Annotated in this window: 41 protein-coding genes and 1 pseudogene (1 of these 42 running past the window's edge); 23 read left to right on the forward strand and 19 right to left on the reverse strand. The window is 65.4% G+C overall.

The window, feature by feature from the left end; all coding sequences use genetic code 11:
- From BFN01_RS02200 to BFN01_RS02225, 6 genes are all read left to right on the forward strand, one after another.
- Positions 1-533, forward strand: a 533-nt coding sequence (locus BFN01_RS02200) for a VanZ family protein (RefSeq protein ID WP_218161788.1), incomplete at its 5' end; no start/stop codon positions are given.
- Positions 534-647: 114 nt separating this feature from the next.
- Positions 648-2,723: a cell wall-binding repeat-containing protein gene (locus BFN01_RS02205; protein WP_071641081.1), complete on the forward strand. Its 2,076-nt coding sequence runs from the start codon at positions 648-650 to the stop codon at positions 2,721-2,723.
- Between the two features lie 299 nt (positions 2,724-3,022).
- Entirely contained in the window at positions 3,023-3,217 is a 195-nt protein-coding gene (locus tag BFN01_RS15615; protein WP_071641083.1) for a hypothetical protein, read from the forward strand.
- 49 nt (positions 3,218-3,266) lie between these two features.
- A complete protein-coding gene (gene galE, locus BFN01_RS02215; protein ID WP_071641086.1) occupies positions 3,267-4,289 on the forward strand; it encodes a UDP-glucose 4-epimerase GalE in 1,023 nt (340 codons plus the stop codon).
- 70 nt (positions 4,290-4,359) lie between these two features.
- Positions 4,360-5,328 carry a glycosyltransferase family 1 protein gene (locus BFN01_RS02220; RefSeq protein WP_071641088.1) on the forward strand — a complete coding sequence of 323 codons (969 nt, stop codon included), beginning with the start codon at positions 4,360-4,362 and terminating at the stop codon, positions 5,326-5,328.
- Positions 5,329-5,470: 142 nt separating this feature from the next.
- On the forward strand, positions 5,471-7,066 hold the full coding sequence (locus tag BFN01_RS02225) for an alginate lyase family protein (protein ID WP_071641090.1): 1,596 nt from the start codon (positions 5,471-5,473) through the stop codon (positions 7,064-7,066).
- Here the strand turns inward: BFN01_RS02225 and BFN01_RS02230 are convergent.
- The 5 genes from BFN01_RS02230 to BFN01_RS02250 form a co-directional block, all read right to left on the reverse strand.
- On the reverse strand, positions 7,052-7,984 hold the full coding sequence (locus BFN01_RS02230) for a glycosyltransferase (protein WP_256221001.1): 933 nt from the start codon (positions 7,982-7,984) through the stop codon (positions 7,052-7,054). The two genes, BFN01_RS02225 and BFN01_RS02230, sit on opposite strands and share 15 nt — an antisense overlap.
- A 137-nt stretch (positions 7,985-8,121) precedes the next feature.
- The gene (locus tag BFN01_RS02235; RefSeq protein WP_071641094.1) at positions 8,122-9,198 is read right to left on the reverse strand and encodes a polysaccharide pyruvyl transferase family protein; all 1,077 of its coding nucleotides are present in this window, start codon (positions 9,196-9,198) and stop codon (positions 8,122-8,124) included.
- Between the two features lie 24 nt (positions 9,199-9,222).
- Positions 9,223-12,735 carry a glycosyltransferase gene (locus tag BFN01_RS02240; protein ID WP_177243785.1) on the reverse strand — a complete coding sequence of 1,171 codons (3,513 nt, stop codon included), beginning with the start codon at positions 12,733-12,735 and terminating at the stop codon, positions 9,223-9,225.
- A 209-nt stretch (positions 12,736-12,944) separates the two neighbouring features.
- A complete protein-coding gene (locus BFN01_RS02245) occupies positions 12,945-13,979 on the reverse strand; it encodes a polysaccharide pyruvyl transferase family protein (protein ID WP_071641098.1) in 1,035 nt (344 codons plus the stop codon).
- Between the two features lie 36 nt (positions 13,980-14,015).
- A complete protein-coding gene (locus BFN01_RS02250; protein ID WP_071641100.1) occupies positions 14,016-17,408 on the reverse strand; it encodes a glycosyltransferase in 3,393 nt (1,130 codons plus the stop codon).
- Positions 17,409-17,700: 292 nt separating this feature from the next.
- Here BFN01_RS02250 and BFN01_RS02255 point away from each other — a divergent pair, with 292 nt between their 5' ends.
- Both BFN01_RS02255 and BFN01_RS02260 read left to right on the forward strand, forming a co-directional pair.
- Positions 17,701-18,510: an ABC transporter permease gene (locus BFN01_RS02255; RefSeq protein ID WP_177243786.1), complete on the forward strand. Its 810-nt coding sequence runs from the start codon at positions 17,701-17,703 to the stop codon at positions 18,508-18,510.
- Positions 18,511-18,562: 52 nt separating this feature from the next.
- On the forward strand, positions 18,563-20,299 hold the full coding sequence (locus tag BFN01_RS02260) for an ABC transporter ATP-binding protein (protein ID WP_071641105.1): 1,737 nt from the start codon (positions 18,563-18,565) through the stop codon (positions 20,297-20,299).
- A 42-nt stretch (positions 20,300-20,341) separates the two neighbouring features.
- On the opposite strand, the gene BFN01_RS02265 is transcribed toward BFN01_RS02260, so the two are convergent.
- Both BFN01_RS02265 and BFN01_RS02270 read right to left on the reverse strand, forming a co-directional pair.
- The gene (locus BFN01_RS02265; protein WP_071641107.1) at positions 20,342-21,316 is read right to left on the reverse strand and encodes an IS481 family transposase; all 975 of its coding nucleotides are present in this window, start codon (positions 21,314-21,316) and stop codon (positions 20,342-20,344) included.
- 94 nt (positions 21,317-21,410) lie between these two features.
- Positions 21,411-23,741 (reverse strand): glycosyltransferase, encoded by a 2,331-nt coding sequence (locus tag BFN01_RS02270; RefSeq protein WP_071641109.1) that lies wholly within the window; start codon positions 23,739-23,741, stop codon positions 21,411-21,413.
- Positions 23,742-23,810: 69 nt separating this feature from the next.
- Here BFN01_RS02270 and BFN01_RS02275 point away from each other — a divergent pair, with 69 nt between their 5' ends.
- Complete coding sequence (locus BFN01_RS02275; protein WP_071641111.1) at positions 23,811-24,977, forward strand: nucleotide sugar dehydrogenase; 1,167 nt, start codon at positions 23,811-23,813, stop codon at positions 24,975-24,977.
- Positions 24,978-25,099: 122 nt separating this feature from the next.
- Positions 25,100-26,653 carry a sugar transferase gene (locus BFN01_RS02280; RefSeq protein WP_083428588.1) on the forward strand — a complete coding sequence of 518 codons (1,554 nt, stop codon included), beginning with the start codon at positions 25,100-25,102 and terminating at the stop codon, positions 26,651-26,653.
- An 18-nt stretch (positions 26,654-26,671) separates the two neighbouring features.
- Here the strand turns inward: BFN01_RS02280 and BFN01_RS02285 are convergent, their stop codons facing one another.
- Positions 26,672-27,208, reverse strand: a complete 537-nt coding sequence (locus BFN01_RS02285; RefSeq protein WP_083428589.1) for a VanZ family protein — start codon at positions 27,206-27,208, stop codon at positions 26,672-26,674.
- 55 nt (positions 27,209-27,263) lie between these two features.
- Between BFN01_RS02285 and BFN01_RS02290 the strand changes: the two genes are divergently transcribed.
- Entirely contained in the window at positions 27,264-29,201 is a 1,938-nt protein-coding gene (locus BFN01_RS02290; RefSeq protein WP_071641115.1) for a DUF4012 domain-containing protein, read from the forward strand.
- A gap of 7 nt (positions 29,202-29,208) precedes the next feature.
- On the opposite strand, the gene BFN01_RS02295 is transcribed toward BFN01_RS02290, so the two are convergent.
- Positions 29,209-30,303 (reverse strand): glycosyltransferase, encoded by a 1,095-nt coding sequence (locus BFN01_RS02295; protein ID WP_071641117.1) that lies wholly within the window; start codon positions 30,301-30,303, stop codon positions 29,209-29,211.
- A 222-nt stretch (positions 30,304-30,525) separates the two neighbouring features.
- Here BFN01_RS02295 and BFN01_RS02300 point away from each other — a divergent pair.
- The 4 genes and pseudogenes from BFN01_RS02300 to BFN01_RS02315 all read left to right on the forward strand — a co-directional run.
- Positions 30,526-30,717: pseudogene (locus BFN01_RS02300) on the forward strand (adenylyltransferase/cytidyltransferase family protein); the annotation flags it as partial.
- A 290-nt stretch (positions 30,718-31,007) separates the two neighbouring features.
- Positions 31,008-32,537 (forward strand): sugar transferase, encoded by a 1,530-nt coding sequence (locus tag BFN01_RS02305; RefSeq protein ID WP_071641121.1) that lies wholly within the window; start codon positions 31,008-31,010, stop codon positions 32,535-32,537.
- A gap of 17 nt (positions 32,538-32,554) precedes the next feature.
- Positions 32,555-33,079, forward strand: coding sequence for a UDP-N-acetylglucosamine transferase subunit ALG14 (locus BFN01_RS02310; RefSeq protein ID WP_256221002.1), 525 nt, complete (start codon positions 32,555-32,557; stop codon positions 33,077-33,079).
- A complete protein-coding gene (locus BFN01_RS02315; RefSeq protein WP_071641123.1) occupies positions 33,076-33,645 on the forward strand; it encodes a glycosyltransferase in 570 nt (189 codons plus the stop codon). Before BFN01_RS02310 ends, BFN01_RS02315 begins: the two co-directional genes overlap by 4 nt.
- Before the next feature lie 66 nt (positions 33,646-33,711).
- On the opposite strand, the gene BFN01_RS02320 is transcribed toward BFN01_RS02315, so the two are convergent.
- The 6 genes from BFN01_RS02320 to BFN01_RS02345 all read right to left on the reverse strand — a co-directional run bounded on the left by BFN01_RS02320 (position 33,712) and on the right by BFN01_RS02345 (position 43,417).
- Complete coding sequence (locus BFN01_RS02320; protein ID WP_071641125.1) at positions 33,712-34,506, reverse strand: hypothetical protein; 795 nt, start codon at positions 34,504-34,506, stop codon at positions 33,712-33,714.
- Positions 34,507-34,544: 38 nt separating this feature from the next.
- Complete coding sequence (locus BFN01_RS02325; RefSeq protein ID WP_071641127.1) at positions 34,545-35,111, reverse strand: hypothetical protein; 567 nt, start codon at positions 35,109-35,111, stop codon at positions 34,545-34,547.
- A 4-nt stretch (positions 35,112-35,115) separates the two neighbouring features.
- The gene (locus tag BFN01_RS15715) at positions 35,116-39,132 is read right to left on the reverse strand and encodes a PKD domain-containing protein (RefSeq protein ID WP_177243787.1); all 4,017 of its coding nucleotides are present in this window, start codon (positions 39,130-39,132) and stop codon (positions 35,116-35,118) included.
- Between the two features lie 159 nt (positions 39,133-39,291).
- Positions 39,292-40,206 carry a glycosyltransferase family 2 protein gene (locus BFN01_RS02335; RefSeq protein WP_071641132.1) on the reverse strand — a complete coding sequence of 305 codons (915 nt, stop codon included), beginning with the start codon at positions 40,204-40,206 and terminating at the stop codon, positions 39,292-39,294.
- An 11-nt stretch (positions 40,207-40,217) separates the two neighbouring features.
- A complete protein-coding gene (locus BFN01_RS02340; protein ID WP_071641134.1) occupies positions 40,218-42,620 on the reverse strand; it encodes an O-antigen ligase in 2,403 nt (800 codons plus the stop codon).
- Positions 42,617-43,417, reverse strand: a complete 801-nt coding sequence (locus BFN01_RS02345) for a sulfotransferase (protein ID WP_071641136.1) — start codon at positions 43,415-43,417, stop codon at positions 42,617-42,619. Before BFN01_RS02345 ends, BFN01_RS02340 begins: the two co-directional genes overlap by 4 nt.
- A gap of 193 nt (positions 43,418-43,610) precedes the next feature.
- Here BFN01_RS02345 and BFN01_RS02350 point away from each other — a divergent pair, with 193 nt between their 5' ends.
- Entirely contained in the window at positions 43,611-45,125 is a 1,515-nt protein-coding gene (locus tag BFN01_RS02350) for a Wzz/FepE/Etk N-terminal domain-containing protein (RefSeq protein WP_071641138.1), read from the forward strand.
- Positions 45,122-46,276, forward strand: coding sequence for a phosphotransferase (locus BFN01_RS02355; RefSeq protein WP_143187134.1), 1,155 nt, complete (start codon positions 45,122-45,124; stop codon positions 46,274-46,276). The genes BFN01_RS02350 and BFN01_RS02355 overlap by 4 nt, the downstream gene beginning before the upstream one ends.
- Before the next feature lie 32 nt (positions 46,277-46,308).
- On the opposite strand, the gene BFN01_RS02360 is transcribed toward BFN01_RS02355, so the two are convergent.
- A complete protein-coding gene (locus tag BFN01_RS02360) occupies positions 46,309-47,232 on the reverse strand; it encodes a sulfotransferase (RefSeq protein ID WP_071641141.1) in 924 nt (307 codons plus the stop codon).
- A 203-nt stretch (positions 47,233-47,435) separates the two neighbouring features.
- Between BFN01_RS02360 and BFN01_RS02365 the strand changes: the two genes are divergently transcribed.
- Entirely contained in the window at positions 47,436-48,299 is an 864-nt protein-coding gene (locus BFN01_RS02365) for a sulfotransferase (RefSeq protein ID WP_083428595.1), read from the forward strand.
- 7 nt (positions 48,300-48,306) lie between these two features.
- Positions 48,307-49,860, forward strand: a complete 1,554-nt coding sequence (locus BFN01_RS02370; protein ID WP_071641143.1) for a polysaccharide biosynthesis C-terminal domain-containing protein — start codon at positions 48,307-48,309, stop codon at positions 49,858-49,860.
- A gap of 1 nt (position 49,861) precedes the next feature.
- Here the strand turns inward: BFN01_RS02370 and BFN01_RS02375 are convergent, their stop codons facing one another.
- The 3 genes from BFN01_RS02375 to BFN01_RS02385 all read right to left on the reverse strand — a co-directional run bounded on the left by BFN01_RS02375 (position 49,862) and on the right by BFN01_RS02385 (position 53,761).
- Positions 49,862-51,289, reverse strand: a complete 1,428-nt coding sequence (locus tag BFN01_RS02375; RefSeq protein ID WP_071641145.1) for a carbohydrate binding domain-containing protein — start codon at positions 51,287-51,289, stop codon at positions 49,862-49,864.
- 184 nt (positions 51,290-51,473) lie between these two features.
- Positions 51,474-52,652 carry an adenylyl-sulfate kinase gene (gene cysC / locus BFN01_RS02380; protein WP_071641147.1) on the reverse strand — a complete coding sequence of 393 codons (1,179 nt, stop codon included), beginning with the start codon at positions 52,650-52,652 and terminating at the stop codon, positions 51,474-51,476.
- Positions 52,649-53,761 (reverse strand): sulfite exporter TauE/SafE family protein, encoded by a 1,113-nt coding sequence (locus BFN01_RS02385; RefSeq protein WP_256221003.1) that lies wholly within the window; start codon positions 53,759-53,761, stop codon positions 52,649-52,651. The genes cysC and BFN01_RS02385 overlap by 4 nt, the downstream gene beginning before the upstream one ends.
- Before the next feature lie 27 nt (positions 53,762-53,788).
- Between BFN01_RS02385 and BFN01_RS02390 the strand changes: the two genes are divergently transcribed.
- The 4 genes from BFN01_RS02390 to BFN01_RS02405 all read left to right on the forward strand — a co-directional run.
- Complete coding sequence (locus BFN01_RS02390) at positions 53,789-54,709, forward strand: sulfotransferase (RefSeq protein ID WP_177243788.1); 921 nt, start codon at positions 53,789-53,791, stop codon at positions 54,707-54,709.
- Between the two features lie 128 nt (positions 54,710-54,837).
- Positions 54,838-55,668 carry a 3'(2'),5'-bisphosphate nucleotidase CysQ gene (locus BFN01_RS02395; protein ID WP_256221004.1) on the forward strand — a complete coding sequence of 277 codons (831 nt, stop codon included), beginning with the start codon at positions 54,838-54,840 and terminating at the stop codon, positions 55,666-55,668.
- Positions 55,668-56,588, forward strand: coding sequence for a sulfate adenylyltransferase subunit CysD (gene cysD, locus BFN01_RS02400; protein ID WP_218161789.1), 921 nt, complete (start codon positions 55,668-55,670; stop codon positions 56,586-56,588). The genes BFN01_RS02395 and cysD overlap by 1 nt, the downstream gene beginning before the upstream one ends.
- On the forward strand, positions 56,588-57,671 hold the 5' portion of the coding sequence (locus BFN01_RS02405) for a sulfate adenylyltransferase subunit 1 (RefSeq protein WP_071641156.1). It continues 158 nt past the right edge of the window; the window shows 1,084 of its 1,242 coding nt (coding positions 1-1,084); the start codon lies at positions 56,588-56,590; its stop codon lies beyond the right edge, outside the window. The genes cysD and BFN01_RS02405 overlap by 1 nt, the downstream gene beginning before the upstream one ends.

The raw sequence follows: 57,671 nt of genomic DNA on the forward strand, positions 1-57,671 counted from the left end.
GGGCGCGGCGACAACGTTCAGGCACCGTCGCTACGCTCGACGGTATGACCGCCCCCACCCGAACGCCCGAGCGCCAGCGCGCGCGGGTCTACGCGTGGGCGCCCCCGGCACGACGCCGCCCTCCGGTGATGCGCCTGCTGCCCAACCTGCTGCTCGGTCCGTATGCGCTGAGCGTCTTCTTGATCACCCTGCTGCCGGCCTCGCAGGCGGGTAAGGTCACCGGCGTCGTAGACACGCTCGCCGGCTGGATCGATGCGCGCGTGCCGCAGGTGCAGTCTTATGCCCTGCTGGAGTTTCTCGCGAACGTTGCCCTGTTCGTGCCGTTGGGTGCGCTGCTGCGCTGGGGCTGGCCGCGGGTCCCGTGGTGGATGATCACGCTGATCGGCCTGGCCATGACGGTGACGATCGAATCAGTGCAGACGATGCTGCCGTCGCGCTTTCCCACGGTCTCGGACGTCGTCGCGAACACGGCAGGTACGGCGCTCGGCGCGATGCTCGTCGCGGTGCTTGCGGTGGTGTTTCGCCGACGCTGACGCTGGGGGTACTCATCGGCGCGGCGCAGACGTCGTCTTACGCGCGTAGACCGATATATTCGACGAGACGAGTCACCCGCCTCGTCTTCACCCGCTTTCGAAGGTCTGTGAGCCGTGTTCCAGCGCGCCCTGCTCGCGGTGTCAACCACCGCCGCCCTCATCGTCTCGTTGCTCGCGGCGCAACCCGCCATGGCCGCGCCCACCACCGCGGCGGATCTGCCGCAGCTGCTGCGCGTGCACGAGCCCGACTCCGCGCACAAGTACGACCGTGCCGCGTTCGAGCACTGGATCGACGCCGACGGAGACGGCTGCAACACACGCTACGAAGTGCTCATCGCGGAGAGCACGTCGCCGGTGACGGTCACCGACCGCTGCACGATCAGCGGCGGAACCTGGGTCTCCCCCTACGACGGTGCGAGCGCCACATCGCCCGCTGAGATCGAGATCGACCACGTCGTGGCCCTGGCCGAGGCGTGGCGCTCGGGCGCCTGGGCGTGGACGGCGCAGCAGCGTCGCGACTTCGCCAACGATCTCGGCGTCGAATACGCGTTGACCGCTGCATCGTCGGTCTCGAATCAGGCGAAGGCCGACAAGGATCCGGCGCGATGGATGCCGTCCAACGGCGCCTTCGCTTGCGAGTACGTCACCTCGTGGGCGCTGGTCAAGTACCGCTGGTCGCTGAGCGTCGACGCCACCGAGCTGGCCGCGCTGAAGAACACGCTCAGCGGCGACTGCGGAGCGACACCCGTCGACCTGCCTGAGGTGATGGCGGGCGCTCCCGAACCCGCCGACCCGACAGCGGATGTCCTCGCCTTCCCCGCTGGCATGTCCCGCCTGGCGGGAGCCGACCGCTTCGACACCGCGATCGCCGTCTCGAAGCGATACCAGCCCGGAGTGGCGGCGGTGTTCATCGCCACGGCTACCAACTTCCCAGACGCTCTGTCGGCCGCCGCCGCGGCCGCTCACCTCGGTGGGCCCCTGCTGCTGACGCCCACCGCGTCTCTGCCGGCGAAGGTGCTCGCTGAGGTGAAGCGGCTCACGCCGGAGCGCATCTTCATCGCGGGCAGTTCCGGCGTCGTGAGCGAGAGCGTACGCAGGTCGCTCGCGACCGTCGCCCCGGTCGAACGACTCGGTGGCTCCTCGCGATACGACACCGGGCAGCGCGTTGTCGAGCGGGTCTTCTCCTCGGCATCACATGCGCTGATCGCCACCGGCCGCTCGTTCCCCGACGCACTGGCGGCAACCGGTGCCGCCGGCGCACGCCAGGCTCCCGTGGTGCTCGTCAACGGCATCTCCGCCTCGGTACCGCCCTCTACGATCGCCACGCTCGAGCGCCTGGGCGTGGAGTCGGTGACGATCGTCGGCGGCACCGGAGCCGTGTCCGCCGGCATCGAAGCGCAGCTTCGCCGTTCGTACAGCACCACCCGCATCGGCGGAGCCGACCGCTACGCCACCACCGCCAACATCAACGACGCGTACTTCGGCGGGGCGAAGCCGCCGGCGACCTTCGTCGCCACCGGCCAGAACTTCCCAGACGCGCTCGCGGGCGCAGCTCTCGCGGGCCGACTGAACAGCCCGGTGTACGTCACCATGGCGGCTTGCGTACCCGAGCCGGTACGAGAGTCGATCAAGCGGCTCGGCGCTCGCAGCAGCGTCGCCCTGGGCGGCACGGGCATCGTCAGCGATACCGCGCTCGGGAACACCGGATGCCTCACCGCCGCCACTCCGCGCATCTCCGGCACCGTGAAGGTGTCATCGCGCCTCACCGCGCAGCCCGGCACGTGGACGGCGGGCACCTCGTTCCGCTACCAGTGGCTCGCGAACGGTGCGACCATCGGCGGCGCGACCTCCTCAACGCTCGTCGTCACCTCGTCGATGGTCGGCAAGCGTCTCTCGGTGCGGGTGACGGGGTCGAAGCCGGGTTACACGACCCGAACGACCACATCAGCCGCGACCGCCGCCGTGCCGAGTGCGGCCAAGCCGTCGACTCCGCCCCCGCCCTCTCGCCCCAGTTCGACCGCGCCGATCAGCGCCTGGGACTGCCCGTCGTGGGCTCCGATCAAGGGCAACGCCAGCTCGATGATCTACCACATGCCCGGTGGGACGTACTATTCCCGAACCAAGCCCGAGCAGTGCTTCAGCACCGAGAGCGCCGCGCGAGCGGCGGGATACCGAGCGGCGAAGCGCTGAGTGGCCGGCCGGAGGTGTGTGCGAACACGTCGAAGTACGACGACGGGTTGCTGAACGCACTCCCGCGAGAGCCGCCCCCAGTCGGCGCGCTCGATCTCGCGGTACGGAAACAGCGGCAGCGTCGGATCGATGACGGTCACGAGGTACATCGCAATCCGCCGGGCGAGCCGCATTTCCGCACGTTGGGATGCGCTCGCGCCAGGCCGGTCGAGGCCGAACCTCAAGATCAGCGCAACGTTGCATCGAGAAAGCGCAAGCTTTCCGCCAGCCGATCGCGCGAAGGATTGGACGCCGGCTCCGTGGCATCCCTCGCTTTCAGCCTGCGCGAGGTAGACCGGAGCGAGGTTCTCTTTCTCACATCGCCGACTCTGGGCACGGACATGGTCGGTGACCAGTCGATCGTGCGCCCCGACTTCGAGGGCCTGGCCGCCCTGTCGCAGGCGCTGAGAGACGACACCGTGCCGCAGTACGTCGCCGAGCGCCCCGGCAAGTGATCGAGATCCTGCAGGGGTGAACGGCAGGATGGCCCGATAGCATCGGAACGTGCGCATTCTTCTCACCGGCGGTGCCGGCTACATCGGATCCCACGTCGCCCTCGTGCTGCTGGAGCGCGGTGACGACGTCGTCGTCATCGACGACTTCTCGAACAGCAGCCCCGAGTCGCTGCGACGGGTCGAGCGGCTCACCGGCAAGACGCTGCAGGTCATCGAGGCCGACCTCGCCGACCACGCGGCAGCGGAAGCCGCACTGCGCGACGTCGACTTCGACGCCGTCATCCACTTCGCCGGCCTGAAGGCCGTGGGAGAGTCGGTGGCGCAGCCGTCGCGCTACTTCCGTACCAACCTGAACTCCACCCTCAACCTGCTCGACATCATGCGCGAGAAAGACGTGCGCAAGCTGGTCTTCAGCTCGTCGGCGACGGTCTACGGCACGCCGGATGCCGGTGTCGAGCGCCTCGACGAGAGCCAGCCCGTGGGCATCGGGATCACCAACCCGTATGGCCGCACGAAGGCGTTCATCGAGCAGATCATCGCCGATGTGCAGGTCGCCTGGCCCGAACTGGAAGCCGTGCTGCTGCGCTACTTCAACCCGGTCGGCGCGCACCCGTCCGGCGAGATCGGTGAGGATCCCGCCGGCATCCCGAACAACCTCATGCCGTTCGTCGCGCAGGTCGCTGTCGGGCGTCGCGAGAAGCTCGCGGTGTTCGGCGACCAGTACCCCACCGTCGACGGCACCGGTGTGCGCGACTACATCCACGTGATGGACCTCGCCGAGGGGCACGTCGCCGCCCTCGAGCACCTCTCCCCCGGCGTCGAGGCGTACAACCTCGGCTCGGGCGAGGGCGCGAGCGTGCTCGAGGTCGTGCGCGCCTACGCCGAGGCCAGCGGGCGTGAGATCCCCTACGACATCGTCGGACCCCGTGCCGGAGACCTGGCCACCACCGTCGCCGACCCCGCCAAGGCCAACGAGCACCTCGCCTGGCGCACCACACGGTCGCTCGCCGACGCGTGCCGCGACTCGTGGGCGTGGCAGGTCAAGAACCCGAACGGGTTCGACGCGGCCTGATGCTCTCGCCGACCCGACGCTCGCGCGAGACGGATGCCGGCACCATCTGCCCGAGCGGCGGAGCGGTGTCGTGACCGAGCTCTACGTCGACGATCGCTATCGCGGAGCTCATGGCATCGGACGCTACGCCCGAGAGGTGCTTCCGCGGCTGCGCCCCGAGTGGCGGTCGCTGGATCTCGACGGACACGCGCACTCGGCTCTCGATGCCTTCCGGCCGCTGCCAGAGCAGGCCAGGGATTCGCTGATCTACACCCCCGGTTACGGCGCACTCGTGCGTGCGCGCCGGCAGATCCTCACCGTGCACGACCTCATCCATCTGCGGATGCCCTGGCCCGGGCGCGCGAAATTCGAGGCGTACTACCGCGGGCCGGTGCGCCACGCGGTGCGCAAGGCGGGGGTGGTGCTCACCGTGTCGCAGACGTCGGCGCGAGCGATTCGCGAGTGGGTGCGCGACGACACGGTCGAGATCGTCGATGCCGGCAACGGCTGCTCCGACACGTTCGGCGTCGACGGTCCCGCGGCCGAGTCGGCAGACCCGTACCTGCTCTTCGTGGGCAACCTGCGGCAGCACAAGAACCTCGATGTCGTGCTGCGTGCGCTAGCGTTCGCGCCCGAGCTGCGGCTGAGGGCCGTGCTGCCAGCGCGGGAGATCGGGTCGGCCGTCGAGCGGGCCGATGCGCTCGACGTCGGGCGCCGTGTGGAATGGCTGCACGGCCTGGACGACGACCGGCTCGCGGCGCTGTACCGCGGTGCTGGCGCGACGGTGATGCCGTCGACGATCGAGGGCTTCGGTCTCCCCGCCCTCGAGTCGGTCGCCTGCGGCGTGCCGGTGATCTTCTGGCGCGGCTGCGACGCCGTCGCCGAGGTCGTGGGAGACCGCGGGTGGGCGGTGGATTCGGCGACGGATGCCCGGCACTGGGCCGAAACGCTGACGCTCGCGACCGGGTCGTCGCGCCGCGTCTCGCCGCCGGTGGATGCCCACGACTGGAACCGCACCGCTGGCATCATCTCGGACGTGCTGGAGCGCAGCCTGGGGTGAGCTGAGTTTGGTGGCGAAGCGGTCGTCAGCCAGAGTGGATAGCCGGTGACGAGTATGAACCGGTGAGAGGACGAACGTGCTGAGCAGATCAGAGCCGCGCGCTGCGAGCTCGTCGACGGCGCGTCGGGCGACTGCCCTCCTGATGCTCGCCATCATGCTGGCGATGTCGCTCGTGGTCGCCCCACCCGTGCGTGCTCAGGAGGTGCCGACACTCGATGAGCTGCAGCCTGTGGTCTCATCCGCCGGTTTCACCCATCCTGGGGTGTTCAACAGCCTCGAGAATCTCACTTCGACGAAGAAGCACGTCGTCGACGGTGACGAGCCCTGGGCCGGCAGCTTCGAGCGGCTCGTCACATCGCCCTATGCGAAGCGCGCCGCACCGGACTTCGCACGTTTCGGCTCTGCGTCCGCGTCGGATCCGACGGCGAAGAAGTGCGGCTCTGATGATCGCGGCGGGTGCGTCAGCGTGTGCGGCTCGTTCAACACGAAGCCTGACGTCGGCTGCGCTGACCAGCAGGCTGACGGACGTGCCGTCTATGCCCAGTCGCTCGCGTACTTCTACACCGGCGATGAGAGGTACGCGCAACGGGCCGTTGCGATTCTCAACGCATATTCGGCTCGCTTCAAGGGAAGCGAAGGCTCGAACGGGCCTCTGATGACGGCGTGGACGGCCGGGCAGATGGTGCGCGGAGCGGAGCTGATCCGCTACACATACAAACCGTCATCGAAGCGGCACCAGTTCGACGTCAAAGCATTCGGAACCATGCTGCGCAAAGTGTTCGTTCCGACGTTGACGAGCTTCGATTACGGCCGTTACAACGGCAACTGGAAGCTTTCCGCAGCCGAAGGTCTGATCAGCATCGCTGTGTTCCTCGACGATCGCGCGCTTTACGATCGTGCACTGGCGATGTGGCGCGAACGGACAGAGGCATACGTTTACCTTTCTACCGACGGCGAGTTGCCGGCGGCGCCGGTCAGTGATGCTGGCCTGTACCGCACACCGACCGACCTTCGATGCCAGTGGCTCGACGCGAAGGCCGAAGCCTGCCAGAGCGTCCCCCGCAAGGACCCCGGCATCCGCTTCCAGAACGGACAGGTTCAAGAGTCGTGCCGTGATTTCGGACACGCCTCGATGGGGCTGGGCGGCATCATCAACACTGCCGAAACGGCGTGGATTCAGGGCGACGACCTCTACGGAGAGCAGCAGACGCGCATCATCACGGGCGTTCTGTACGCGGTTCAGGTCTCTCTGAATCACAAGACGCGCGGGTGGCCGGCGGCCTTCTGCGCAGGGACCGAGGATCTCGATCCTTCACTCTCGCTGGTCGAGCTGCCGGCAAACGCCGTCTATAACGCGTACACCGCGCGTAAGGGCGTGGAGATGCCGGCCATCTCCATTCCCGGGTATCCGGCGCCGCAGCGCGGAAGTGATCCGCTGGCGGACTTCATCGCCGCCAAGGGGTCAGCCACCGGCTACGCCGGCAACGTCACCGCGTGGGACGCGGTGACTCACAACATGACCAGCGCTCCCGCCGCTTCCCCAACGGCTGCGCCCGCTCCCGATCAGACGGATGCTGTCGACGCGACGCCCGATGTCGACGGCGCTCTCATGCCAGTGGGGACGGCGACCTCGGTCTTTGCGCTCATCGGCGTGATCGCGACGGTCGTCCTGCTGGTGTGGACTGCGTGGAGACTCGCCCGGCGCCGGAGAGGTCAATCGGGTTCAGCGTCGGGGTAGCTTCAGCAGGAACTCGGCGAGATGGTCCGCTTTCGTCGACCAGGACTGCTGCTGCGCTCGCTCGATCCCTTCCGCGTTGGGGGATCGGTATGAGAGCGCCCTGTCCAGGGCAGCGAGAGCGTTCTCTTCGCCGGAATAGGTGAACAGACCTGCGTTCTCGTCGGGACCGATCACCGGCGTCTCCCGAGCGACCACAGAGAGCCCGGCGGCGAGGTACTCGAACAGCTTCATCGGGCTTCGCCCCGCGTTGAGCGGATCGTCTGACAGAGGAAGCATTCCGACTCGCGCGGTGTGCAGAAGCGAGGGCAGCGACGAATAGGGCACCCCACCCGGTAGTTCGACGTTGTCCGGCAGCGCGACGGGCGGCGCGGGCGAAGGACCCACGACAACGAACCGGACGCTGGGTCGGGCCTGTGCCCACGCGCGCACCTGCTGCCAGTCGAAACGTCGATCGACAGCCCCGACGTAGATGCAAACGGCAGATCTCTCGGATTCTGCCGTAGCGACGAAGTGAGCGATGTCGACGCCGTTCTCCAGCACGAGGTGTGGCTGGCGAGGAGACCCGAGTCCGCGAAGCACTTCCCCTGAGGTCGCGATCACGCCATCCGCCGCGCCGATGATGCGCTTCTGCATGCGGGCTTTCACACCCGCCGGATAGAGGTCGGTGGGCCGATAAACGACCCGGTCGGAAAGTCCGCGCACAGTGCCGTCCCAGAGCAGCGGCTGATCGATCAGCACGACGTCGAAGCGCGGGTCCACACCGTGCTTGTGCAATTCGCGAGCGGCAGTGAGCGCCCCGAATGGCGCGGGCATCGTCGTGCGCGGGACGAGGTGCGTGACGCCATCGCGGTCGCGGTAAGGCCCGCGCGGAACGTGCGCCTCCTCATTGCGGCTGACTCGGCCGAGCCATCGGTGCACGCGCGAGATCGGAGTCGAGAGGTGCACGACCTCCGCGCCGCGCAGCGCGAACTCACGGGCGTAGTGATGGCTGCCGACGCGGAAGGATCGGAAGGCGTGACTGTGCGACAGGAAGAGCACCCGTCGCAGCTCACCGATCATGCGCGGGTCATCCGAATCGTCTCGCGCACTTGGCTCTCGATCTCACCAAGTCGCCGGCGGGCGGCTTCGACGTGCTCGCCGATCTGGTCCACGCGGCCCAGCTGGGTTTCGAGGAAGGCTTGCATCTCACGCGGCTGTGCTTCCGCTGCGTCGAGGGTGATGTCGTGGATACCGACCGTGGCGAACGCTTCCGTGATCTTGCGGGTGGGCGCCGGCACGAGTTCAGCCGGAGCAGCTCCGTCGATGGCGGCGAGCACGAGCACGTGCATCCGGTCGCTGATCACGAGCCGCGCACGAGAGTATCGCTCACGCAGGTGTGCTTCGTGTGCGACCGGGTCGGTGTCACCCCAGGCGTCGAATTCCCCGCCGAGCGCCTTGGCGAGTTCGTGGGCACGCGACTCGTCTTCTCGCACCTGCACGACGGTGCGTATCCGGAGCCCTGCGGTCTCGGCGATCGTCCGTACTGCTTCGAGCCAGTCGTCACCGGGCATCGCACGGGCTCCGCGCAGGCTCACGAGGAGTTCATCCCGCGTTTCAGCAGCGTGATCGCTCGTCGCTGCGGCGAATCCGATGTCGGGTGCGACTGTTCCGCCACCGACGAGCGCGGCGCTCGCCTTGTCACGCCACAGCGCGACCTGTGACAGCCGGGCTGCGCGAGCGTGCAGCCACATCGAGGGGTTCGACGGCGCCCTGATTCCGCGGGGTGGGCGGATAACGACGCCGCCCTTCAGCCGCACAAGCATGGTCTCTGCGAGGAAGACGAGCTCGCGTAGCCCGTTGCCTTTGTGCAACGGCACCTCTCCGGCTTCGAAGATGAGCACGGGCCGACGTCGCGCCGTCGCGAGCATCCAGAGCCAGCGGGCGACGCTGCGCTTGGAGCGCAGGACGACAGCATCGTCCGGCACGCCAAGCTGCCGCAGCCAGACGTCAGGCGAATCACCTGTGTAAACGACCAGCTCGTCAGAGGTGCCGAGGGCCCACTGGAGAGTTGCGCGGCGGATGAGAGCATCACCGATGTTTCCCTCGGGGCCCGTCAGGGAGACGAACGTTCGGGTGCGTCGTGTGTGTTTCATCGGCTGTCGGTAGCGCTACCGCACCTAGAGCGTCGCCAGATACGCGAGATCAGCCGACGCGACGATCCAAAGGTCCTTCTGCCCCTTGTACATCGCGCTCACGTAAGGAATGCCCGATTGGTCGAGCGCAGCGACGACCAGCTCGATGAGCGCTCGTTCGCCACGACGATGCGCATCGTCGAGCATAATGACGAATCGCTTCCCCAAAGACCTCGGAATCAGGTCCAGGACATCGACGCGCGCGAGATCCTGGTCAAAGCCGAAGGGCCCATCAACGATGACCAAGTCGTATTCGTCCTCGCCTAGGGACGTTGCGAAGTCCGCGTAACGATGAACGAAAGCTCCAGAGGGTGCCTCAGTCTGAGTGAGATCCAATCGCACCACAGTGCTGGCTGAGGAGAGCGCGAAATTCGCCGCGAAGGTCGCGATCCAATCGGCATCATGTTCGACGATGACGTGACGCACTCCCCCCACGTTTAACGCATACTGGCCTGTCATCTTGGACGACTGGCCAAGCCCTAGTTCAAGTATCGACGCCGGGCGGACTTCATCGAGGATTCGATACAGGACGTAGAGGAACTGATATCCGACCGCCCACCGGCCCGGCGACAAGGTGCGCTCCAGGAACCAGCTGCTTTCGAGCGAGGTGTCACTGAACACACTCGACCAGAGAACCTCGTCGATGGTGCGAGATGCGTGGATCAGACGCTTGCGACTCTCCTCGTCTGCTGAGGATCGTTTCGTCGCAGCATTCAGTGACTGCTTAACCGTTTCCACGAATGTGGTGACCGAGTGGGCAAGGTCGCCGACGGCGGCGTCTGAACGACTGAAATGCTCAGCGGAGTCAGCCACTTGCATGCTCAGCGCCTCGGTCATACGACGCATGTGCACAACCCCGCCCCGAGATTCACGAGTCGACTCGACAACAGCACGCTCCAGCCGCTCCAGCCGCTCCACCAGGGCCGATTCAAGGTGAGTATTCGCTCCGCGCGCGGTTTGATGCAACGCCTCGAGCGAGGAGCTCAGCCGATCGAGTCGCGTCTCCAAAGAGGCCTGAGCGCCAAGAATCTGGTTCTTCTGGATCACCGACGTATTGTGGTGATGCCGAGCGTAGAAGCTCGACTGCTTCATTGTTGTGGGCAGTAAACCCATCAGCCATCCCTTGATGCCGGTCCGAACTACGGACGGCACCTTGGGCTCGTGCTTTGCCATACCGGACAGACGCCGGATGGTCGACCGGGCTTCTTCGAGTTCCTGGCTGAGAGCCTTCGCCTTGCGCCGCTGCTCAACAGCTGTTGCTGTCGCGCGTTGAAGCGCGCGTCCTTCCCTGCGGATCACTCGCTCGGCAAAACGAACGCTCTGTGCGACGATCAGGCGAGCATCTGCGATCTCCGGGTCGGGCATATGCGCTTCGGAGAGCCTACCGCTGACAAGTTCGGAGTAGAGGCGGGGAAAGTCGTGCGTGACCGCGGCTTCCGCAGCTGCGAGAGATCCTTGCGAGCGCGTTGTGTAGTGGTCGTTGTCCCGCGCGAGAGCAGCCAACGCCAGCGCTGCTGCGCGTCTGTCACCTTGAGGCACAGAGATCATGCCTTCATTACCCTGCGCGGTGGCGAGCCATGGCAGCTCATACATCACGACCGGCAGGCCAAGCGACTGCGCCTCAACCAATGCAAGCGGATAGCCCTCGATGACGCTCGTGCTCACGTATACGTGGGACTGCTCGATTGCTTGGAGAAGATCATCGTGGTGAAGTGGCCCCCGGGTCACGACGTTCTCTTCGATACCCAAGGAGGTCGCGAGCTTGTTCAGCTTGTCCGCCGACAGGTCCTTTCCATCCGGACCGATGATGTTGATTCTGAAGTCCACGCCAAGATCAGCGAGGATGGACCCGATCTCAAGCACCTCGGTCACCTGCTTGACCGATTGCTCCAAGCGCCCCCACCACACGATCTGGATCGGACCCGTTGGTGCGGGACGCGGCTGCCCACCCCTCGGAAGCTCTTCGGCCAGCGGCGAGGCCGGGTTCGGCAGACAAGCGACGTTCTCAATACCGAGGAGCTTCCAGTAGGCGACGTCGGTCCGCGACAAGGCCACGACCATCGACAGCAGCGGCAGATACTGCTGGAGAAACGAAGTTCGTGAGTTCCCGTCGAGAATAGGCCTCAACCCGAACGTGTGCAACCAGCCGACTGTCGAAACCCCGCGCGCGCTCATCGCCAGGGCTGAGAACGGCCAGTTCTCGTTGTAGAGCACATGATGATCGATGACGACATCGATACCGCGCTCCTCGCAGAGCTCGACGAGCGCGATCACCCGCGCCGCTCGAGATGCTCCGGTGATGCGGACGAGGTCGATACCACTCGGAAGACGGAAGTGAGTTTCAGCTTCTGCGTCTACCGCGATCGTCACTTCAAAACCAGCCGCAAGCAGATGTGCTGCCTGAGCAACAAGCACCCCCTGAACCCCTCCTGTGCGCAGATTCCCCGTCCTCAGGAGAATGTGCTTCGGGGTCTTATCCGACAAGCGCGCGGGAGACGCTACAGAAGCGAGCATCGGCAGCGCCTTAGGACAGAAGTCGGCGCTGGCATAGACGAGGGTGGACATGCCGACCCTATCTCTCAGCCTCTCCAGGCAGAATGCGCGCAGACCATCGTCCGCAATTCCACGGACGTACTCCAGCACACGCCCGACTACGCTACGTCGCACTGATTCGTAGATCAGCGCTAGATCATCCGAATCCGGCCTCGTTGTGACCTCGTGCGCCACGGTCTCCCCGATTGCGTCGATCGACGAGATCGACGATGCGGTGAACTCGTAGTCGGCCAATTCAGTGACCCTGTGCCCACTGGCGCCGCGCTGAAAGTAGTATCGGTATAATATACGCGTTATCGACACATACTTTTGTGCTCTCATCAACGCCAGAAAAGCGATCGGAAGATCGTTTACCCGAACCATCGTGAGCGACCTCGGGAGTTCGCTATAGGCGTCGAGAAGAAGTGCGCGAGAGAAAAGGTAGCGCCATAGCTGTCCTTGGGCGCCCTTGCCTACAGGGAACAGGGTACGCAGGATATCCGGCCCGTTCAGTTCTCTATGCGTAGGTTGCATAGACCGCTCGTAGTGGCTGCCGGTAGTTCCATCGGCTCGGATCACTTGGACTCCGAACGCCACAACGTCCGCGCCTCGAAGATTCGCCTCGTGAAGCGAAGATTCGGCGGCATCCGAAACGAGTTCATCGTCACCATCAATGAACAGAACAAAGGGCGCGGAGGCCTGCTCGAGGCCGATTCGACGCGCATAGAAGGCCGTGCCGTTCGTTTCCAGCTTGATGAGGCGGACGCGCGCATCCGATTCAATGAAGCTCTCGACGATTGCGGTGGTGGCGTCGGTTGACGCATCATCGACCACGATGACCTCGATGTCCCGAAGAGTTTGATTGAGGCAACTCTTCAACGCGGTAGCGACGTGCTCTTCGTCATTGAAAACGGGCATGATTATTGAAACGCGTACATCCGTAGGCGCATTTGCTGTACTTGCCATGTTTCCTTTTCCGTCCGGAGGCACCAAGCGGTCGACTCCGCATCTCGTGCCAGTTTGGGGCATGCGCAAGAACCAGGCCGTCGACCTAATCCGAACCATCAGAATACCGTTGCGCTCGCGAGCGCTTCGAGATCACACAATCAGCAGCCGCCCCGGAACCCCTGACGGTCAGGAGTTCCGGCTACCGACAGCGCGTCGTACCGGCCTTGCTAGGTGGCGAGCACCACAAGGGCTTTCGCTTCTGCTTTCAATCTGCTGAGCGCCGCCTCGTCAGCATCCGTCCATCTGGCCTTCTCCGCAGCAGCGAGAAAGCGCTTCAGGTCCTTCACTGTGGCCACCCGAAGGTCGATCGCCCGCTCAGGGTGGCCGATCTGCTCGTAGAACCGGCGCGTCTTCTCACGCACGTAGAGCGAGAACGTCGGGATTCGCTGCGAGTACGACGTGATCGCCAGATGCAGGTGAGACGTGAACAGCGCGCGCATGCCCGCGAGGCGCGGCAGAAAGTCTTCCAGCGCTGTGTAGCTCAACAGTTCGGCGCCGGGCGCCGCGGGTGCGATCTCTGATCGCGCCCGGCCATTGCGGATGAGGATGACGTCTTTACGCCGCTTGTGGGCGTAGGCGCCCAGCGTCTGCACGATCTCTGGCAGCTCGGGGTTGCTCTGCACATCCTCGAAGGCGCTCACGTCGAACTGAAAGCCCAGCTTGCCGGTGCGAGTGGACGCGAAGTCGAGGTATTCCGGAGTCAGCAGCGCGACATCCGCGCCCAGAACGAGCTTCTCGGCCGGCACCCCGAGGCCACGCAGGTGGTCGTACGACTCCTGGTCCCGCACGCCGACGGCGTCAGCGCGCGAAGAGACTCCCAGCGCCAGCTTGCGCGAGCGCTCTCGAAGCCACGGGCCGGCGCCGACGCTGGTGACGACGACTGGGGTCGAACTCGCGAGCGCTCCCGACTGCTGCGCGTCGGCGACGAACTGCAAGTGCGAGGCACCCGGCTTCGCTCCGGACGTGTCGCTCATGATTCCGCCTCCACCGACCACTACCAGATCGGCCGATTCGAAAAGCCCCTCGTAACCCTCAGCGGGCGCCGTCCCGAGCCAGGCGCTGTTCGCCTCACTGAGGCGAGGAATGCTCACCTCGTACCCGCGTTGCTGCAAGTGCCTCGCGAGGATGCCCCCGACAAGATCATCGCCGAAGTTGTGGGCTTTGTACGGCCCGACGATAAGCGCCCGTCGTTTCTCAGTCATTCTGTCCGTTCCTCACGTCGCACCCGGCCGGGCTCGTCACGCACGTCTGCTGCTCTCGATCAAGGACGCGTATATGCGCTGCGCGTCATGAGCCGCGTCGAGGGCTTTCAACTCCGCGAGCGCCTCCGGCGACAGCGTCGCGAACTGCTTGCGCGCGCCGTCGAAGACATAGTCGACGATGTTGTTCACGTGCTCAGCCGCTTCGCTCGGCAACTCCACCTCGCTCAGCGCGCGGGTCATCTCTACGTACGACAGGTAGTAGCCGCGCGCCGAGCGCTCGGCGTTCAACGTCGTGATGGTCGAACCAGGGCGCATCCGGCGCGCATATGCGTCAATCCGCTCGTGCGCTGCGCGAGCCGCGTGCAGCAGAAGACGGAACGTGTACGGGTTGTCCTGGTGCACGATGCCGGGAATGAAACGCACCCCCTGCTCACGCACAAAATCGGTCCGGGCCATGTACAGACCGACGTGCGGCCGGTAGTCCTTGCTGCGCCGCATTGCCGCCATCAGCTGGACGCCTGGGCGGGCATCGCGGTATGTGTAGGTGCGCTGGTAGTAGGTGGAGTACCACTTCCAGACCTTCTCGTCGATGTCGCCGTCGCGAAACGCGATGCAGTCGAACAGCAACATGTCGAGGCTCTGCTCGTCCGCAGTCCTCACCAGACGCTCCGCCACGTCGCTCGGCCAGTAGTCGTCGCTGTCGAGGTAGATCAGGTACCGCCCGTCTGCAGCATCCAACCCCCTGTTGCGTCCGACGGACTGGCCACTGTTCGGCTGATCGATCACTCTCAGCCGGGCGTCGCCACGTGCGAGACGGCGCAGGATGTCACCCGAGCCATCAGTCGAACCGTCGTTGATGCAGATCACCTCGACATCGACCCCCGTTTGCGCGAGAACGCTCGTGACACAGTCTTCGAGCCAAGCCTCGGCGTTGTACACGGGGATGACGAACGAGATGTCCGGTTCAGCAGCACGTGCGGGCGTGGGCGCATCAGACGGCGCTCGTAACGGGGCGGGCGGCGTGGCGACTGCCGCGCGCGCGGCCGCGACAGCGCGAAGGGGAGACCCCCGCCTTGCCGCGGGTCTGACGAACTCCCGGATACGCCTCGGCACTTTCGTGATAGCACGCCCGATCCGGAATGAGGGCCCCTCCGTGATCTGACGCAACTTGGCGCGCGCGAGGTCTCGTTCCCTACGCACGGAGTCAAGATCTGCAGCCGCCGACCCCGCCGCGGCCGTCCCGACATTGCGTTCACCGATACGTACGAGCCAGTCCAACAAGAGACTCGCGTCCTCCATGGTCGGCTCCGGCTGGTAGATACTGGGCAGATCGTCTGCGAGCAGCTGCTCCAGCAATCTGCCGAGATCTTCCGACGCCGCCTGACGCGCCCAGTCCCGACCGGCGCGCGAGAGCCGCTCGTAACGCTGCGGGTCTCGCATGAGATCAACGATGGCATCGGCGAGCGCCGCGGGGTCCCCCTGCGGCGTGGTGACGACGCCAGGGTTATCGCGAACGGTGTCGAGCCACGGTAGGTCGTACATGACGACGGGCATGCCCATGGCTTCAGCTTCGGGAATCGTGAGCTGGTAGCCCTCGATCGCACTGGTCGACACAAGCAGGTGGGCGTCGGTCAGAGTCGAGAGCAGCTCGTCGGTGCTGAGCTCGCCGAGCAGTTCGATCGCATCGTCGACACCCCGAGCCTGTGCTTGCTGCCGCAATCCCGTGCTCGACAGTTCGCGCGAGTCGGGTCCGATGATGGTGAGCCGGAAATCGATGCGTCGCGCACGGAGCTCTGCGGCCACGGCGACGAGATGCTGCGTCTGCTTGGTTGTGGTGTTCAGGCGCCCCCACCAAGCGAGCTCGAAGCGTCCATCAGCGATCGATCGCTCCGCTGAGGTCTGCAGCGCTGCCACGGTCAAAGAAGAGGGCGGATTGGGGAGGTACGCGACGCGATGGATGCCGCGCATCTTCCAGAAGACGACGTCCGCCGCCGAGAGCGTGACGACCCTGAACAAGGTGGCCAGATGGGCCGTGAGGAAGGAGATGCGTCTGGAACCGTCGAACAACGGGCGCAGAGCGAAGTTATGCAGCCATCCGATCGTCGGCACGCCGACCGCCTTGGCCGCAAGCGCACGCCAGGGCCAGTGCTCGTTATAGAGGATGTGGTGGTCGATGATGACATCGACAGAGCGATCTCGGCAGATCTCGATCCAGTGATCCACACGCGCCAGCTGGCTCTCATTGGTCAGCTCGATCACATCGATCCCCGGCGGGAGATCCAACTCCCGCTCGCCGCGTTCCATCACCACGATGCTGACGACGTGGCCGGCTGCGAGCAGGCGCTCTGCCTGGTCGACCAGCACAGACTGCAGTCCGCCGGTGTCGAGCCGCCGCGTGGCGAGCAGGATGTTGCGCGGCTCCCTCGGTGGGGTGGCGACTGCCTCCGAAGACCCTGACAACGCTGGAAGGGCCTCAGCGCAGAACGCCGCCGCAGCGCGGATCACGTCGATGGCACCCACCTCGCGCGTGAGCATGTCGATGCACGCGCGTTGCAGGGACCCTGCTGTGTCGCGAATGGCGTAGCCGAGCACGTTCGCGATGATGTGCAGCCGCGCCGACTCGTACGACGCGACGATGCCGACGGCCGCCGCCCCAGAACGTTCTGCCAGGGAATGCACCTGGGCGCGAACAGCCGTGATGGGCGCCACCCCACTGAGCAGGAAGGCGAACCGGTCGACTCCGTCGACCCTGTGCCCGCTGGTGCCGCGGCGGAAGTGGTACCGATACAGGCGATCGGGCACCGACACGTACTTCCTCGCGTGCGCGAGTGCGAGAAACGACACCGGCAGGTCGTTCGCCCGGTAGAACTTCATGTCGTCGCCGATCTCCGAGTACGCGGCGTGCAGAAGACGGATGTCGAAGAGGTACCGCCAGAGGTGGCCATTCGCGGCCTGGCCTGCCGGGAAGAGCGACGGAATGATGTCGGCGGCTCGCAGCTCGTCGTGTGTGGGCTGGAGCGCCGCGGCGAGCTTCGAGGGAACGCCGTCAGGCGCGACGATCTCGACGCCGAAGCCGACGACATCCGCCCCGGCCGACGACGCTCGGGCTAGCGCGGCCGCCGCAGCCTGATGGTCGAGCTGGTCGTCACCGTCGAGGAAGAGCACGAAACGCGCGGATGCCGCGGTGATGCCGACGCGGCGCGCCTGGAACGCCGAGCTGTTCTCGGGCTGCCGAAGCAGCCGCACGCGAGAGTCTCGCTTCTGATACTCCTGCACCACGGCCACGGTGCCATCCGTTGAGGCGTCGTCGACGCAGATCACCTCGATCTCCCGAAGTGTCTGCGCGAGACAGCTGTCGAGAGCGTCGGCGACGAAGTCTTCGTCGTTGTACAGCGGCATGACGATCGAGACGCGAGGCTCGGTTGCCACGTGCCCTCCTAGATTCTGAACGACGCCCGCTTCAGTGCCCTCAGCGGATCTGCGCCTCCCAGAGGATATGGACCCACGCGAAGCACGGTTTAAAGTTAAATCCTATCTACGCGCATCGCCTGGGGTGTCCGCGGCGGACCGGCTGGACAGCTTCAGTCACCGCAACTCCCCGACTACACTGACAATCGCTCTTCGGCACGCGCTTCTCATGCCCGTGTCTGTGACCCGACGCGAGAGAGGTACGACACCTATGGCTGACGTGTCGTCGCCTGCACTCGATGGAATGTACCCGGTGGGGCAGCGCCCCGCTCTCGGTCCTTATCTCGTGGAGGCGTGGCGACGTCGTCGCTTCGCGATGACCCTCGCAGGCCACCGTCTCATCGGCGGCCTGCTGCAGAACCGCCTGGGTATCCTGTGGCTCGTCCTGCGCCCACTGTCGCTGGCGCTGATCTACGGAACGATGTTCAGCTTCGTGCTCTCGGATGCCGCGCGTCCGAGCGGTTACGCCCAGTACATCATCGTGGGAATCTGCATCTTCGAGTTCTTCGCGCAGTCGATATCCGGCGGGGCGAAGTCGATCACGAGCAACTCCAAGCTCGTGCAGAGCCTCGGCTTTCCGCGCATCCTCCTGCCGATCTCGATCGTCATCGAAGAGACGATGAAGATGATCCCCGTGATCGCGCTCACCTTCATCATCCTTTTTGTTTTCGGCGAGCCGCCTGCGTGGTCTTGGCTGCTGCTCTTCCCTCTGGTCGCCGTGATGGCCGTCTTCAATCTCGGATGCGCGCTCATCGCCGCCCGGATGTCGGTGTGGGCGCGCGATGTTCAGCAGCTCATCCCGATCATGAACCGGGTTCTGCTCTACGCGACGGGGATCTTCTTCGACGTCGATGGCGCCCTGGCCGACCACCCTCTGCTGCTCAACATCGTTCACGTCATCCCCACCTACGGGTTCGTCGGCGTCGCACGCGACGTTCTCATCGACTCGTACTCCGCCCCCGCTATCGCGTGGGTTCTCGCACCCGCGTGGGCGATCGTGACGATCGCGGTGGGTGTGATCTTCTTCTGGCGCGCTGAGGCGAGGTACGGCGTTGTCGAGTAATCAACCAGTCGCGAGCGCGCCGGAGGCGTCAGAACCAGTCGCTCCTCGCTCGATGATCATCGCCGATGACGCGCACGTCACGTACCGGGTGTACGCGTCAGGGAAGAAGATGGCTCCGCGTGAGCGGCTGCTCAGCACCCAGGTGCTCCGCGGCGGCCGGGGTCTGAAGACGGTCCCCGCCCTTCGAGGCGTGAGTTTCACTGCCTCTGAAGGAGAGTCGATCGGAGTCGTCGGCCACAACGGCTCGGGAAAGTCGACCCTTTTCCGGGCAATGAGCGGCCTGATCCCCACGTCGGAGGGAACGATATGGGCTCGCGACCGTCCGGTTCTGCTCGGTGTGAACGCCGCGCTGGTGCCCTCCCTCTCAGGTGAGAACAACATCAAGCTCGGCCTGCTGGCGATGGGGTTCTCCCCCGAGGAAGCAGCAGCTCAGGTCGGGGAGATCGCTGATTTCGCTGAGCTGAACGAATTCATCCACCACCCCATGAGCACGTATTCCTCGGGGATGGGTGCTCGGTTGCGTTTCGCGATCGCGTCGGCGAAAGCCCATTCCACGCTGCTGATCGACGAGGCTCTCGCTGTGGGCGATCGCCGCTTCAGGATCAAGAGCGAGAAACGCATCGCCGAGCTTCGCAAGAGCGCCGGACTCGTGATGATCGTCAGCCACTCCATCGGTTCGCTTCGCGACACGTGTGAGCGGGCGCTCTGGGTGCACAAGGGCGAGTTGCGTGCAGACGGCCCATCGTCCGACGTCATCGCCGAGTACGTGAAATGGACGAAGGACCCGAAGAGCGTCGCGGTCGGAGCAGCAGCGAAAGCTCCGACGACGACCTCCACGCCCGCTGAGGCGCCATCGACGACGCCTGCAGCCGAGAGCGAGCTTGCACCGTCCGCGCCTCCGCCGTCCGAACCGGCCTCACCGGATGGCCTCGCTCTCTTCGACGAGCTGCTGAAGACACTCGAACCCGAAACCCCCCACGAGTCTGCGGAGGAGACGAAGCGGTCGATCGCTCGGGCAGAGAGGGACGCCCGCGCCGCCACCCGCCGCGAGCGGTATCAGCGCGAAGCCGACAGGCGAGTGCGCAAGCGCGTGATCGCCGCGATCATCACCGGCGGCGCCATTCTGGCTGCCATCGGCGTGGGTGCCGCGTTCGGGCTCGCGACCAGCGGCGCCGCTGTCAAGCCGGCGAGCATGTCGTCGCCACGGCCTGAGATCAGCGCGACCGTCGAGGGTGTTCCCCAGCCGGTCATCGCTGCCTTCACCGGGGGCGAGTCACCCGTCGTGTGCGCCAGCGAGGATGCCGAGGCCGTCGCCACCTTCGCGTGGGACGTCACCGATGCGATGAACGTCCAGCTGGCCACGACCGCGGATGCCGCGGACCTCGACCCCGAATCCAAGACCATGCCGCTGACGGCGAAGACGTTCACCCTCCCCTTCTCGTGCGCTGACGAGACGACGAGCTATACGCTCACGGCCTTCGGCGCCGATGGCACACGGGTGTCGAAGTCGGTGACCGTCACACGTCAGCTCGCCCCCGCGGCATCACCCGGGAATTCGAACCAGCCGAGTGCGCCGCAGCCGGTCGCTCCCCCGCCGGCGACCAGTCCCTCGACTCCGCCGACGGCACCGACCCCGCCGCCCACGACAGCCCCGCAGCCACCGGCACCGAGCCTGCCGCCCGTTCTGCCGACCATACCGGCGCCCGAACCGACTCCGGATCCGCCTGCTCCCGAAGAGACAGCGCCGGCCGAAGGGTCGAGCGGCGAGTCCCCCGCACCGACGACCTAGTCGTCAGGCCGACGCGGGCCGGGCTGGGCGTGAGCGGTGCGCCTAGCTGTACTGACCTCGACCGTTGTTGATTCGGTCGATGGGGGTCTTGCCTCCGATGCCGAGGTGGGCTCTGTCTAGGTTGTAGTGGTTGAGCCAGGCCGTCAAGCCGGCGGCTCGGGCGTTGTTTGAGGTCCAGGGCTGGGCGTAGGCCCATTCGGTTGCGAGGGTCCGGTTCAGGCGCTCGACTTTCCCGTTTGTCCAGGGGCAGTGCGGTCGGATGAACTTCTGCCGGATGCCGTGCGCGTTGATCACACTCCGGAACGCGGTCGAGTGGCGGTAGGCGAACGCGTTGTCACTGATGACGCGTTCGACCTTCACACCCAGGCGCGCGTAGAACGCGATTGCGCGGTCGAGGACACCAGCCGCGGTGGTGCCTTTCTCATCGTTGTGGATCTCCGCGTAGGCGACCCGTGAGTGGTCATCGATGACGGTGTGGACGTAGTCGTAACCCAGCCCCCGCTTGCGGGCCGGTCGATCACCGCGGCCGTGCAGACGCCAACCGCCGCCGTCAGGGATGCGGCCGAGCTTCTTCACGTCGACGTGGATCAGCGAGCCGGGATGGTCGTGCTCGTAGCGTTGCGCGGACCGGCGGGTGGCGCGGATCACCGCCCCCGTCACCGGGTCCAACTCCCGCAGCAGCGGCGTCTGATGGCGGCGCAACACCCGTCCGACGGTCGAGGCATGCATGCTGAGCTTGTTCGCGATGAACACCGGCCCGCGGCGGGTGAGGTGACGCATGATCCGCACCCGCGTCTCACCGCACGGACCCGTGCGGTGAGGGTGGCTGCGGGCGATGCTGGAACGATCGACCAGGCCCGCCGGCCCCTGCTCCTGGAACCGTCGCCACCACCGCCAGGCGGTCGTGCGCGAGATCCCCATTTCGGCTGCGACATGCGCGACCGCACGCCCGGACTGGATGCGCTGGACAAGGATCAACCTGCCGGCCGGAGTCAGCCGGGCATTAGCGTGGGACACGAGAGGCCTCCGTGTGTTCGAGCTGAAGAACTAGACAGCTCCAACTCGACACCGGAGGCCTCTCCTACGTCAACAACGATCCGGGTCAGTACACCTAGCGCAGACCGAGCCACCCCTTCGCGCGGTGCGCCAGCGGACGAAGCCCCGGCGCGACCCTCAGTGCCGCGCGTCCCAGTGGCGCGGAACCCGTCCACACCCGCTTCGCCAGCGAGGCATCCGCGGGCGGCCGCTGTGAGCCACGAGACCGCTCGGCGAAGAACACCAGCAGCCCGAGCAGCTGCCGCGCGTCGTCCTGCGTCGGCTCAGGCGAGAACTCCGCCGGGATCCTGCCCGACACCGCAGCGTCGTACAGCCGCCTGAAGTCGTGAGCGACGGCCCGCTCGGCGGCGTCCTGAGACGCCTTCGCGGCCCGCGCGTACCGATCGGGATCGCCGACGAGGTCGATGATCCGCTCAGCCAGTCCGCGCGCGTCTCCCTGCGGGGCCGAGACGATGCCGTCATTGTCCTGCACCAGCGTGAGCCACGGCAGGTCGTACATCGCGACGGGAAGACCCCGCGCCTGTGCCTCGGCGATGGTCAGCTGATAGCCCTCGATGATGCTCGTCGACACGAACACGTGCGCCCCGTCGATCGCCTCGCGAAGGCCCTCCCCCCGCCGCGGCCCCACCGCGATCACCCGGTCACCCAGCCCACGACGACGCGAGCGCGCGTTGAACTTCGCAGCGCTCACGTCGTCCCAGTCGGGTCCGATCACCCGCAGCCGGAAGTCGGCACCCAGCGAACGCAGCTGGGCGCCCACCTCGATGAGTTCGTAGACCTGTTTCGTGTGCTGTTCGAGCCGCCCCCACCAGAGAAGCTCGATCCGGCCCGTCGACGGCTGTTTCTGTACCCGGTGCGACGCGGATTCCCGCAGCAGGGGCGACGGCGGGTTCGGCAGCCATGACACCTTCTGCACCCCGCGAAGCCGGAAGTAGGCGACGTCCAGCGGCGACAGCACCACCAGCCGGTCGAGCACCGCGCTGCATCGTTCGATCAGCGACAGCCGGTCGTTGCCGTCGTAGATCGGGCGACCGACGAAGTTGTGCATCCAGCCGATCGTCGCCGCCCCCTCGGCACCGGCCATCAGCGCGAACTCCGGCCACGAGTCCGTGTACAGGATCTGATGGTCGATCACCACGTCGACCTCGTGCGTGCGGACGATCTGCGCCCATCGCTCGAGTCGGTCGACGAGATCGCGCCCGGTCAGCTCGACGAACTCGACACCGTCGGGGACCGCCGACGGGTCGCTGCCCGCGCTGCGCGCGACCACGGTCACCCGGTATCCGGCCGCCCGCAGATAGTGCGCCTGCGAGGCGATCACCGCCGAGACCCCGCCCGTGCGCAGGGTCGACGTCACCAGCAGCACGCTGCGTACAGGTCGCCCGCTATCGCGCTGCAGGTGCGTGTGCATCTTCAGCGTGCCGAGCGTCCTCGGATAGAAGCGCGCAGCGGCGTGCACGATGTCGTGAGCGGATGCCACCGTGTGCAGGTGCTCGAGTGCCGCATCGAGGGTCGACCCGACGCTGCGGTCGATGAGCTGAGAGCACACGTAGCCGATCATCGACAGTCGCGCCGACTCGTACGTCTCTCGAATAAGCTGCGGGTCGGGATGCTGGGTCGCGATCTTCTCGACCGCGGGCGAGATGGCGGTGATCGGATCGATCGCCGACGTGTAGAAGCGGGCGCGTTCGATGCTGTCGACGTCGTGTCCGCTGCCGCCGCGGCCGAAGTGGTACCGGTAGAGCCGGTCGGCGGTGGATGCGTAAGACGACGCCAGCGCCGCGGCGAGGAACATCAGCGGCAGGTCGTTCACCCTGGGGAACACGGCGTCGTCGGGCAGCAGCTCATGCGCCTCGCGCAGGATGCTGGTGCGGAACAGCATGCGCCACAGCTGCCCCTGCGCCGGCCGGCCGACGGGGAACAGACCGCGAAGCACGTCCACGCCGTCGAGCCGCCGGTGCGTCGGCTGCAGTCTGCGCTCGTATGACCCGCCGGTGCGGCCGTCCTTCTCGATCACCGTGACGCCGAAGCCGACGAGGTCTGCACCGCTCGCGTCGGCTGCTGCCAGCGCCTTCTCTGCGGCATCCGGCGCCAGCTCGTCGTCTCCGTCGAGAAACATCACCCGCTCTGCTCGCGCAGCGAGAACGCCCGTGCGGCGAGCCTGAAACGCCGACAGATTCGTGGGGTGAGAGATGAGCCGCACACGATCGTCCTGAGCGCGATGCTGGCCGACGACCGCGGCTGACTCGTCGGTCGACGCGTCGTCGACGCAGATGATCTCGACGTTCTCGATCGTCTGTCGACGTGCGCTCAGCAGGGCTGCGCCGAGGGTGCGCTCGTCGTCGAAGACCGGGACGATGATCGAGATGAGCGGAGGCACGGCCATGACGCCCAAGTCTATCCGCGCGGGTTACCCGGGTAAGTTGCGCGGGTCTCGCCGGATATTCTGAGAACCATGAAGATCGCTATCGCCGGAACGGGCTATGTGGGCCTGTCGAACGCCGTCGTCCTCGCCCAGCACCATGACGTGGTCGCCGTCGACATCGACCCCCACAAAGTCGACCTGCTCAACCAGCGGGTCTCGCCGATCGTCGACGAGGAGCTGCAGGACTACCTGAGCACCCGCGAGCTCAACCTCACCGCGACCCTCGACGGAGCGGCCGCGTATCGCGACGCGGACTACGTCGTCGTCGCGACGCCGACCAACTATGACGAGGAGGCGAACTTCTTCGACACCTCCTCGGTCGAGTCGGTGGTCGATGTCGTGCTCGACGTCAACCCCGCGGCGGCGATCGTCATCAAGTCGACGGTGCCCGTCGGCTTCACCGCGGGCCTCGCCGCACGGCATCCGGATGCGACCATCATCTTCTCCCCCGAGTTCCTGCGCGAGGGGCGGGCCCTGTACGACAACCTGCACCCCTCCCGCATCGTCGTCGGAGACCGCGGACCCGCGGGGCAGCGATTCGCCGACCTGCTCGTCGAAGGCGCGATGGACAGCGATGTTCCCGTTCTGCTCACCGATCCCACCGAGGCCGAGGCGATCAAGCTCTTCGCGAACACCTACCTCGCGCTGCGGGTGGCGTACTTCAACGAGCTCGACACCTACGCGGCCGTGCACGGCCTCAACAGCCGGCAGATCATCGAGGGCGTCGGCCTCGACCCTCGCATCGGCTCACACTACAACAATCCCTCCTTCGGGTACGGCGGCTACTGCCTGCCGAAGGACACCAAGCAGCTGCTGGCCAACTACTCCGAGGTGCCGCAGAACCTCATCGCCGCGATCGTCGACGCCAACAGCACCCGCAAGGACTTCGTCGCCTCCGACATCCTCGCCCGCGAGCCCGAGACCGTCGGCATCTTCCGCCTGGTGATGAAATCCGGTTCGGACAACTTCCGCCAGTCGTCGATCCAGGGCATCATGAAGCGCCTCAAGGCGAAGGGCGTGAACGTGATCATCTACGAGCCGACGTTCGAGGAGGACGAGTTCTTCCGCTCGGAGGTGGTGCGTGATCTCGACGAGTTCAAGAACCGCGCCGACGTGATCATCGCCAACCGGGCGACGGATGCCCTCTACGACGTCCCCGAGAAGGTCTACACCCGCGACATCTTCGGGCGGGACTGACGGCCGTTCCCGCCGCCGCGGACCTCCTGGTGGGCCGCGCGCGCTGGGTAGTATCCTGACAAGTGCATCCGAACTGCTGAGGGGCAGCGGGTCGATCTGTACGAGAGTGGCAGAGCAGAGACGTGACGACTGAGTCGAACAAGGGGACGACCGCGTTCTTCGGACGTCCGTCGTACGCGCCCGCCAGACCTGGCGCGGCTCAGACGGCTCGCCCTCTGGACGCCGCAGCAGGCGCCGCCGTCCAACGGCGACGGGTCCCCTCCTGGGTGCGTCTCTACGCGCGACGGCTGTTCTACACCGACACCGCGATCCTCATCGCGACCCTGCTCGTCTTCGGAACCACGGTGCTGCCCGGCCTCGAGGCGAGCCTGCTCTCGGACACGGGGCCCAACGACCTCCCGTACGTCGTCCCGCTCGTCGTCATCGGCATTCTCTGGATGCTGGCGCTGGCCGCCTTCGACACCAGGGACCGCCACATCATCGGCCATGGCGTGTTCGAGTACCGCCGCGTCGTGGACTCCACCTTCTTCGTATTCGCCGCCATCGTGATCGTCGCGTTCTTCCTGCGGATCGAGGTTGCCCGCACGTTCTTCCTGTTCGCGCTGCCGGTAGGGCTGACCGGGCTGCTCGTGGGGCGATGGGCGTGCCGCCAGTGGCTGCGCAAGCGGCAGGCGACAGGACAGTATGTCTACCGCGCTGTGGTGCTCGGGGATCGCGAGAAGATCGCACACGTGGTCAAGCAGATCCGCAGCACCCACGGCACCGGCTACCTGATCGTCGGCGCGGTCACGCCGCACGGCGTCTCGGACATGATCGGCGATGTTCCCGTGCTCGCCCCGCTGCACGAGGCCAAAGAGGCGATCGACGCGATCGGCGCCGACACCCTCATCCTCACCGGGGCCGACGAGATCAATCCCACCGCGATGCGACGCCTCGGCTGGGCGATGGCGGAGCGCGACGTGAGCTGGGTGGTCGCACCTGCGCTGACCGATGTGGCCGGGCCGCGCATCCACGCGAAGCCGGTGGCCGGACTTCCGCTCGTGCACGTCGACTTCCCGCGGCTGGAAGGCTATCGGCGATTCGCGAAGCGGTCGTTCGACATCGTCGGTTCGATTCTGCTGCTGATCGTGACGTCGCCGATCATGCTCGCCGCGGCCGTCGCGATCCGCATCGAAGGCCCGGGACCGGTGCTCTACACGCAGGCACGGGTCGGGCGTCGCGGCAACACGTTCGCGATGCTCAAGTTCCGCTCGATGGTGGAGGGCGCCGACGACCAGCTCGCCAGCCTGCTCGATCTGCAGGGCGCCCCCGACCAGCCGTTCTTCAAGATCGCCAACGATCCGCGCATCACCCGGGTGGGCCGCATCATGCGCAGGCACTCGATCGACGAGCTCCCGCAGCTGCTCAACGTGCTCTCGGGCAAGATGAGCCTCGTCGGCCCTCGCCCGCAGCGACCCGCCGAGGTCGCCCTGTACGACGACGTGGTCGAACGTCGCCTGATGGTCAAGCCGGGAATGAGCGGACTGTGGCAGGTCAGCGGCCGTTCCCAGCTGTCACCGGAGGACTCCATCCGCCTCGACCTGTACTACGTCGAGAACTGGTCGTTCACACAGGATCTTCAGATCCTGTTCCGCACGGTCAAGGCCGTGGTGGCTCCCGGTCGCACCGCGCACTGACCAGAGCAGGCGCCTCGATCAACGACGCCCCCACCGCTGGTCCCACTGACTCTGCGCGAGCACCTTGCGGTCGCGCGAGTGCACGAGCACTCGGAGGATGACGGCCATGAGCACGCCGATCCATCCGCCCAGGCTGTTGGCCAGCACATCCAGCACCGACGCCGTGCGCTGAGCGAGCAGAACAGCCTGCGCGACCTCGACGGCGGCGGAGATCATCGGAGCGATGAGCAGACCGAGCCACACCCCGCGCCACGGCAGCGCGAGCCCCACCAGCAGCCCGAGCGGGATGAACATCGCGATGTTGGCGGTGAACTCGAGCTTCGAGTAGCCGAACCACTCCGGCACACCGTTGTCATGAAGCATCGTGAGCAGCCTGCGGATGTCGTCTTCGCGGCCCATGTTGATCGGCGTCGGAGACAGGGTCACCCACAGCACGATGACGAGGCAGATCAGCAGCAGCACGACGGCGACCCCGGCGCGAAGACCACCGGTCGTCGGGCGGGGAGGCGGTGCGGGACGAGCAGCGTCGAGCATCCGGGTCAACTCGTCAGTCATTGGTCTCGCACCTTGCTCAGATTTTGCGGCGTCGGCGTCATCCTACGATGGAGGGATGAACACACGTGCCGAACGTCGCGCCCAGCAGCAGCGTGAGCAGAGCGAGGAGTTCGACAACCTCACCCGCGAGATCGCGGATCCCGCTGCTGAGGACTCCGACGACGGACGCCCCCCGAAGCGCCCTCTGCTGAGCAGCTTCCGCTTCTGGATCCCGATCAGCATCCTGCTGATCCTGATCGCCGCTGTCGTGATCAGCGCTCTCGCGGGCAAGCACGTGTACGACCGGGCCATGGCCGCGAAGACCTCGCTCGAGCGGGCGGTGCCTCTCGCCGCGCAGGCTGCTGACGCCGTGGCCGCCGGCGAGAACGCCGCAGCGAAGGAGACCGTCGCCGAGATCTCCGCCCTGACCGCGGATGCGAAGAAGCAGACCGACGACGACATCTGGAAGAGCCTGGAGTGGGTGCCCGTGGCCGGCCCCAACCTCTACGCCGTCCGCACCGCAGCATCCGTCACCGACGACCTCGTGCGCGACGCCCTCTCCCCCGCCACGGATCTGTCGCTCGCGGCACTGAAGCCCGTCGACGGGGCGATCGACCTGTCCGGCATCGCCGGCATGAGCGACATCGTGTCTCAGGCATCCGCTGCCGTGACCAAGGCCGCAGCTCAGCTCGACACGATCCAGCAAGACGAACTCATCCCGCAGGTCTCAGGAGCGCTCGAGAAGCTCACCGGCTCGGTCGACGAGCTCGAGCCGATGCTGAAGCCCGCCGCCGAGATCCTCGGCGTGCTGCCCGCAGCGCTCGGCGCCGAGAACTCGCGCAACTACCTGGTGCTGATCCAGAACAACGCGGAGTCGCGGGGCACCGGCGGAAACCCTGCCGCGCTGGTGATGATCAACGTCGACCAGGGGCGCATCAGCATCGACCAGCAGGCGTCGAGCGGCGACTTCGACAACGGACGCCGGAGTCCGGTCACCGAGCTGAACCCGGAGACCGCCGCGCTGTACGGCGACAAGATCGGTCGCTACATGCAGGACTCCACCCTCTCCCCTGATTTCACGGAGACCGCCGGGATCATGCGCGCCTGGTGGGCGGAGGAGTTCGGTACGCCGATCGACGCGGTCGTGTCGTTCGACCCGGTCGCACTCGGCTACCTGCTCGAAGCCACCGGTCCCGTCGCCGTGCCGAACGAGACCGTCGAGAGCGGCGGGTACACGGGTCAGGTGCTGAAGAAGCCTCTGACCCTCACCCACAAGAACGCCGTGTCGTTCCTGCTCAGCAAGATCTACTCGGAGTACCCCGTTCCCGAGCGACAGGACGCGGTCTTCGCCACGTCCGCGAAGGCTGTCTTCAACGGCCTCACCTCGGGCAGCGCCGAACCGAAGGCGCTGCTGACCGCCCTCACCCGAGCCACCGACGAGGGCCGCCTGATGTATCAGCCCGCTACCGAATCCGAGGCGAAGCTCGTGGGCGAATCCCGTCTGTCGGGCAAGCTGCCCAGCACGAACGCGACCTCGACCATGGTCGGCGCGTACGTCAACGACATCACCGAGGGCAAGCTCGACTACTACATGCAGCTCGACCTCGCCGCGACATCGACCCAGTGCACGGCTCCCGACGCACCCGTGTTCGGCGTCACCGCGACGCTCACCAACACACTGACGCCCGATCAGGCCGCGGGTCTCGCTCGCTACGTGGCTCCGGCACGCTTCTTCGCGAAGGGTGACGTGGCGACGAACCTGGTGCTCTACGGCCCGGTCGGGGCGAAGACCGTCAGCGTCACCGTCGACGGTCAGCCGGCGAAGGCGACTCTGAAGTCGCATCTGGGGCGGCCGGCCGCGCTGGTCAGGATCGAGAACACACCCGGGCAGAAGCACACGGTGGCGGCGACGTTCGAAGGCGCGTCCGGTGAGTACGGGCCGCTCGAGATGCGCCACACCCCGATGGTGCGCAGCACCCCGGTGGAGCTCGAGGCCGCCGGCTGCGGAGGCTGAGCGCCGGTCACACGTGGGAGCGGACGAAGGCGCCGATCCGCTCCTGGAAGACGTCGGTTCGGAAGTCCGCGGCACGTGCCACGCACGCCGCGGACTCCGTCGACAGGGCGCGGTCGACCGCGGAGGCGAGCTCGCGAGGCGAGTCCCATTCGTGCACGAGCGCCCCGGTGACACCGTCGATCACCGACTCCGCTGCACCGCCGACGGCGTTCGCCAGCACCGGTGTTCCGGAAGCCATCGACTCGACCGGCACGATCCCGAAGTCCTCGATCGGCGCGAACACGAGCGCAGCGGCTCTTCGGTAGAGCGCCTTGAGCAGGGAGAACGAAGGGTGGTGCACGAAGCGCACGTGCACCCCGCTGGATTGCGCCAACGCGCGCAACCGGGCCTCGTCGGGACCCTCGCCGGCGAGCACCACCGGTCTCCCCGACGCCCGACCTGCGGCGATGGCCGCGTCGAGGCGCTTGTACGCAACCCAGCGGGACACCGCGAAGAGGAAGCCGTCCGGCAGGTCGTCGAGAACAAGGCGCTCTGTCTCCGACAGCTCCGGCTCCCGAGCGAACTGCTCCACGGCGACCGGCGGGTGGATGATCTCCGCGTCGCGCTGCCAGGCGGTGCGGATGCGCTGCGCCACGAACGCGCTGTTCGCCGCGATCGCGACCGGCTCCTGAGCCCGACGGCGATCGAGCGGCTTGAGCGCTGACGAGACGGCTCGCGCCGGCAGGGAGTCGCCTCGACCATCGAGCCCCGGCTCCCAGATGTAGCGCGCGGGCGTGTGTGCGTAGACGAGTTTCGGAGCCTCGGCCGCTTGACCGCCGAAGCGCGCGTGATGCGCGAACAGATGGCTGCTGGCGAGGATCCAGTCGGCCTGCGCCGCCGGCAGCCGGCGCCAGGCGAACGGCATGAGAGGGAGAGCCAGCGCCTTGCTGCGCCGCAGTGGAGTGCGGGCGAGCCACGTCTCACGCACACCGATGAAGCGCCCCGCACTGTCATTCCAGAGCGCGAAGCGCTCGGCGTCGGGGAACACCGCGCTGAGCGCTTCGAAGACGTTCTCCGAGCCGCCGGTACGCGCCAACCACTCGTGCACGAGGATGCCACTCATGTTCCGCTCCCCCCGTGCGCGCCGGCGTCCGTCACCCAGCCAAGCGTACCGACCACGTCGCGCGGCAGTGTCCGAGGGATGCTGCACCCCGTTTTCCTGAAAGACGCATGGGAAAGCTGCTTGCCCTACCCGCGTAACCCCTAGTAGAGTCCTAACACGGCCGATGGGGAGCCGTGTGCGGATGGGGATCCGCACTGGTGTGGGATCTGATCTGGGGAGATCATGGGGACGCGTATCGGCTATGCAGCCGGAGCCTTCGACCTTTTTCACGTAGGTCATCTGAACATCCTTCGGCATGCTCGCGAGCACTGCGACGTGCTCATCGCGGGCGTGGTGAGCGATGAGATGCTGCGCGCGGTCAAGGGCATCGAACCCGTCGTCCCGACCGCGGAGCGAGCCGAGATCGTGCGTTCCAGCTCGACGCTGCGACGCGCGCTCGACGCGCTGACGCAGAACGCCATGGCGGTGACCCTGTGAACCGTCGGGAGTCTCGCGCCCCGCCGCGCGCCGGCCGGGTCTGACTGAACGACCATCGAACGTGGATGCTGCTGGGGAGCAGCATCCGCTCCGTGCACTGGGGTACACGGATCTGCACCGGGGGACGGTGCAGAACATGCCTGCCGTCTCGACGGCAGCAACTGGGGAAAGTCTGGGGAAATGACGCACTGGGGTTTGCGTACAGCAGCGGCTCGTGGAGTCCGGGAATGACCTCCGTCGAGGAGGTCCTCGGTCTGAGCGGCAGCGGGATCGATCGTCCCGTCGTCGCGCCACGAGCCCTGCGCGCGGTGCCCGACTTCGTCGTGGCACCGCGCGCGACGACGGCTCTGGAGCAGAGGCGCCGCTGGGAACGGCGCTATCGGACGCTCCTTCACGCCACGGATGCCGGCATGATCGCCCTCGCTGTAGGGCTGACTGTAAGCATCCAGATCCAGCTGGGTGCTGGCCTGCTCGAATCCATGGTTCACGCGTCTCTGTTGAGCGCTCTGTGGCTGGCGATGCTCGGCGGCACCCATACGCGCGACGCTGCTCTGTTCCGGCCCAGTGTGGCGGAATACCGCGGCGTTGCGCGCGCCACCGGCTCGGCATTCGGCGCTCTGGCCGTAGGTGACGCGCTCATGAGCCTGCATGGAATGCAGCTGCTCCTGCTCGTCGCCCTCCCCTCAGGGCTGGGGATGCTGGTGCTGAGTCGGTGGTCGTGGCGACGTTGGCTCGTCGCGCAGCGTGCACAGGGAGTCTTCTCGTCGCGCACGCTGGTGATCGGTCACCGTGATGACGTGGAGTACGTCATCACGAACCTCGGTCGGTCGAACTCGGCCGGTCTGCGAGTGGTCGGCGTCACCCTTCTCGACGGCGACGAGCGGGAGCTGGTCGTCGGCGACGGTGCGTATCCCGTGTTCGGCGATCTCACGAACCTGGGAACCACTGCCCGGAATCTCGGCGCAGACACCGTCGTGGTCGCAAGTCGTCCGCGTGGCGACGCCGAGTTCGTCAAGCGGCTGAGCTGGCAGCTCGAGGGCACCGCTGCCGAGCTCGTGCTCTCCAGCCGGCTGGCAGACGTCGCCGGTCCGCGACTGTCGTTCGAAGCACTCGACGGCATGCCCCTCATCCGCGTGCAGATCCCCACCTACTCCGGCGGACAGCACATTCTCAAGCGCGCTCTCGACATCGCCGTCGCATCCTGCGCGCTCATCCCGATCGCGCTCGCCTACCCGGTGCTCGCGTTGATGATCAAACTCGACTCACCGGGCCCGGTCTTCTTCCATCAGGAGCGCGTAGGCCGCGACGGGCGACTCTTCAAGATGGTCAAGTTCCGTTCGATGCACACCGACGCCGAGCAGCAGCTCGCGGCCCTGCGCGAGCAGAACGAGGGCTCAGGCCTGCTGTTCAAGATGAAGGACGACCCGCGCGTCACGCGCGTCGGCCGCGTGCTGCGCAAGCTGTCGCTCGACGAGCTCCCGCAGTTCTGGAACGTCCTCATCGGCGACATGAGCGTTGTCGGACCGCGTCCGCCACTGCCCAGCGAAGTCACCGGGTACGACGGCGAGGTGTTCCGCCGGCTGTACATCAAGCCCGGGATCACCGGCCTCTGGCAGGTGTCGGGCCGCAGCGACCTCTCATGGGATGAGAGCGTGCGCCTCGACCTACGCTACGTCGAGAACTGGTCGGTGATCAGCGACCTGCAGATCATGTGGCGCACCGCCAAGGTCATGGTGCGCCCGAGCGGGGCATACTGATGTTCCGACGAGGGCCCGTGAGCGCGGAACGACCGCCCCTGCAGCAGCATCCGCAAGAGCAGCCTGCGCCCGTCGATGAGGTCCTCTCCGGGCGAGTGTTCTTCGTGGGATCATCGGGGGGCCATCTCGCCCAGATGATGCCCTTGACCCAGCTGTTCAGCCCAGAGCACCGCACCTGGGTGACGTTTCGAACAGGCGACGCTCTCGGCGCGCTCCGAGACGAGAAGGATGTCGTGTGGGCCTATCACCCCACCACGCGCAGCGTTCGGAACCTTCTGCGCAACGCCGGGCTCGCCTGGCGGCTGCTGCGTGAGCGGCGACCTGATGTGATCATCAGCACGGGTGCCGCGGTCGCCTTCCCGTACTTCGTCCTGAGCCGTCTGTTCGGTGCACGCACCGTGTACATCGAGGTCTATGACCGAGTGGACAGCCCGACCCTCACGGCGCGGCTGTGCAGTCCATTCGCCGACCTGATGCTCGTGCAATGGGATGAACAGCGCGCCCTGTACCGAGACACGATCGCGATCGGACCACTGCTGTGAACGGCGACGTGCGGCACGAACGCCAGCGAATCCTGATCCTGCTGGGCACGGACGTGCATCCGTTCGCACGCCTGTGCGACTGGGCTGACCAGCGCGCGACCGCTCACCCGGAAGAGGACGTCCTGGTGCAGCACGGGGCGACTGCTGCGCCGAGGACCGCACGGGGGGTGGAGATGCTCGCACCCGATGAGCTGCACAGGACCCTGATCAGCATGGATGCCGTCGTGACTCACGGCGGGCCCGGGACCATAGCGGCCGCGAGAGCGGCGGGACTCGCGCCGCTTATAATTCCCCGCGACCCTGCACATGGGGAGCACGTGGACGATCACCAGTTGCGGTTCGCCCGGTGGGCGTCCGAGCGCGGGCTGGGCGAAGTCGTGCTGCACGTCGACCTTCTCGACCAAGCGCTCGATGCTGCTGCGCCGCATACCCGGTCCACCGACGAGAACCCGCAGGAGCAGGTCGCAGCATCGACGCGCCGAGTTCTCGAGGAGCTGCGCGTGCTCCGTTCGCGTGGTGCGTCGCGACGGCGTCTACCGTCCCTTAAGCCGCCCACCTGGGCCTGACTGAACGCCTGGGCCGCGCAGTTCGGCCGGCCCTGAGGCGAACGTCGCTCTGGCATGACGTGTGGCTTACGCTGTTCGCCCTCCGCCGAGAAGCGGCGTGGGCCGCGTCTGCCCGTCTGCGGTGCGTGCCCGAGCCTGACTTACCCGGCTCAGATACATCAGTGCCACCACCAGGAGCACACCGACGAACGACTCATGAATCCTGCCCAGATACAGCAACGTCACGGCACCGGACCCGGAACCGGATCGGGCGTCCGTCCCGATGGCTGACACGACAATCGGCTCCAAGATCATGAAGCCGTACCAAGCCCAGCGCACACCTGCAGAAGACGTCGCGGTGTCGTCGATCAGCCGGCGGTCGAAGACGTCAAACGTGAGCACCGCAAGCACGATGAAGCCGAACGTCTCGGCTTGGTCGATCACCCAGGAGCTCGGCGCCCAGACGATCGCCCACACCGTCAGCGCCACCAGAAGAAGTGACGACGACCACGGCACCCAGCGCGGCAGCGGGCGACGCAGCGCAACGTACGGAAGCACGATCGCCAAGCCGAGCGCCGCTTCGTTCAGAGTGCGGATGCGGGAGGGCAGATCGCTGAGCAAGAGCGCTATACCGATGATCGCCCAGAGCCCGCCATGTGCCGCCGAGAGCGCGAACCTCCTGCGCTCAGGGACCCGGGGCAGCGCGACCTGGAGCCACAGCCCCAGCACGAGTGCGAAGAGATATCCCTCGCTGTTGTATGCGATTCGCGTCGATGCGACAGAAGGGAACATCGTCGAGAGCGCCCCACTGACGATGACAATCAACAGCACGGCCACCACGCCGTAGATCGCCCAGGTTGCGATACCCAGCCTGCCGGTCATCTCACTTCCACCTTTCCGCGGCGGGTTAGTGTCCCACCTCACTGCACGCAGTCCGCTGCGGCTTCCTTCGGCAACTCCGCGACCAGCTTCTCGGCCGACGCCATCGCCTTGTCGGCGGCCGCATCGTCTCCGTTTTCTCGACTCAGCAATGCTTCATCCCACTTCTGCGCGATAGCTATACCTGCGTCGATGTCGTCCGCGGCATCCGGGAACTGCGTGCGGAGCGTGTCCCAGTAATCGAGGAGATCTGTAAGCCCCACCACGCTCCTCCGCAGCTTGTCGTCGACGATCGGGGTGCCCGAGTTCACCGTGCGGAGCCCGTCGAAATACACCTGGTTGAGGTTGCAGAGCGTATGCACCACGGATTCCGCCGGGGGCGGCTCTTCTTCGTACTCGTAGGCCTGCGGCTCATTGCCTGCGTCCTTGGAGTAGTCCGTCGTATCGGGGGGCACATCGTCAGGGTCAGGCACGCTCGCTGTCGATGCCGCCGGTGAAGGCGTGCCGTTTCCGGCGCCCGCTCCGAAGTCCGCAGTGCACCCCGTCAGGCCGAGCATGACCGACAGCACCGCAGCGATCCATATCCGGGAATCCACCTGTCGCTTCATGTCGTCATCCGGCTGTGGGTGCGAGTAGGAGGGTCATGGTGACGTCGCGTGCGCTGGTGGCATCGGTCGTGGCCACCAACGGACCATAGGTGCCGCCATCCACGGTCTCAGCGGTCAACAAACTGCTCACCCGCCCACCACCGGTCCCAGCCTGGGTCGAAACCACCTCTATGCCAGCGGGGGCCGTCCATCCCGTCGTACTCGACGAACGATCCGCCCAGAACGACAACGCGACTCTCTTCTCCCCTTGCACAGTCACAGCCGGAGTGCGGTGCGAGGAGACATTGGCCGCCGTCGCCGACTCCAGAACCTCAACGCCGCCCTCACCGACACCGCGATAGGCCACCATCGTCAAGTCCGTACGGAACGTCGAACTCGGCCACGTCATCGTCACCGACTGACCCACCTCCGAACCATCAGCCACCTTCGTGAACGTCGACACCGCCAGCGGCCCCGACACCACCCGCTTCTTCAGAGTCCACTCCCCTGCACCCGCAGGACCAGTGCCCTCCGTCGCATCGTTGACAGTCACGAACAACACCAGAAGATCCCCGGCCTGCACACCATCCGGCACAGACACCGCAGCCGACGCCGTCTGCTGACGCATCACCGCCGACTTGCCCACAAACTGCGCCGCCGTCGTCACCGGCCCCGATGACACGACCACTTCGAGCTCGTGCGTCGTCGATCCCGTCGCGCCAGATTCGTCGGTCACGGTCAGTGTCACCGTGTACGTTCCGGCAGCAGCGAATGTGTGCGAAGCCGTCACCCCCGACGCCGCAGCCGAACCGTCACCGAAGTCCCATGAATACGCGGTCACCGCGTCTCCGCTGTCGGGATCTGAGGAATCAGCACCCGAGAACTCACATGACAGCGCATCGCAGCTGGGTTCGCCGATGACGGCGACCGGAGGCTGATTCGCCAACGCCGCGACCTCGACGCTGGCGGTGGCTGTGGCGCCGAACTCGTCGGTGACCGTGAGCCTCACCGAATACGTACCGGCTTCACCGAAGGTGTGTGTCGGGGAGGCCTCTGTGCTGGGCGTCGTGCCGTCGCCGAAGTCCCATTCGTAGGACGCGACCGAGTCGTCCGCGTCCGATGAACCCGATCCGTCGAACTGGCAGCTCAGCCGATCGCACACGACGGGATCGGTGATGACCGCCACAGGCGCTTCGTTCTCGACGATCACAAGCTCGGTTGATTCCGTCGTCTTCGCGCCACGGTTATCCGTGACCGTGAGCTTGACCGTGTAGCTTCCCGATTCGGCGTATGTGTACGAGGCAGACGTTCCCGTCTGGGTCTCTCCATCGCCGAAGTCCCAGAGGTACGAGACGATCGAGCCGTCCTCGTCGCTGGAGCCGGCGGCCGAGAACGCGCACTCCAGGCGCTCGCAATCTGCGTCGAGCACAGCGACCGGCGGCTTGTTCGCCGTGGGCTGCGGCCCGTCTGCGAGAAACAGCGCGCGTCCCCTCCAGTCCACACCGTCGATCGCGGGACCACTGACCGCCGCCGCCGCGCCGCTGGCTGCGCCGGCGACCCATGGGACCACCGACAGGTTTCCGTCGGCGGTGGTGACGAAGTAGAGGTGCTGCGCGTCTTCGTCGAAGAAGATTCCTCCCAGACCGCCGACAGCGAGTGCCCCGACATCGCGAACTTCCTGTGTGATCACGCCACTGTCGGGAGCAAAACCGCGGGACCACAGCTTGTTCGATCCAGTTTTCGTGTAATACAGACGCCCCGAGTCGTAGGCGAGGCCCGCGAGACTGGGGATGTCGTTGTAGAACGACGGCTTGGTGCCTCTGAAGGTCTGTCCTGAACCGGTGTTAATATCGCTCCAGTACGGATCGTTGTAGGGGTCGACGGCTGTCGCTGGCCCGTAGGTCTCCCCATCGAAGGTGCGACGCATGAGCTCCCTATCGGAGGTTCCGTAGTAGAGCACTCCGTCGATCGTCACGGCGCCTCTGACGCTCGACCAGTCGATGTCCCCGGCCGGAGCGGCCGCAACAGGCTCGTCGACAGCTTCGCCTGTGAACCAGACCCTCGAAAGACCACTGCTCTCCGGCGTCGGCTCGCCTGCAGGAATGCTGGTGAGGATCTCAATGCCGTTCACCAACGGGTTCTCGATCTTGTGCAACCACGTGAGGTCGATGGCTCCGTCTGACGTGACGGTGAACGACTTCATCGTGCCAGCCTGGTCGCCGACATCCGCGACGATGTCATAGTTCTCGAGTGCTTTTGAGCCCTCGATGTCAACATCGAACACACGCTGTCCGACCGCGCTCGTGCAGCTGCAGCGGTTCGACAGGTAGAGCCGAACCACGACTTCCTGCCCGCTCGGCACCGGGAAGGACCACGCCATCTCGTTTGCGTCGCTCGGATCCCAGCGCTCACTGTCGAACACCTGAGAAGGCGTCGACCCAGGAACGGCGCTGTCCACCGAGGCGACCGGATCCCACCCCGCGGCGTTGCTTCCCTGGTTGCGGAACGCGCTGCTCGCGCCGTCATCAGCAGCCCAATCCGGACCGCCATCGATGGCGGGAAGAGTCGGGCCACCCGCGTTGATCCGGTAGAGCACGCTGCCGGCATCGGCCGAAGGAGCATTCGGAACCTTGTACACGTTGCTCGGCAGCGCTCCGGTATCGCCGGCTCCTACCGGTGTCCCGGTGGAGACGGGGAAGAACGCGATGCGCGGCCGACGATACTTCCAGTGCCCGATCTGCTCGGTGTCGCTACCCACCCACAGGCCGGTCGCGCTCACGAAGACGCTCTCTGCGCCCACTCCCCGCGGGCTTCGTCCAGGGTTCCAGTCCAGCGGAACGCCGTTGTCCACCCGGACTGCGCCGATTCCCGGCCGCGGCACCGCGCCCGGAGCGGGATAATCCCGCCCACCCGCGTTGTTCATCCACCGCTGGTGACCGCCCGTGTACACGGCCGCTCCGCTGGAGGCGACGCTCAGCAGCGTGTCACCACCTGTGTCATCGAGCCAATCGGGCTGAACCGTCTGACCCGAGTTGGCGACGTTCCACCGTGTCACCGTGTCGCAGAGCGTACCGGGGTTCGGTCCACCCGTGGCAGCAACCATGAAGTAGCTGCCGTCTGGAGACGAAGCGACGCTCCGCACATATGTGTCGAACGCGTTCGAGAAACAAGCCGGTGCGAAGCGGTCTGTCCTCCAATCCGCTCGCACCGCTGCTGTGGCACCCGTCAGATCGATGAGAACCATCTGACGTCGGTCCAGACCGTCAGCCTTGCGAAAGTTGCCGATGACGGCCATCTGGTCGCCCTGCGGCGCCACGGCGAGAGCTTTGGCGCCGACGGGCGCCTGTGCCTGGCCGGGCTGTCCGGTGTAGTTCTGATTCTCAGTGAGAGCGACGGAGAGGAAGCTCTCGCGAGCGCCCGTGAGGGCATTCAGCGAGACCAAGCCGTTGAACGGCTGACCGCCGACGACGGTGAAGACCCCGCCTACGTAGAGCCTGGAGCCTACGCGTTGCAGGTCGTTCACCGCCCCGTTGATGGCCGGCGCGTTGAAGCTGCCGACGATCGCACCCGTTGTGAGGTTCATGAGCACGATCTTCTTCGTCACACCGTTGACGCCTTGGAAGGATCCTGCGAGATACACGGTGTCGTCGGTCGGCCCGGGCTCCACCGCGCGGACTTGTCCGTTGCTCACGTTCGGAGCGAATGCAGTGTTGATGGCACCGTTCACCGCGCTGAAAGCGACCACGTTGGTGCGGTTCAGCACGGGTGAGCCGCTGCTGGGAGCCACCTGCGTGAACTGCCCGGCGACCACGACGCTGTTTCCCACCTGCGTGGTGTCGAGGACGCGACCGTCGAGGATCTGTGGAGTCCAGCTCACCGGCACGGCGCTCACCACACGATCGTGTGAGGCGGGTGCCGTCACGATCGCTGGACGATCGGTCACCGCGACCACCGACGAAGGCTCCATCGCCTGCGCTTGATGCCATCCCGGCAGCGCTACGAGTTCCGCGACTATGAACGCCGCCGTCACGATGATCGCCATGATGCCGCGACGCCTCATCGGCCTCGCGGACACAACGGACTCCCCATATTCCATTGCAAGCTCCCCAGCTTCGTTGCTTCCTCTTACCCCAGTCGTAGAGGAGAACGCGTTAAGTGTGCCCGAGCGGATGCCTCGTTAGCAATACCCTGCGCCCTCCCCTCAGATTCCGCGTCCCCAGCGATGGAGCACATTCAACACAAGATCACCTGAGCGCGGCACGATCGCCACAGGAATGGCAACCCACGCACGCCATTGGCCGGGGTTGGTGCGCAGGGCACGACGAGCCCAGCTCCAGGCCTTATCGCGCTTTCCCTCGCTCGCGTAACCGAACGCGATCTGCCCCTGAAGCCTCGACGCGCCGACGCGATGCGCCGCGACGTCCGGGTGATTCTCGAGCATCCATATCGAGCTCGCGATCTTCGTGTCCCACCGGCGCGAGAAGTACGAGGTCTTGCCCCACAGAACTCGCACCAGCGGTTGGTCGGTGTGAACGATGGGATGCAGCGCAGAGCTTCGCAGCAGGATGTCCCAGTCTTCGTTTTGACTGCCCGGGATCTCCTCGTCGATCAAGCCGAGCTCGCCCATCAGCGCGGCCCGCCGGAACAAGAAGTTGGAGGAGTGAAGCATCGACATGCGCGACCCGAGCAGCATCTCGTGGGTGACCGTCTCCGTGCCGGCGAGCCGCACTGTCGACCGATCTCCGTAGTCCACTTGAATCGCAGTAGTGGCCATCGGCGCGTCGGGAAATCGGGCCAGTGCTTTCACCTGCGCAGCGAGCTTGTCCGGCATCCATACGTCATCGTCATCGCAAAAGGCAACAAGCTCCCCGCCGCTGGCGAGGATTCCCGTATTGCGCGCACCGGCGAGACCGGGAGTGCGCTCGTTGCGAAGAATCTCGACGGGGCGTTCCCCGTCTCTGCGAAGAGTCTCGTCTGGCTCAGCCCGATCGAACACGACAATCGTGTTGATGCTGCCCTCATACTGCTGGGCTCTCACCGCGTCGATCGCACGCCGAAGCTCGACGGGTCTCTGGTGAGCCGGAATCACCACGCTGACCGAGGGGTACTTATTCATGGCTCTCTCCTCTATGACGCCTTGCTCCGCGATCGAGTGTCTGCGTTCGGCTCTCTGCTGCGACTGTCGGTGCACATGATCAGCCCGACCGGGTACACACCACTGGCGAGGTGGCGTTCATAAGCGCGACGCAGCGTTCCCGTGCGGGACCGACGATCGATGACCAGCAGAACGCGCGCTCCTCTGTGGTCGCCCGCACGCAGATGAGCGTTAAGTGCGCCCGCCATACGGCGAGCGCGAGGGCTGAGTGGATCAGCGAGGACCCCGGCCACCGGAAGGTACGCGCGCACCGCTTCCAACGTGCGTGGAACGTCAGCAGCAGAGACACTGGCGACGACGGGAATATCGATACCCAACCGGGATACCGGCCTCAGGCCGATCCGACCGAGGTATCGATCGTAGACAAGTACCAGCGCCAGGCCAGCCAACGCCCCAAGCCCCAGGCCCGTTGTCACCCTGATGGTCAGCTCGGAGTTCGTGCGCCGCGGTGTCGCTGCGCTGATGACCTGACCGGCAGGAAGATCGTTGGTGCCGAGCAGCACGTCTGCCACTTCTACTCGCTCGCGTCTGATCTTCGTCACGGTGCCCCACAGCGATTCACCTCTCGCTGTCTCGGTCAACTTGCTGATGTCTTGATAGACGTCATCGAGGGCCTCTTCGCGTGCACTGTACCTGGCCACGACCGACTCATTGGATTGCGCGATCAGTTCCGTCCGCAGTCTCAGGTACTCCTCCGCAGCGGTTTCGACCCCCAGGATGGCATCTCGTTCGTCTGCGCCGGCGTAGCGCAGAATCAGGACTCGAGAATTGCTCTCGGCACCAATGCTCAACGCGCTTCGAACGTGCTGCTCAGGAAGATCGAGCTCGTCGGCGACCGCTCGCACCACTGGCACGGATGTGGCGATCCGCGCCTCACCATCGAGAGAAAGCGTGCGGACACCGGGCACACCGACAAGATCAGCAGCAGGCACGAAGATGCGCTGCGTGGCCTCGATCGGAGCGCCTTTGACAACATGCACCCCCAGGCCCGCTGCGCCGCCAGCAATGGCGATCACGAGCACTGTCAGGGCGTGCTGCCGGAACGGACGTAGAACCTGGCTGACGGCGGGAAGCTCCGCTGGATGCTCTCGTGCCAGTAGGCCGATGCCGATGAACCCGACGTAGAGGCCGACCCCTACGGCGTTGTACACCGGCATCGTGATGAGGAGGGCGATGAGCGCGCACAAGGCTGCGGTCCCCTCGGCGCTCGTCGCCCTGAGGTTCTGGACGATCTGCCGAAGCATAAAGCCCAGATACAGGGCGAGCCCGATCAGACCAGCGCCGAAGATCACAAGCCACAGCTGTCCCTGCGTGCCCAGGGGCGGAGGTTCGCATTTCGGACATGCGTCGGTGGCGCCGCCCGCGATCGATTTGAAATTACCTGCGACGTCTCGGGTGGAGCCGAAGCCCACCAGCGGCGACCCTTCGAGCGTGCTGTTCACCGAGAGCAAGCCCAGATTGGTGCGTCCCTCGTTGCTGTGGGGGTTGTCGAAGCGCGCAAGGACCAGGTCGCCGAGAGATGAGAACATCAGGACGGCGGCGACCCCGGCCAGCAGCATTCCGGACGAGAAGAGCAGCTTGAAGTGCCCCTTGCTCGCGGCTCGGATGACGAGGAACGCCCCCATCGCGGCGACCGCCGCCCACATGCCCCGGTTGAGCGAGGACACGATCGTAAACAGTCCCAACCCCAGGATGACGAGCATGGCCGTCTTCCTCAGGGTGCTGCCCCGAGACCATGACGCGACGAAGAACGGCAAGCTGACCGCAGTCGTCAGGCCCCACTCGTTGGTATATGCGAACGGAGCACTCGGACGCGCCTCGTCGTAGCCCAGGAAATTCTGAATCTGCGCGGTCTGGATATGCACGAGATCGTGGACGAACGGCTGGCTGGCCACGGAGGACGGGAGCACCATCTGCAGTGCGGACGGAAGGCTCAGCTCGGGCACGAGCACACCGAGCATCCCTCCGCCGACCATCATCACGAACAGCCAGGCGATGCTTCGCGCCAAACGCTCGGACGTCACCAGCCGCCGAGTGTTGGCCACGTACAGCGCCACGATCGTGATGATCAGGTACCAGCAGAACCGGTAGCCGAAGGTGAGATAACGGCTCATCTGCGTTCCCGGGACAGCCCCGGGCGCGTCCACCTGAATCACCAGGACCCCGATGGCGAGCCAGCAGAGCCAGACCATCCACATCCCGAAGCCGCGTGGCATGTGCACCAGCCGTTGCTTCATCAAGTGCACCGCCATCGGTATCGCCATGACGAAGAACATGATCTGCCACACACCCAGAACCCACCAGATGGGCAACCCGACGAAGAGCAGCGCGATCGGCCAGCCGGCGTCCTGAGATCGCAGGAAGCGGTGGATCATCTTGTGCGGTTCGTCAACGCAGGCGGCTTGTCCGGATGCTCGATGTCATACCCGAATGCCGCTGCACGCTCGCCGAATCTTGCGATGATCCGCCTATAGGCCAATCGGTCGAGAGGTGAGCCATCCGCCATGTCTCGCCAGCGATCGAGGTACGAATCTGATCGCGTGGATTGAACCCTGTCCGCGGCCAGCGGGGTGTCGACTCCGATGAACTCCGCGATCGTCCGGAGAGTCTGGTCGGGCTGGTCGATCAGATGCTCGTAGTGGACCAGATGCAGACGGTCGAGGTGCTCGCTGTCCGCTCGCAGGATGTCGTGTGCGATGAACCAGTGCTCGACAAGTCGCTCGAGGCTCTGCCGCTTCGCCCACTTCTTCGTCGAAAGGGCGACCACGACAGGATGACGCTGAATCATGATCAGACTGCAGCCGGGGAACACCGCCTGCAGGTATCTGCCCATGATCAGGTTCGGTGGCGACTTCTCGACCAGCAGAGGTCGCGAAAGATCCCAATGTGGAGTCCACGCTTCTAAAAGGCTCTCCCGAGCCAGCGCCGGATCGCCGAGATCTTCCGTCAGATGCGCTCGCCTGCGCCGAGCGAACCGCCCGGCGCCACCGTGCGCCGCAGCCGGCAGGTAACTCTGCTGAAGGTGTTGCCCCTCGTCTTCCTTCGCCCCCGTGCCCTCGAACCCCGAGATGGCGGGGTGATCGGCGAGAATCCGGCCGAGAGCGGTGGTTCCGCTGCGATGCAGCCCACCGATGAAGACAAGTCGCGTCGGATCGATCGTAGCCAGCCCCATACTGGACCACTCATCCCTTCAAAAAAGGCGGAAATCATCCCCTTTGATCCCCTGATGGCCCTGAGCATACCCGAACAGTCGGCGCTGGCTGCCAGGTTTTTGACCTGCCTGGGGGCACTATGTATTGTTATCCGCGATACGACTGGGGGAATGTGTGGAGGCTGAATCTCGGTCTGGTCGCGACCTACCCTCTTTGCGTTCTGCGCTGCGGCACCACATCACGTCGATCATCGTCTGCACCGCGCTTGCTCTCGGATTCGCGGCTCTCTATGTGGTGAACCTTCCCTACACCTACACCTCTTCGGCTGTCGTGCTGCTTGCGCCTGCGCCCGGCAACCCGCTCACCGCCGAAGCAGCGTCGGGGAGCGGTACGCAGACCACTGTTGCCATGTCCACAGAAGCAGAGCTGGTCCGCACCTCGGCGGTGCGTGACATCGTGGCCGATACGCTCGGGCGGCTTGCACCGGACGGGCGCGAACGCCTTGAGGTGACGATACCCACCAACACGCAGATGCTCGAGATCTCGTTCACTTCCCGCACCGCGAAGCAGGCGCAGGAAGCGGCGCAGGCGTTCGCCGAGGGTTATCTCGCCTTTCGAGAAGAACGCGCCACGAGCACGCAGAACTCACAACTGGAAGCACTCCAGACGCAGATCGATGCGGCCGAAGCGAATCTGCGACGGGCGACGTCTGAGGCCGCAAGTGCCGGGACAGGCTCGTTCGCCTCTCAGGAGGTCCAGCTCTACACGGACCGACTCGCGCAGCTGAGCACTTCGCGTAGCGCAGCCGAAGCCCTCAACACCGCGCCTGGATCGATCATCGCGCCGGCTGTCGAACCCGCCGGCGCGAATGAGCTTCCCGAATGGGTCTACTTCCTGGCGGCGGCTGCGCTCGGAATGCTGGCGGGGATCGCATTCGCTCTTCTCCGGGAGTGGCGGCGAGACCTCGTACGGGACACAAACGCCGCAGCGGAAATGGATGTCGCCGTTTTCTCGACCGTGCCTTCACCGGGTAGCACCCTGGTCAAAGACACCGCGGATGATGGGACGGAGCACGAGGCATACCGCCGGCTGCGCGCCGCGGTCGTGGCGAACGGACCCGCGCCGCACATCCTCGCCGTCGCGGGCGTCGAGGACGAGTCCTCCTGGGGAATCGCGAGCAATCTGGCTGTCGTGCTCGCGGAGGCCGAGTTCAGTGTCGCTCTCATCGCCGCCGATATGAGTTCCGCTCCCAGCCAAGACCCGCTCGGCATCGGCCGACACCGGGGTCTGGCTGATTCAGCGGGAGAAGCTGCTGCAGCCCGCGAGTTCCTGGTCGAAACGCGAGGCGTGAACGTGCTGACGGCCGGCCTCGATACTGCCGGCGCCCGAGACCTGACCGCCAGCCCCGCCTTCCGCGCAATCGTGAACAGCCTTCATGAGGACTTCGACTTCGTCGTGATTGCGGCGGCTTCCGCCGGCTCGGCGGAAGGAGATGCCGCTCTTCTCGCCTCGGACTCCGTCCTTCTCATCCTCACCTCGGATCGCACCAAGCGAGCGCGCCTCAACGCGGCTCTCGAGCGTTTCGACCGTCTCGGGATCGATGTCTTGGGCGCAGTCAAGGTGACGACCGCCAAGGCGCCCGCGACACACAGCGAGCGAAGCCAGAGGCCGACTCGGACATCCCGGAACGAAGAGATGAATCCCAAGTATGCGAGGGCACGCAGATGAGCGACGTCGGCTTAGGCCTCGGCCGCGCCGATCACGCATTCGCGGCACCGGCGCAGGAGCGCGGAGCGTCTCGGCGCCGCGGCACGCATGCGGCGATTCCCCTGGCATCCTCTGAGTCCGCGCGATTCCTCGTGCCGCTGAGCCCGACCGTGTCGAGTGCAAGAGCCATCCGCGGATATAAGGTCGCCTCGTCGGCTCTCAGTCGTCTCTCTGCCGCAGTCGTGTCCGGTGCATTCCGGTTGGGCGCTGCGAGCGCGCTGCCCAGACGCGTGACGCTCGGGGGGCCTGGCACGTTCGTGGAGCACGTGCTCCAACGATTCCCCAGCGGCGGGGCATTCAGCGTTCATCTCGGCCCGCCTCGAGCGAACCGCAAACCTGTGATGCACATCATGGATCGCACAGGCACTTCGCTGGCCTATGTGAAGCTGGGTGTGAACGCCCTGACCTGCGCGCGGGTACGCGCCGAGACCGCCTCGCTGTCAGAACTCTCCTCTCGTCGCCTGCAGGGTTTGGTCGTACCTGAAGTCATCGACTCCGGAACCTGGGACGACCTCGACTACCTGATCATGAGCCCTGTGCACGACGGCCCTCCCGCCGAACCATCGCTCACGAGGCGGCGTCGCGCCAGCGAGTCTCTGGTTGGGGCATTCCCGTCCTACGACAGCTCCGTCGCCGACGCGCCGTGGTGGACGAACGCTCTTTCCTCGCTCGAGACGAAGCGAGGTGACAGCGATGCGGAGCGCCTGATGAGCGCCGCTGCCCGTCTTCAGGACAAGTTCGGTCGCGTGACTCTTCGGCATGGGGCGTGCCATGGCGACTGGACGCCCTGGAACATGGCCGCGCGCGACGACGATGCGATCGCGGTCTGGGACTGGGAGCGCTTCGCGGAGAACCGTCCTGCCGGGTGGGATGCTCTGCACTTCCACGTGGCTTCCTACCGGGGCGATGCAGCCACCGGCTTGCGCAGTGCCCGCCGACATCTCGCCGAGATCATCACCGGGGTTTCCCATCCGCACGAGCGCGAGGCCATCCTCGCAACGTATCTTCTGCATCGCGGGTGCACATTCCTGGCCGATCGGCAGGAGGCCGCCGGCGCGCCGAACGGCCCCCTGGGGCGGTGGCTGCTTCCTGCGCTCGAAGAGCTCGTGTGAATGCAGGCCGCTGAGACGGGTGCTCAAGCCGATCAACTTCGGGAATAGCCCAACCAGTACCGCACAGGGGCGGTGAGGACCTTCACCGCCCGACGTTGGCGAGGATCCATCCGAGTGCGCCATACCTCGTCAGACTTGATCACCAACGGCTCTTTGCGGAAGCGCATCGGATTACCGCCGATCGAGTGTCCTGCAGGTATATCGATTCCACCGGGGGCCGAGAGATCCGGGGAATAATGTCCGGGAAGCGCTAATGCGCCCCACATCCTGCGCAGAACGTCGTTCGGGGCCTTGACGAAGTCCTCGTAGCGGAGGCGTTGCACCGGGCGGTCACTCAGACGCGCAAATTGCATGAGGAGGTTGTTCGACATCCACAGCATCGAGGCCCAGAAGGAGGAATATCTAGTCATCATCTCTCCTGCCTCAGCTGTTTCCGGCCGCGACACTTCTCGCGACCAGGAATAAGCGACCGCGACGCTGTCGCGGACGAGATGAAGCAGACGCAGATCCACCCGCGGATCTTTGACGAGTGCGAGCGCGAGTGATGCGTGCTTGGACGAATCGACAACGACGGCTGCCCCCGTCACCGACGCCGCCGCCGCGTAGACCGCGCGGTAGTAGCCGGTGTACTCCAGGATCTGCTGCCGAGTCCGCCCGCGCACAGGAAGGACCGTCTTGAAAACGCGCCGCTGCCTGTCAACGGCGTCGAGCAGGCCGAGCACCTTGTCGGTGTCGACAGCAGACCAGCCCCCGAATGCCCGTTCGCCGACCGCGCTCCAGAATGAGCAGTCGTAGAACCGACTGCCGCACTCGCACAGCTCATTCTCGCGGAGACCTCGAGTCCACAGGTGAACCATCTCACCGAGCGATACCACGGTCGGCTGTGCCTCGAGGACGCGCTCGAGAAGAGTGGAGCCAGACCGGCCGAAACCACCGATGTACAGCACCGCAGGCATACCCTGTGGGAATGATCGAGAGGGGTGAAGCCTGTCTGCCATTATCGCCGTCCGATTCGAAACGCAATCTCGTGCAGTCGCCGCTCGTCGCGGTATGCGTCTCACAGACTAGTCCGTCGTCCCGCTAGACTGCATTCGACCGCACGGCATGGGAAGTCGTGGGCCACTGGGGAGTCGCAGTGATGCGACGGCAAGGAGTATCGATGATGCCCAAAGACGCGCTGATGCGCCTACGTCCGCTCGCACTGAAGGCGATTGATTCAACGGCATCTGCTACAGCCCCTCTGCGTATGCTGCCCTCCTTTCTCATCGTCGGCGGCCAACGCTGTGGCACGACCTCGCTCTTCAAGACGCTCGCTCAGCATCGGTCGGTCGCCCGTCCTTTCGCCCTCAAGGGGGTGCACTACTTCGATACCCATTTCGATCACACTTTTAATTGGTACCGCGGGCATTTCCCTCTCCGCCTGACCTCTCGGCTCAAGCGTCTCGCCGGTCCCGCACCCACCACCGGCGAATCGAGCCCGTTCTACGGGTTTCACCCGCTGGCGCCTCAGCGAATCGCCGAGGCGCTTCCCGGAGTGCGTCTCATCCTCTTGATGCGCGACCCCGTGACGCGAGCGTACTCGGCGCACAGCCACGAGAAGGCACGGGGGTTTGAGGACCAGGACTTCATCACGGCCATCGAACTCGAACAGCAGCGCATCGCGGGCGAGCGCGAGCGAATGATCGAGGACCCCTCCTACGTCAGTTTCTCTTTGCAGCACCATGCGTATATGTCGCGCGGCAGGTACATCGAGCAGATCCAGGCGCTGGAGGCCGCGGTCGGTCGGGACCATCTGCACCTCGTCGATTCGCACGAGTTCTTCACCGATCCCGAGTCGACCTTCGCTGACATCCTTCGATTTCTTTCACTCACCCCGCATTCCGGCATCAAGTTCGAGCGGCACAATGCGCGCGAGCGCAACCCGCTCGACGGCCACCTCCGTGAAGACCTGCTCGCGCGGTTCGAGGAGACGGATCAGCGTCTGAGCCAATGGTGGGGGCGAGCGCCCTCGTGGAGACGGTGACCGCGAGATGGTCACGACATCCCCGAGACGCGCAACGGGCACCCGAGATGTCGCGAGGGGCGGTCTTGCCAATCTGATCGGAGCGGGATACGCGGGCGTGGCTTCATTCGCCACAACGGCAATCGTCACGCGAATTGCCACGCCGGAGGACGCCGGTGTGTACTTCGCCGCGATATCGGTCTTGCTTATCGCGGTCTCGATGCTTGAACTCGGTGTCCCCGTCGGGAACGTGTACTTCATCTCGCGGTATCGGAGCCTTGGACGAACGAACGCCCTGCGGAAGGTCCTCGTTGCGGGCAGCAGCCCGCTGCTGGGTTTCTGCGCAATCGCCCTGACCCTCGCCGTCATCTTCCGGGAACAGCTGGGAAACGCCATATTCGGGCGCAACGTCGATGCCGCCGGGACTGTCATCCTGATCCTGTGCCTCGGCGCCATCGCGGCCATCATCGCGGATAGCACGCTCGGCGCCACTCGGGGCTTCGGTGTGATGCGAACGACGGTCGTCGCCGACAAGTTCGTGAATCCGACGATTCAGCTCCTCGCACTGATCGTTCTATGGAGCGTCGGCATGACAGGCGGTCCGGAGCTGATCGGGACGCGAGTCCTGGCATTCGCCGCCGTTGCCGGCATTTCGATCCCCTGGCTGCTGAAGCTCGTACGGAAATCCTCGATGCCTTCAGGCCAGACCTTTCGCCAGAGCTGGGTTCCAGAAGCGTCCATGTTTCGTGAATACTGGGCGTTCGCCGGACCTCGTTCGCTCGGCCAGATCGCTCAGGTGGCGATCCAACGCGTCGATATCGTCCTCATCGGACTCTGGCTGGGCCCGGCGGAAGCGGCTGTATACGCCGCAGCCACACGCTTTCTCATCTTCGGCCAGCTCACGGCTGCGGCCATCGGAACGGCGGTGCAGCCCCGGATCAGCGCGCTCGCGTCACGACGCGAACGATCGCAGTTGCAGGACCTGTATCGAGTCTCGACGAGCTGGGTGGTGCTCGCCACGTGGCCCCTGTACCTCACGTTCATCCTCGAAGCGCCTACGCTGATGCTCGTGTTCGGTGACGACTACTCGCGCGGTGCGATTCTGCTGCAACTGCTGTCAGCGGCGATGCTGGTCGCCACGGCATGCGGCGCAGTGGATGCAGTTCTTCTGATGGCCGGGAAATCCACCTGGACCATGTACAACGCCTGGTTCGCGTTGGCCGTAAACCTGGCTCTGAACATCTGGCTGATCCCGCAGCTGGGTATTGTCGGGGCGGCCGTGGCCTGGGTCGCAGCGATCTGCGCGAACAATCTGGTCCCGCTCGTGCAGGCGAAGATCGGAATCGGGGTTCATCCCTTCGGTCGGTCTTCGATGCTCGCCATGCTCTCAGCCACGACCCTTTTCGGCGTCCTGCCGTGGCTGGTCAAGTCCGCGGGAGGTGGTCCGATCGGCGCCGTGGTCACCTTGGTTCTTGCTGCAGTGGTATACAGCCTCATGTTGTGGAGGTGGCGGGCTCTGATCGAACTGGACGGTCTCCTGCGTCGCAGAAGACCGTCCAGTCGGGGGCGGGGAGAGTTCTAAATCAGCCTTGGACGAGAGCCCGCCAAGCAGCCACCGAAGACGTGTCGCGTAGGCGGAAGTCATTCTGACCACTCGGCCCGACGGCATCGAAGTAGGAGACGAACAGCGCCTCGTTGTCGCGCAGATATGAGCCCAGGTCACGCAACCAGGCTGCGCGCGCAGTGCCCGTGTCCGACCCCATAAGAACGGACCCCGTCTCAGCGATTCCGAACGGCTTGCCCTCCGCTTTGGACTTCGCGATGACACTCCCGAAAATCGCCTCCGGGTCCTTGTAGCCCGTGTTGTTCTTCCAGGGGTTGTAGGGGTCCCAGGCGAGCACGTCGATGGCCGCCGAGCCCGGATAGTAATCGTCGAAGTCTCGATTCGATTTGGGATCGAGCGTCCACGACATCAGGATCAGCGTTGCGTGAAGATTCGACCGGCAGGTCTCGTCAGCGATGGATGAGATCCGCTGCCATGCTGCACGGTAGTCCGCTGAGGTGATCTCACCACGCGCCACGTCGTCCTCGGGCTCGTGGAAGTAGGTCCAGTAGACCTGCACATTGGTCGGGGCGCTCTGGAACCAGGACCGCAGCCGACTGTCATACGCGCCCGACAACACGTCCTTGGGCGCGATCTTGAACGAGATCGACAGATCCGAACTGGGGGCGACCTTGGTCACGTTCCAGTTCGGCGCGCCGCGCTGAAACACCCGCACAACGTCAGGGGTGCCGTAGGCCTGCACCGCACGGTTCCACCCCTCCTGCATCGATGACCCATCGGAGGTGCCAAGGCTCACCCCGAAGCGCGTGTCGCCCAGCGGAGGCTTCGCCGCGCACTCACCGACGGTGGGGTTCTCCTGGGGGGCGTCGACGGCGACCGACTTGAGCGAGACGGAGTCCACGTAGAGCTGGTCCCCCTTGGCGGTACCGGCGAATACGACGTTCAGATCCAGGGCTACGCCACTGCGCTGAACGGTGAAGTCCATCGTGAGCTGAGTCCACTCGCCGTTCACAGGCCGGGACTCGGTCTTGTGGGCTTCAGCTGAGCCGTCCGCAACCTCCCTCGCCCTGATCTGCGCAGTCACCTCTCTGCTGGCCTTCACCCAAGCGGTCATGCGGTATTTTGCTCCACGCTCAGCCGCTGAGACGGTGTTCTTCGAGTCGTTCAGCACGGTGATGCCAGGTGAGCCGGCATCTATGCGTGCGGACTTCCCGTCGGAGCGCGAGACGGTGCTGGCGGTGAGTCGATCCGACGAGAGGTTCGTACGCCAATTCTGTACGCCGGCCGAGAAATGGGCATTGACGACCAATTCATCGGCAGGCGTGGCGGCGCTCGCGCTTTCAGCAGTGGCGGCACCCGCGGTGACGACGGATGCTATTGCGACGGCCGCGATCAACAGCCGCGAGGCCAACCGGTGTCTGATGGTTTTCGGGTAAGAGAGGGGCATGTAAAACTTCCTGTTGAGGCGCACCGTAGCCCCTCACTGGACCACAGGACACGCCTATCGTAACTTAATCGTGATTTCTCCCCGCAGGGACCTTAGTCCACGCAGCTGAGAGATCCAAATCCTCGCCACCCAGCCATGGCCACCTTCGCGACCATGACTGCTCGCTGTGCCGAGCGATTCCGATCTAGACGAACCTCTTCAGCACACCTCGCTGCTCGAGCAACCGCACGACGCCCCGAATGCAGTCCTCAACACTGCTCTCTGCAGTGTTGAGCTCCAGATCCGCGTCTTCAGGGATCTCGTAGGGCGACCCAATACCCGTGAAATCTGTGATCAGGCCCGACCGAGCCTTCTCATACAGCCCTTTCCTGTCCCGTTCCTCCGCGACGGCGAGCGGAGTAGACACGTAGACGACGATGAATGGCGACCGCGGCTCGACGGCATCACGCATGGCTGCGCGTGACGCGGCGAACGGCGCGATGGGCGCACACACTGCTAGGCCGCCGACCTCCGCGACGCGGGCCGCCACCCAAGCGATCCTGCGAAGGTTGCGGTCTCGGTCCGCTGGGCCAAATCCGAGTTCCCCCGCAAGCTCGCGGCGAACATCATCCCCATCGAGCAGGACGGCAGATCGCGTCGTGAACGCGTGGAGGTATTCCACCAGTGCCCGGGCGAGCGTCGATTTACCTGCACCCGAAAGTCCGGTGAAAAGCACCACAGCGCCCTCGCTCGTGACCACAGGCCGCCGTCTGTCGATCACATCGGCCGCACCCAGACGGGTGACGACCTCTGCCGCGACGTCAGCGTGTCCTCCCAAATCGACTTCTGGCACGAAGAGAACACGTGTGTCAGGTGAATCCGCAACACTCGCGGTGAGCAGCTGAATCCCGGCCGCCGTAGTGCGATCGTCTGATTCCCCCACATACGTCAAGGCGACGGGGCCCCCGCGTGCGGCGCTGCGAACCGCCGACAGATCGGAATCTTCGGGGAGCCCAGAGAAGAGTCCGACCGTGCAGCCCGTCAGGTCGGTGTGGACGGTCGGACGGAGCCGACGAGCGTATCCGTGCTCGGGAGGCTGCAGTCGGCTGACCGGCCCCTCGATCCATCGGGTGCCTGCATCCGCTTCACGTACGCGCTCGATGTGGCATACCGCAAGAGGGGTACGGTCGGGGTCGTGAATGACCAGCTGCTGACCGGGCACCACGTGCGTGGCAATGCACAGCTCCGCCGTCAGCCCGGCCTCACTGTTTCGGTCTGTCGGCAACGAGTAGCCGGCTAATGGGTCGAGGATTCCCGAAAGAATCAGCTCCAGTCCATCGAGCGCGCGGCCGGACAGGACCACATTCGGCGAGTCGGCCGTCACGGCCCCACCTCTGGAGCTTCGAGCGGCGCGGATTTCTGGGCGAGCCGTTGACGCTTTTCGACGCTCGCCAGAGCGGGGAAGCCATGCCGGCGCCGGATGCTCATCCACACCAGAGGCCCTCCGAGCAGCGCGGCGAGGAGGATGATCGCGGTCTCAACGTTGCCTACTCCTAGCAGCTTCAAGCCGGACGCGAGCAAAACGAAGGCGAGGGCGCGACGGATGAAGCCTCCCGGCAACCGCGAAGACAGCTGAGCGCCGATGAATGCACCGGGCACACTGCCGATGATCAGCGGCAGTGAGATTCCCAGGTCAAGCTCGCCGAAGATCGCATGGCTGATAGCTGCAGATATGACCAGCGGAACCGCCTGCACCAGGTCAGTACCCACGAGCTGGCTCGCCTTCAGTCCCGCGTACATCATCATCAGCCCGATGATGATCAGAGACCCGGAACCGACCGACGTCATACCAACGATCAGTCCGCCGACGACACCCAGCAGAATGGTCGGCACAATCTTGACCTCCACCTCAGGGCGATCCTGAGGCAGAGGAGCACCACGGCCGTCGCGCGATTTCGCGCGTTCGATCAATCTCATGTACGCGCGAACCATCAACATGGTGGCGGTGAAGAGGATGGCCGCTCCGAGCGCGTACTTGACCACATGCTGGACCTGCTCCCCATCGCCCAGCGCCTTGAGAACCAGCACGCCCACAAAAGCTGCGGGAACCGAGCCGATGCAGAGAAGGCCGACCAGCCGGAGGTTGACCGTCCCCCGGCGAAGATGGACGAACGAGCCCACAGGCTTCATCACGGCACTCGCGACCAGATCGCTCGAGACCGCAGCCAGCGGTGAAACTCCGAAAAAGAGCACGAGCATAGGCGTCATGAGGGCACCTCCGCCCATCCCAGTCAGTCCGACCACGATCCCCACAGCAAAGGCACCCCAGACAAGCCCCAAGTCCATGGATCGTATTGTTGCACACGCCTTATCGCGCCTGCACTCGGGATTTTGCAAGCCGCATGCGGGTTGTGAGAAATGGATGTACCTTCGCTCATAACCGACAATGAGGTCCTCGGCGCGTTCCTGCCGGTACGCTTCCGCGTTGCTCATGTATCGCTCTCGACAGCCAGAACTCGGATGAAGAAGATGCTCAACGATCGCTCGGCGGACTCCGCACCCACGCATCCACCCGAAGGCCCTGTGCTCGTCACCGGAATGCCGCGTTCTGGCACGACATGGCTGGCACGCCTGCTGGCTAGCGCGCCCGGCTGCGCTCTCACCGGGCGCGAGCCGATGAACCCGCGCGGCCGGCAGTACGCTCTGGGCGGGACGCTGTCCGGCTGGACGAGGCTCTCATCGCCGAACCGACGGCAGCGAGTGGCGTTGAAAACGAGCTACCTGGGTATCAATCCGTGGGTCTTCAGCCGATACGGCTACCGACAGTGGGCAGCGGCGTTGCCGAACACGCGGGTGATCGTCAAGGACCCATTCGCCATGCTGTCCATGCCGGTGATTCACAGCGTGACCCGCGCAACCGCCGTGGTCCTGTTCCGGCATCCCGGCGCCGCGCTCACCAGCTACCGTCGAATGGGCTGGACACCGGACAGCGCTGAGCTCGCGCCCATCGCCCAACACTTCGCGGCTGACCATGAAGAGTTTCCCGGACTCGCTGATGCGCCATCTTCGCCAACCAGTGATGTCCAGGCAATGGCCTGGTTCTGGAACACGCTTTACGGGGTAGCGCTTTACGACGCGGCCGAGCTTGGCAGGAATGTCATCATCGTGGCGCATGAGGACATCGCCGCCGGAGGGACAAGCTTCGGCGAGCGGCTCTTCGCGGAGCTGGGTCTGGCCTGGGACGAGAAGGTCGCCCGCAAGCTGCTGCTTGACGGCGACACCTCCAAGACGCGCCCGAATGCCCTGCACAATTTCGATCGCAGCCCCGCCAAAGTCGCGCACGATTGGCAATCCAGAATCGCGCACGATGAGAGAACCGAGCTGGAAAGGCTGACCGGGCATGTGTACGGACGGCTACTTGAGCGCTCGTTGCGGCTCTGAAGAGGCCTCAGAGCGTCGTCAGAACGGACGCATCGCGGCGGGCTCTCGCCCTCGGCGGAATCGTCCGATATGGTGTGGCGTGGGGAGGGCGCTTGCCGCTCGTGGCCGCAGGCCACCGGGAGTCGAGCGTGTCACGCGACGATTGCGTCAGCGTGCGCGTTCTGGGTGACTCCTGCGTTTGGGGAGACAAAGGAATATCTGGGGAAATGGACGACACCGCTATCGCTGCGTCGCTCGCCGAGGGGGCGGGCAGGCTGCTGCGAGAAGTGCAACAACAGGCATCGCCGGAGGAACTGGGTTCCGCGGATCTGAAAGACCGCGGCGACCGGATCAGCCAAAGATACTTGGATCGAGAGCTGACCGAGAACAGGGCTGCCGACGCAGTCCTTTCCGAGGAGGCGCCCGACGACGCCGGCCGTCTCGACGCGTCGAGAGTGTGGATCATCGATCCGCTCGACGGCACCCGAGAGTTCTCGGAGGGGCGTGACGATTGGGCTGTGCACGTTGCGCTCTGGGAAGACGGCGAGCTCGCCGCTGGAGCAGTCGCGTTGCCCGGCCTGGGCGAGACTCTCGATACCGGGATGCCGGCCAAGACCTGGTCGCGCCCTGATCGCATCCGGCTTGCCGTCTCGCGGAGTCGGGCGACACCACTGGTGTCCGCGCTCGCGGAAGCGCTCGACGCCGAACTCATACCGATGGGTTCGGCCGGCTACAAGGCATGTGCGGTGATCCGCGGCGAAGTGGACGCGTACGTGCACACCGGAGGGCAGTACGAGTGGGATTCAGCCGCGCCGGTCGCGGTCGCCCGCGCCGCAGGACTGTTCACCTCCCGAGTCGACGGCAGCGCTCTCGAGTACAACAACGCCAACCCGTACCTACCTGACCTCGTCGTCTGCAACCCGCTCCTCGCTGATGAGGTGCTGCGGGCTGTCGGCGCGCTGAACGAAAGGGCACTGTGATGATGGAAACCGTCGAGGCACGCAGATACGGCCTCACCCATCTGGACTATCTCGAGGCCGAAGCCATTTTCATCATCCGCGAGATCGTTGCTGAGAACGAGGCTCCCGGCATGCTGTTCTCGGGCGGCAAGGACTCTGCCGTGATGCTGCATCTCGCCGCGAAGGCCTTCGCGCCGGCATCCGTCCCCTTTCCGGTCGTGCACATCGATACCGGCCACAACTTCGATGAGGTCCTCGATTTCCGCGATCGGCGCGTCGAGCAGCTCGGCGTGCGTCTGATCGTCGGTTCCGTCCCTGATGCCATCGAGAAGGGTCTTGTGAGAGAAGAGCCGAACGGCTCTCGCAACCGCATTCAGACGCCGGTGCTGCTTCGGACGGCGGAAGAGCACGGCCTCTCAGCGCTGATGGGTGGCGCTCGACGCGACGAGGAGAAAGCTCGCGCGAAGGAGCGTGTCTTCTCGTTCCGCGACGAGTTCGGTCAATGGGATCCGAAGAACCAGCGCCCCGAGTTGTGGTCGCTGTACAACGGCCGCATCCACCCCGGCGAGAGTATCCGCTGCTTCCCGATCTCGAACTGGACCGAGCTCGACATCTGGCACTACATCGCGCGCGAAGGTATCGAGCTGCCTTCGATCTACTACGCGCACGAACGCGATGTGTTCGAGCGCAACTCGATGTACTTCGCCGTCAACCAGCATTGCCAACCCAAGGAAGGCGAAGAGGTCTTCCGTGAGACTGTCCGCTATCGAACGGTAGGCGACGCGACTTTGACAGCAGCCGTGGTGTCGCGCGCTGCGACGCCGGAAGACGTGATCGAAGAGGTCGCCGCCACCCGGATCACTGAGCGAGGCGCCACCCGCGGCGACGACCGTGTGAGCGAGGCAGCGATGGAAGATCGCAAGAAGGAAGGGTACTTCTGATGGACATTCTCCGGATCGCGACGGCCGGGTCGGTCGACGATGGAAAGAGCACGCTCATCGGTCGGCTGCTGTACGACTCGAAGTCGATCTTCACCGATCAGCTCGAGGCGGTAGAGCGCACGAGCGTGCAGCGCGGCGACGACTACACCGACCTCGCCCTTCTCACCGACGGACTGCGCGCCGAGCGAGAGCAGGGCATCACCATCGACGTCGCGTACAGATACTTCTCGACGCCGAGACGCAAGTTCATCATCGCCGACACGCCGGGGCACATCCAGTACACCCGGAACATGGTGACGGGCGCCTCGACCGCAGACCTCGCGATCATCCTCGTCGATGCGCGGAAGGGCCTGCTTGAGCAGAGCCGGCGTCATGCGACCTTGGTGTCGCTGCTGCGCGTGCCGCACGTCGTGCTCGCCATCAACAAGATGGACCTCGTCGATTGGTCGGAGGAGGTGTACAACACGATCCGCGACGAGTTCGTCGACTTCGCTTCCAAACTCGACTTCGCCGACGTCGCGACGATCCCGTTGTCGGCCCTGAAGGGCGACAATGTGGTGGAGCGCTCCACGCATATGGACTGGTATCACGGGGCGTCGCTCCTGCACCACCTGGAGAACGTCTACATCGCCAGTGACCGCAATCTGGTAGACGTTCGCTTCCCTGTCCAATACGTCATCCGTCCGCAGAACGGCAGAGGCGACTATCGGGGCCTCGCGGGACAGATCATCGGTGGAGTTCTCCGCCCCGGTGATGAGGTGGTCGTGCTGCCCAGCGGGCTTCCGTCACGAATCAAGTCGATCGACACAGCCGATGGTGAACTGCAGGAGGCCTACCCTCCGATGTCCGTCACAGTTCGGCTCGAGGATGAGCTCGACATCTCGCGCGGTGACATGATCAGCCGGCCGAACAACCAGCCGACGCCGACTCAGGATCTCGATGCGATGGTCTGCTGGATGGATTCAACTCCCCTCGCGGTCGGCGGAAAGTACGTGATCAAACACACCACACGCTCGGCGAGAGCGATGGTGAAGGACATCATGTACGAGCTGGACATCAATACCCTGCACCGCGATCTGTCGC

Origin of the sequence: Microbacterium sp. AR7-10, from assembly GCF_001878835.1 — a bacterium.
Lineage (GTDB): Bacteria > Actinomycetota > Actinomycetes > Actinomycetales > Microbacteriaceae > Microbacterium > Microbacterium commune.

Bases quoted from the DNA above. Each gene is read 5' to 3' on its own strand.
- BFN01_RS02365 (WP_083428595.1), top strand. From the start codon at position 47,436: ATGATGCCCAAAGACGCGCTGATGCGCCTACGTCCGCTCGCACTGAAG.
- BFN01_RS02225 (WP_071641090.1), top strand. From the start codon at position 5,471: ATGCTCGCCATCATGCTGGCGATGTCGCTCGTGGTCGCCCCACCCGTG.
- BFN01_RS02335 (WP_071641132.1), bottom strand. From the start codon at position 40,206: ATGAATAAGTACCCCTCGGTCAGCGTGGTGATTCCGGCTCACCAGAGA.
- BFN01_RS02325 (WP_071641127.1), bottom strand. From the start codon at position 35,111: ATGAAGCGACAGGTGGATTCCCGGATATGGATCGCTGCGGTGCTGTCG.
- BFN01_RS02270 (WP_071641109.1), bottom strand. From the start codon at position 23,741: ATGGCCGTGCCTCCGCTCATCTCGATCATCGTCCCGGTCTTCGACGAC.
- BFN01_RS02240 (WP_177243785.1), bottom strand. From the start codon at position 12,735: ATGGCAAGTACAGCAAATGCGCCTACGGATGTACGCGTTTCAATAATC.
- BFN01_RS02245 (WP_071641098.1), bottom strand. From the start codon at position 13,979: ATGACTGAGAAACGACGGGCGCTTATCGTCGGGCCGTACAAAGCCCAC.
- BFN01_RS02260 (WP_071641105.1), top strand. From the start codon at position 18,563: ATGATCATCGCCGATGACGCGCACGTCACGTACCGGGTGTACGCGTCA.
- BFN01_RS02290 (WP_071641115.1), top strand. From the start codon at position 27,264: ATGAACACACGTGCCGAACGTCGCGCCCAGCAGCAGCGTGAGCAGAGC.
- BFN01_RS02385 (WP_256221003.1), bottom strand. From the start codon at position 53,761: ATGAGCAACGCGGAAGCGTACCGGCAGGAACGCGCCGAGGACCTCATT.
- cysD (WP_218161789.1), top strand. From the start codon at position 55,668: ATGATGGAAACCGTCGAGGCACGCAGATACGGCCTCACCCATCTGGAC.
- BFN01_RS02355 (WP_143187134.1), top strand. From the start codon at position 45,122: ATGAGCGACGTCGGCTTAGGCCTCGGCCGCGCCGATCACGCATTCGCG.
- BFN01_RS02360 (WP_071641141.1), bottom strand. From the start codon at position 47,232: ATGCCTGCGGTGCTGTACATCGGTGGTTTCGGCCGGTCTGGCTCCACT.
- BFN01_RS02370 (WP_071641143.1), top strand. From the start codon at position 48,307: ATGGTCACGACATCCCCGAGACGCGCAACGGGCACCCGAGATGTCGCG.
- BFN01_RS02345 (WP_071641136.1), bottom strand. From the start codon at position 43,417: ATGGGGCTGGCTACGATCGATCCGACGCGACTTGTCTTCATCGGTGGG.
- BFN01_RS02390 (WP_177243788.1), top strand. From the start codon at position 53,789: ATGAAGAAGATGCTCAACGATCGCTCGGCGGACTCCGCACCCACGCAT.
- BFN01_RS02275 (WP_071641111.1), top strand. From the start codon at position 23,811: ATGAAGATCGCTATCGCCGGAACGGGCTATGTGGGCCTGTCGAACGCC.
- BFN01_RS02235 (WP_071641094.1), bottom strand. From the start codon at position 9,198: ATGAAACACACACGACGCACCCGAACGTTCGTCTCCCTGACGGGCCCC.
- BFN01_RS02305 (WP_071641121.1), top strand. From the start codon at position 31,008: ATGACCTCCGTCGAGGAGGTCCTCGGTCTGAGCGGCAGCGGGATCGAT.
- BFN01_RS02285 (WP_083428589.1), bottom strand. From the start codon at position 27,208: ATGACTGACGAGTTGACCCGGATGCTCGACGCTGCTCGTCCCGCACCG.
- BFN01_RS02295 (WP_071641117.1), bottom strand. From the start codon at position 30,303: ATGAGTGGCATCCTCGTGCACGAGTGGTTGGCGCGTACCGGCGGCTCG.
- BFN01_RS02320 (WP_071641125.1), bottom strand. From the start codon at position 34,506: ATGACCGGCAGGCTGGGTATCGCAACCTGGGCGATCTACGGCGTGGTG.
- BFN01_RS02375 (WP_071641145.1), bottom strand. From the start codon at position 51,289: ATGCCCCTCTCTTACCCGAAAACCATCAGACACCGGTTGGCCTCGCGG.
- BFN01_RS02340 (WP_071641134.1), bottom strand. From the start codon at position 42,620: ATGATCCACCGCTTCCTGCGATCTCAGGACGCCGGCTGGCCGATCGCG.
- BFN01_RS15715 (WP_177243787.1), bottom strand. From the start codon at position 39,132: ATGGCGATCATCGTGACGGCGGCGTTCATAGTCGCGGAACTCGTAGCG.